Annotated in this window: 55 protein-coding genes (2 of these 55 only partly in view); 33 read left to right on the top strand and 22 right to left on the bottom strand. The window is 66.3% G+C overall.

Features of this window, described 5'->3' with window-relative positions; translation table 11 throughout:
- The 9 genes from rpsA to cysM form a co-directional block, all read left to right on the top strand.
- Positions 1–1,698: the 3' portion of a 30S ribosomal protein S1 gene (gene rpsA / locus U5775_RS03080; protein WP_322056649.1), read on the top strand. Its footprint begins 33 nt before the window's first position; 1,698 of the gene's 1,731 nt are visible here — the last part of the coding sequence; its start codon lies off the left edge, out of view; its stop codon occupies positions 1,696–1,698.
- 25 nt (positions 1,699–1,723) lie between these two features.
- Positions 1,724–2,047, top strand: coding sequence for an integration host factor subunit beta (locus U5775_RS03075; protein ID WP_027817382.1), 324 nt, complete (start codon positions 1,724–1,726; stop codon positions 2,045–2,047).
- Positions 2,048–2,344: 297 nt separating this feature from the next.
- Complete coding sequence (locus U5775_RS03070; RefSeq protein WP_322056648.1) at positions 2,345–2,638, top strand: LapA family protein; 294 nt, start codon at positions 2,345–2,347, stop codon at positions 2,636–2,638.
- Positions 2,639–2,743: 105 nt separating this feature from the next.
- Positions 2,744–3,919 carry a lipopolysaccharide assembly protein LapB gene (gene lapB / locus U5775_RS03065; protein WP_322056647.1) on the top strand — a complete coding sequence of 392 codons (1,176 nt, stop codon included), beginning with the start codon at positions 2,744–2,746 and terminating at the stop codon, positions 3,917–3,919.
- Positions 3,920–4,090: 171 nt separating this feature from the next.
- Positions 4,091–5,497 (top strand): UDP-glucose/GDP-mannose dehydrogenase family protein, encoded by a 1,407-nt coding sequence (locus U5775_RS03060; protein WP_322056646.1) that lies wholly within the window; start codon positions 4,091–4,093, stop codon positions 5,495–5,497.
- Positions 5,460–6,452, top strand: a complete 993-nt coding sequence (gene rfaE1, locus U5775_RS03055; protein WP_322056645.1) for a D-glycero-beta-D-manno-heptose-7-phosphate kinase — start codon at positions 5,460–5,462, stop codon at positions 6,450–6,452. Before U5775_RS03060 ends, rfaE1 begins: the two co-directional genes overlap by 38 nt.
- A 131-nt stretch (positions 6,453–6,583) precedes the next feature.
- Entirely contained in the window at positions 6,584–7,576 is a 993-nt protein-coding gene (gene rfaD / locus U5775_RS03050) for an ADP-glyceromanno-heptose 6-epimerase (protein WP_322056644.1), read from the top strand.
- Positions 7,577–7,654: 78 nt separating this feature from the next.
- A complete protein-coding gene (locus U5775_RS03045) occupies positions 7,655–8,047 on the top strand; it encodes a ComEA family DNA-binding protein (protein ID WP_322056643.1) in 393 nt (130 codons plus the stop codon).
- A 200-nt stretch (positions 8,048–8,247) separates the two neighbouring features.
- A complete protein-coding gene (cysM, locus tag U5775_RS03040; protein WP_322056642.1) occupies positions 8,248–9,150 on the top strand; it encodes a cysteine synthase CysM in 903 nt (300 codons plus the stop codon).
- A 142-nt stretch (positions 9,151–9,292) separates the two neighbouring features.
- On the opposite strand, the gene mltB is transcribed toward cysM, so the two are convergent.
- A complete protein-coding gene (gene mltB / locus U5775_RS03035; protein ID WP_322056641.1) occupies positions 9,293–10,549 on the bottom strand; it encodes a lytic murein transglycosylase B in 1,257 nt (418 codons plus the stop codon).
- Positions 10,550–10,810: 261 nt separating this feature from the next.
- Between mltB and U5775_RS03030 the strand changes: the two genes are divergently transcribed.
- Together U5775_RS03030 and U5775_RS03025 are read left to right on the top strand one after the other, a co-directional pair.
- Entirely contained in the window at positions 10,811–11,737 is a 927-nt protein-coding gene (locus tag U5775_RS03030; protein ID WP_322056640.1) for a histone deacetylase family protein, read from the top strand.
- Between the two features lie 117 nt (positions 11,738–11,854).
- Positions 11,855–12,589 carry an enoyl-CoA hydratase gene (locus U5775_RS03025; RefSeq protein WP_415913508.1) on the top strand — a complete coding sequence of 245 codons (735 nt, stop codon included), beginning with the start codon at positions 11,855–11,857 and terminating at the stop codon, positions 12,587–12,589.
- A gap of 18 nt (positions 12,590–12,607) precedes the next feature.
- Here the strand turns inward: U5775_RS03025 and U5775_RS03020 are convergent, their stop codons facing one another.
- Positions 12,608–13,522: an alpha/beta hydrolase gene (locus tag U5775_RS03020; protein WP_322056638.1), complete on the bottom strand. Its 915-nt coding sequence runs from the start codon at positions 13,520–13,522 to the stop codon at positions 12,608–12,610.
- Positions 13,523–13,802: 280 nt separating this feature from the next.
- Between U5775_RS03020 and U5775_RS03015 the strand changes: the two genes are divergently transcribed.
- The 6 genes from U5775_RS03015 to U5775_RS02990 all read left to right on the top strand — a co-directional run bounded on the left by U5775_RS03015 (position 13,803) and on the right by U5775_RS02990 (position 20,163).
- On the top strand, positions 13,803–14,837 hold the full coding sequence (locus U5775_RS03015; RefSeq protein ID WP_322056637.1) for a methionine ABC transporter ATP-binding protein: 1,035 nt from the start codon (positions 13,803–13,805) through the stop codon (positions 14,835–14,837).
- Positions 14,827–15,480 (top strand): methionine ABC transporter permease, encoded by a 654-nt coding sequence (locus U5775_RS03010; RefSeq protein WP_322056636.1) that lies wholly within the window; start codon positions 14,827–14,829, stop codon positions 15,478–15,480. The genes U5775_RS03015 and U5775_RS03010 overlap by 11 nt, the downstream gene beginning before the upstream one ends.
- Positions 15,481–15,520: 40 nt before the next feature.
- Positions 15,521–16,318: a MetQ/NlpA family ABC transporter substrate-binding protein gene (locus tag U5775_RS03005; protein WP_322056635.1), complete on the top strand. Its 798-nt coding sequence runs from the start codon at positions 15,521–15,523 to the stop codon at positions 16,316–16,318.
- 245 nt (positions 16,319–16,563) lie between these two features.
- Positions 16,564–17,313 (top strand): electron transfer flavoprotein subunit beta/FixA family protein, encoded by a 750-nt coding sequence (locus tag U5775_RS03000; RefSeq protein ID WP_322056634.1) that lies wholly within the window; start codon positions 16,564–16,566, stop codon positions 17,311–17,313.
- 14 nt (positions 17,314–17,327) lie between these two features.
- Positions 17,328–18,263 (top strand): electron transfer flavoprotein subunit alpha/FixB family protein, encoded by a 936-nt coding sequence (locus tag U5775_RS02995; protein ID WP_322056633.1) that lies wholly within the window; start codon positions 17,328–17,330, stop codon positions 18,261–18,263.
- A gap of 112 nt (positions 18,264–18,375) precedes the next feature.
- A complete protein-coding gene (locus tag U5775_RS02990) occupies positions 18,376–20,163 on the top strand; it encodes an acyl-CoA dehydrogenase (RefSeq protein ID WP_322056632.1) in 1,788 nt (595 codons plus the stop codon).
- Positions 20,164–20,263: 100 nt separating this feature from the next.
- Here U5775_RS02990 and U5775_RS02985 read toward each other — a convergent pair whose 3' ends face one another.
- Positions 20,264–21,550 (bottom strand): D-amino acid dehydrogenase, encoded by a 1,287-nt coding sequence (locus U5775_RS02985; RefSeq protein WP_322056631.1) that lies wholly within the window; start codon positions 21,548–21,550, stop codon positions 20,264–20,266.
- 178 nt (positions 21,551–21,728) lie between these two features.
- On the opposite strand from U5775_RS02985, the gene U5775_RS02980 reads away from it, so the two are divergent.
- Positions 21,729–22,217: an Lrp/AsnC ligand binding domain-containing protein gene (locus U5775_RS02980; protein WP_028215922.1), complete on the top strand. Its 489-nt coding sequence runs from the start codon at positions 21,729–21,731 to the stop codon at positions 22,215–22,217.
- A 127-nt stretch (positions 22,218–22,344) separates the two neighbouring features.
- Positions 22,345–23,520, top strand: coding sequence for a PA0069 family radical SAM protein (locus tag U5775_RS02975; protein ID WP_322056877.1), 1,176 nt, complete (start codon positions 22,345–22,347; stop codon positions 23,518–23,520).
- Between the two features lie 20 nt (positions 23,521–23,540).
- Here the strand turns inward: U5775_RS02975 and U5775_RS02970 are convergent, their stop codons facing one another.
- Together U5775_RS02970 and U5775_RS02965 are read right to left on the bottom strand one after the other, a co-directional pair.
- Positions 23,541–24,011: an NINE protein gene (locus U5775_RS02970; protein WP_322056630.1), complete on the bottom strand. Its 471-nt coding sequence runs from the start codon at positions 24,009–24,011 to the stop codon at positions 23,541–23,543.
- Between the two features lie 177 nt (positions 24,012–24,188).
- Positions 24,189–25,340, bottom strand: a complete 1,152-nt coding sequence (locus tag U5775_RS02965) for a PQQ-dependent sugar dehydrogenase (protein WP_415913503.1) — start codon at positions 25,338–25,340, stop codon at positions 24,189–24,191.
- A gap of 319 nt (positions 25,341–25,659) precedes the next feature.
- Between U5775_RS02965 and rpsP the strand changes: the two genes are divergently transcribed.
- The 6 genes from rpsP to U5775_RS02935 all read left to right on the top strand — a co-directional run bounded on the left by rpsP (position 25,660) and on the right by U5775_RS02935 (position 30,029).
- Entirely contained in the window at positions 25,660–25,923 is a 264-nt protein-coding gene (gene rpsP / locus U5775_RS02960) for a 30S ribosomal protein S16 (protein ID WP_028215925.1), read from the top strand.
- A 130-nt stretch (positions 25,924–26,053) separates the two neighbouring features.
- Positions 26,054–26,785 (top strand): ribosome maturation factor RimM, encoded by a 732-nt coding sequence (gene rimM / locus U5775_RS02955; protein WP_415913507.1) that lies wholly within the window; start codon positions 26,054–26,056, stop codon positions 26,783–26,785.
- A 34-nt stretch (positions 26,786–26,819) separates the two neighbouring features.
- Positions 26,820–27,587: a tRNA (guanosine(37)-N1)-methyltransferase TrmD gene (gene trmD / locus U5775_RS02950; protein ID WP_322056628.1), complete on the top strand. Its 768-nt coding sequence runs from the start codon at positions 26,820–26,822 to the stop codon at positions 27,585–27,587.
- A 150-nt stretch (positions 27,588–27,737) separates the two neighbouring features.
- The gene (gene rplS / locus U5775_RS02945; protein WP_322056627.1) at positions 27,738–28,133 is read left to right on the top strand and encodes a 50S ribosomal protein L19; all 396 of its coding nucleotides are present in this window, start codon (positions 27,738–27,740) and stop codon (positions 28,131–28,133) included.
- 86 nt (positions 28,134–28,219) lie between these two features.
- Positions 28,220–28,906 (top strand): CoA pyrophosphatase, encoded by a 687-nt coding sequence (locus tag U5775_RS02940; RefSeq protein WP_322056626.1) that lies wholly within the window; start codon positions 28,220–28,222, stop codon positions 28,904–28,906.
- Between the two features lie 184 nt (positions 28,907–29,090).
- Entirely contained in the window at positions 29,091–30,029 is a 939-nt protein-coding gene (locus U5775_RS02935; protein WP_322056625.1) for a CobD/CbiB family protein, read from the top strand.
- A 96-nt stretch (positions 30,030–30,125) separates the two neighbouring features.
- On the opposite strand, the gene U5775_RS02930 is transcribed toward U5775_RS02935, so the two are convergent.
- The 3 genes from U5775_RS02930 to U5775_RS02920 are packed head-to-tail and all read right to left on the bottom strand — an operon-like array spanning position 30,126 to position 32,711.
- The gene (locus tag U5775_RS02930; RefSeq protein ID WP_322056624.1) at positions 30,126–30,449 is read right to left on the bottom strand and encodes a DUF2007 domain-containing protein; all 324 of its coding nucleotides are present in this window, start codon (positions 30,447–30,449) and stop codon (positions 30,126–30,128) included.
- 22 nt (positions 30,450–30,471) lie between these two features.
- Positions 30,472–31,431, bottom strand: coding sequence for a ribosome small subunit-dependent GTPase A (gene rsgA / locus U5775_RS02925; protein ID WP_322056623.1), 960 nt, complete (start codon positions 31,429–31,431; stop codon positions 30,472–30,474).
- Positions 31,428–32,711: a M48 family metallopeptidase gene (locus U5775_RS02920; RefSeq protein WP_322056622.1), complete on the bottom strand. Its 1,284-nt coding sequence runs from the start codon at positions 32,709–32,711 to the stop codon at positions 31,428–31,430. The genes rsgA and U5775_RS02920 overlap by 4 nt, the downstream gene beginning before the upstream one ends.
- 182 nt (positions 32,712–32,893) lie before the next feature.
- Here U5775_RS02920 and orn point away from each other — a divergent pair, with 182 nt between their 5' ends.
- The gene (gene orn / locus U5775_RS02915) at positions 32,894–33,535 is read left to right on the top strand and encodes an oligoribonuclease (RefSeq protein WP_322056621.1); all 642 of its coding nucleotides are present in this window, start codon (positions 32,894–32,896) and stop codon (positions 33,533–33,535) included.
- A 36-nt stretch (positions 33,536–33,571) separates the two neighbouring features.
- On the opposite strand, the gene mog is transcribed toward orn, so the two are convergent.
- Positions 33,572–34,207, bottom strand: coding sequence for a molybdopterin adenylyltransferase (gene mog / locus U5775_RS02910; RefSeq protein WP_322056620.1), 636 nt, complete (start codon positions 34,205–34,207; stop codon positions 33,572–33,574).
- The gene (gene yjgA, locus U5775_RS02905; RefSeq protein WP_322056619.1) at positions 34,194–34,829 is read right to left on the bottom strand and encodes a ribosome biogenesis factor YjgA; all 636 of its coding nucleotides are present in this window, start codon (positions 34,827–34,829) and stop codon (positions 34,194–34,196) included. The genes mog and yjgA overlap by 14 nt, the downstream gene beginning before the upstream one ends.
- Positions 34,830–35,017: 188 nt before the next feature.
- On the opposite strand from yjgA, the gene pmbA reads away from it, so the two are divergent.
- The gene (gene pmbA / locus U5775_RS02900; protein ID WP_322056618.1) at positions 35,018–36,388 is read left to right on the top strand and encodes a metalloprotease PmbA; all 1,371 of its coding nucleotides are present in this window, start codon (positions 35,018–35,020) and stop codon (positions 36,386–36,388) included.
- Positions 36,389–36,484: 96 nt separating this feature from the next.
- Here pmbA and U5775_RS02895 read toward each other — a convergent pair whose 3' ends face one another.
- The 9 genes from U5775_RS02895 to U5775_RS02855 all read right to left on the bottom strand — a co-directional run bounded on the left by U5775_RS02895 (position 36,485) and on the right by U5775_RS02855 (position 45,427).
- Entirely contained in the window at positions 36,485–36,982 is a 498-nt protein-coding gene (locus U5775_RS02895) for a dihydrofolate reductase (RefSeq protein ID WP_322056617.1), read from the bottom strand.
- A 127-nt stretch (positions 36,983–37,109) separates the two neighbouring features.
- Positions 37,110–38,678, bottom strand: coding sequence for a sigma-54 dependent transcriptional regulator (locus tag U5775_RS02890; RefSeq protein WP_322056616.1), 1,569 nt, complete (start codon positions 38,676–38,678; stop codon positions 37,110–37,112).
- Positions 38,679–38,695: 17 nt separating this feature from the next.
- Entirely contained in the window at positions 38,696–40,183 is a 1,488-nt protein-coding gene (locus tag U5775_RS02885; RefSeq protein ID WP_322056615.1) for a hypothetical protein, read from the bottom strand.
- Positions 40,184–40,373: 190 nt separating this feature from the next.
- A complete protein-coding gene (locus U5775_RS02880; protein WP_322056614.1) occupies positions 40,374–41,219 on the bottom strand; it encodes a peptidase C39 in 846 nt (281 codons plus the stop codon).
- Between the two features lie 14 nt (positions 41,220–41,233).
- Positions 41,234–41,953 (bottom strand): C39 family peptidase, encoded by a 720-nt coding sequence (locus tag U5775_RS02875; protein ID WP_415913502.1) that lies wholly within the window; start codon positions 41,951–41,953, stop codon positions 41,234–41,236.
- A 126-nt stretch (positions 41,954–42,079) separates the two neighbouring features.
- Positions 42,080–43,660, bottom strand: a complete 1,581-nt coding sequence (locus U5775_RS02870; RefSeq protein ID WP_322056613.1) for a cell wall anchor protein — start codon at positions 43,658–43,660, stop codon at positions 42,080–42,082.
- A gap of 27 nt (positions 43,661–43,687) precedes the next feature.
- Positions 43,688–44,311: a hypothetical protein gene (locus U5775_RS02865; RefSeq protein ID WP_322056612.1), complete on the bottom strand. Its 624-nt coding sequence runs from the start codon at positions 44,309–44,311 to the stop codon at positions 43,688–43,690.
- The gene (locus U5775_RS02860; RefSeq protein WP_322056611.1) at positions 44,308–44,811 is read right to left on the bottom strand and encodes a hypothetical protein; all 504 of its coding nucleotides are present in this window, start codon (positions 44,809–44,811) and stop codon (positions 44,308–44,310) included. The genes U5775_RS02865 and U5775_RS02860 overlap by 4 nt, the downstream gene beginning before the upstream one ends.
- A gap of 106 nt (positions 44,812–44,917) precedes the next feature.
- Entirely contained in the window at positions 44,918–45,427 is a 510-nt protein-coding gene (locus U5775_RS02855; protein WP_322056610.1) for a hypothetical protein, read from the bottom strand.
- 580 nt (positions 45,428–46,007) lie between these two features.
- On the opposite strand from U5775_RS02855, the gene U5775_RS02850 reads away from it, so the two are divergent.
- The 3 genes from U5775_RS02850 to U5775_RS02840 all read left to right on the top strand — a co-directional run bounded on the left by U5775_RS02850 (position 46,008) and on the right by U5775_RS02840 (position 49,055).
- Positions 46,008–47,399 carry a sigma-54 dependent transcriptional regulator gene (locus U5775_RS02850; protein ID WP_322056609.1) on the top strand — a complete coding sequence of 464 codons (1,392 nt, stop codon included), beginning with the start codon at positions 46,008–46,010 and terminating at the stop codon, positions 47,397–47,399.
- A 339-nt stretch (positions 47,400–47,738) separates the two neighbouring features.
- Positions 47,739–47,942 (top strand): hypothetical protein, encoded by a 204-nt coding sequence (locus tag U5775_RS02845; protein WP_322056608.1) that lies wholly within the window; start codon positions 47,739–47,741, stop codon positions 47,940–47,942.
- Between the two features lie 141 nt (positions 47,943–48,083).
- Positions 48,084–49,055 (top strand): thymidylate synthase, encoded by a 972-nt coding sequence (locus tag U5775_RS02840; protein WP_322056607.1) that lies wholly within the window; start codon positions 48,084–48,086, stop codon positions 49,053–49,055.
- A 105-nt stretch (positions 49,056–49,160) separates the two neighbouring features.
- On the opposite strand, the gene U5775_RS02835 is transcribed toward U5775_RS02840, so the two are convergent.
- Positions 49,161–51,773, bottom strand: coding sequence for a DUF6600 domain-containing protein (locus U5775_RS02835; protein ID WP_322056606.1), 2,613 nt, complete (start codon positions 51,771–51,773; stop codon positions 49,161–49,163).
- 194 nt (positions 51,774–51,967) lie between these two features.
- The gene (locus tag U5775_RS02830; RefSeq protein ID WP_322056605.1) at positions 51,968–52,681 is read right to left on the bottom strand and encodes a helix-turn-helix transcriptional regulator; all 714 of its coding nucleotides are present in this window, start codon (positions 52,679–52,681) and stop codon (positions 51,968–51,970) included.
- Between the two features lie 231 nt (positions 52,682–52,912).
- On the opposite strand from U5775_RS02830, the gene U5775_RS02825 reads away from it, so the two are divergent.
- From U5775_RS02825 to U5775_RS02815, 3 genes are all read left to right on the top strand, one after another.
- Complete coding sequence (locus U5775_RS02825) at positions 52,913–53,050, top strand: hypothetical protein (protein WP_322056604.1); 138 nt, start codon at positions 52,913–52,915, stop codon at positions 53,048–53,050.
- A gap of 149 nt (positions 53,051–53,199) precedes the next feature.
- Positions 53,200–54,231 (top strand): GlxA family transcriptional regulator, encoded by a 1,032-nt coding sequence (locus U5775_RS02820; protein WP_322056603.1) that lies wholly within the window; start codon positions 53,200–53,202, stop codon positions 54,229–54,231.
- A gap of 151 nt (positions 54,232–54,382) precedes the next feature.
- On the top strand, positions 54,383–54,886 hold the full coding sequence (locus U5775_RS02815; protein ID WP_322056602.1) for an acyl-CoA thioesterase: 504 nt from the start codon (positions 54,383–54,385) through the stop codon (positions 54,884–54,886).
- A gap of 135 nt (positions 54,887–55,021) precedes the next feature.
- Here U5775_RS02815 and fumC read toward each other — a convergent pair whose 3' ends face one another.
- A protein-coding gene (gene fumC, locus U5775_RS02810; protein ID WP_322056601.1) for a class II fumarate hydratase crosses the window boundary here: on the bottom strand, positions 55,022–55,588 show its 3' portion. Its footprint extends 843 nt past the window's final position; only the last 567 of its 1,410 coding nucleotides appear in the window; its start codon lies off the right edge, out of view — the gene reads right to left on this strand; the stop codon is at positions 55,022–55,024.

The following is a 55,588-nucleotide window of genomic DNA, read 5'->3' as shown; positions in this document are numbered from 1 at the left end:
ACCTCCACCCCGAATACCGAATCTTTCGCGGCTCTGTTCGAAGAGTCGCTGACCCGCCAGGACATGCGCGCCGGCGAAGTCATCTCCGCTGAAGTCGTGCGCGTCGACCACAACTTCGTGGTCGTCAACGCAGGTCTCAAGTCCGAGGCCTACATTCCCATCGAGGAATTCCTGAACGACCAGGGCGAAGTGGAGGTTCAGGCGGGCGATTTCGTTTCCGTCGCGATCGACGCGCTGGAAAACGGCTACGGCGACACCATCCTGTCGCGCGACAAGGCGAAGCGTCTCGCTTCGTGGCTGTCGCTGGAAAAGGCCCTCGACAACAACGAACTCGTGACCGGCACGATCACGGGCAAGGTCAAGGGCGGTATGACCGTCATGGTCAACGGCATCCGCGCGTTCCTGCCGGGTTCGCTCGTCGACACGCGTCCGGTCAAGGACACGACGCCGTACGAAGGCAAGACGCTCGAATTCCGCGTGATCAAGCTCGACCGCAAGCGTAACAACGTCGTGCTGTCGCGCCGCGCAGTGATCGAAGCCACGCAAGGCGAAGAGCGCGCGAAGCTGCTCGAAACGCTGAAGGAAGGCGCGATCGTCAACGGCGTGGTCAAGAACATCACCGACTACGGCGCGTTCGTGGACCTCGGCGGCATCGACGGCCTGCTGCACATCACCGACATCGCATGGCGTCGCGTGCGTCACCCGAGCGAAGTCCTCTCGGTTGGCCAGGAAGTCACCGCGAAGATCCTCAAGTTCGACCAGGAAAAGAACCGCGTTTCGCTCGGTATCAAGCAACTGGGCGACGATCCGTGGGAAGGCATCTCGCGCCGCTACCCGTCGGGCACGCGCCTGTTCGGCAAGGTCACGAACATCACCGACTACGGCGCGTTCGTCGAAGTCGAATCGGGCATCGAAGGCCTGGTTCACGTGTCGGAAATGGACTGGACCAACAAGAACGTTGCTCCGTCGAAGGTTGTCCAGCTGGGCGACGAAGTCGAAGTCATGGTCCTCGAGATCGACGAAGACCGCCGCCGCATCTCGCTCGGCATGAAGCAGTGCAAGCCGAATCCGTGGGATGACTTCAGCCGCAACTTCAAGAAGGGCGACAAGCTCCAGGGCGCGATCAAGTCGATCACCGACTTCGGCGTGTTCATCGGTCTGCCTGGCGGCATCGACGGTCTGGTTCACCTTTCGGACCTGTCGTGGTCGGAAACCGGCGAAGAAGCCGTGCGCAAGTACAAGAAGGGCGACGAAGTCGAAGCCGTGGTTCTGGGCATCGACGTCGAGAAGGAACGCATTTCGCTCGGCATCAAGCAGCTCGAAGGCGATCCGTTCAGCAACTTCGTTGCTGTCAACGACAAGGGTTCGATCGTCGACGGCGTGGTCAAGTCGGTCGACGCAAAGGGTGCAGTTATCACCCTGAACGCCGATGTCGAAGGCTACCTGCGTGCTTCGGAAATCGCGCAAGACCGCGTGGAAGATGCTCGCAACGTGCTGAAGGAAGGCGACAAGGTCAACGCGATGATCATCAACATCGATCGCAAGTCGCGTGGCATCAACCTGTCGATCAAGGCCAAGGATTCGGCCGAGACGCAGGAAGCGCTGCGCAGCATGTCGTCGGATTCGGGTCAGGCTGCCACCGGCACGACCAACCTGGGCGCGCTGCTGAAGGCCAAGCTCGACGGCCAGAACCAGTAAGCCTCAAACGGGGGCAAGCTGAAGTATGACCAAATCTGAATTGGTCGCGCAGCTGGCTACGCGATTTCCGCAACTTGTGCTCAAGGATGCGGATTTCGCGGTCAAGACGATGCTCGATGCGATGTCCGAGGCGCTTGCCAAGGGCCATCGCATCGAAATTCGTGGCTTCGGCAGTTTCGGCCTGAATCGCCGGCCGTCGCGCGTCGGACGCAACCCGAAGTCGGGGGAGAAGGTGCTGGTGCCCGAGAAGTTCGTGCCGCACTTCAAGCCGGGCAAGGAGTTGCGCGAGCGCGTGGACCGCAATTCGGGCGAGCCGCTGAAGGCAGACGAGCCGGACGACGATCTGTAAGCGCCGCAGGGTATTTGCAGCGGTTGCAGCCGTTGGCGGTCAATGCCAGATGGCCAGTGCATGGACCGGAAAAAGCGTTGGGTTTTTCGAAACCCGGCGCTTTTTTTTCGTCCACGGTTTGGAAGGGGACTGCCTCTTCGCCCACGGTCTTGCGCCCGAGCGCCGGCTTGCGGCTTCGTGCACGTGCCGGCTCGCAAGCCGTTCCATTACAATACGGGACACTTCGGCGCGGCCGATGCTGCGGCGCAGCAGGCGACCCGCGCCGGCGCTTTCCCGTAACTGCCAAGAGAATCCTTCATGAGATTGATCGCCTGGGTGATCCGTGTGCTGGTGTTCGTGCTGCTGCTCGTCCTCGCACTGGCCAACACGCAAACCGCGACGCTGAATTTTCTGGCCGGCTACGCGTGGCAGGCTCCGCTCATTCTGATCGGGCTGGCGTTCTTCGTCGTGGGGCTGCTGGCCGGCCTGCTTTCGGCGCTGCCCGCGATGTTCCGGCTGCGCATGGAGAATGGGCGCCTCAAGCGCGATCTGCGCACCGCGAGGGAAACGCCGGCGACGCCCGCGGAACCGCCGCTGCCGCCGCTCATCTGATTCGAATTGCCGTGCCGCGTGTCATGGATGTCGCGTAGGCGCCCGAAAGGCGCTTCATAGGTATCCGCAGCGCGCGGCCTGATTACCGCTCATACCATCGCTCGCATGGATCTCGATTTTTGGTGGCTGCTCGTCATTCCCGTCGCGTTCGCGCTCGGCTGGATGGCGTCGCGCTACGACCTGAAAGCGCTGCTGTCCGAAAGCGCTAATCTGCCGCGCTCGTATTTCCGTGGCCTGAACTTCCTGCTCAACGAGCAGCCCGACAAGGCCATCGACGCGTTCATCGAGGTGGCCAAGCTCGATCCGGAAACCGTCGAGCTGCACTTCGCGCTCGGCAATCTGTTTCGCCGCCGCGGCGAGACCGATCGCGCGATCCGCGTGCACCAGAACCTGCTTTCGCGGCCGGACCTGCCCGTGAACGAGCGCGATCACGCGCTCTATGAGCTCGGCCAGGACTTCCTGAAGGCCGGCATGCTCGACCGCGCCGAAGAGACGTTCAGCATGCTCAAGTCGGGCGACTACGCGCAGGGCGCGCAGCGCGCGCTGCTCACGATCTACGAGATCGAAAAGGACTGGAACCGCTCGATCGAGACCGCGCGTCTGCTCGAAACCATGGGCGCGCCGTCGCTCGACCTCGAAATCGCCCAGTTCCATTGCGAACTCGCCCAGGAGGCGCTGCAGCGCAAGAGCCCGGACGAGGCGCGGCGTCAGCTTGCGCTCGCGCTCAAGGCCAACGAACAGAACGTGCGCGCGACGATTCTCGCGGGCGACGTGGACGCCGCGAGCGACGACTGGCAAGCCGCGCTCGCGCAGTGGAAGCGCGTCGAGGCGCAGAATCCCGCCTATCTGCCGCTGGTGGCCGAGAAGGTCATGAAGGGCTACGAGGCGCTGGGCCGCGCGCAGGAAGGGGCGCAACTGCTCACCGAGTGGGTCGACCGTCATTCCTCCAACGATCTGCTCGACGTTGCCTATAAATATGTTGCCGAGCTCAATGGTGCCGATGCGGCCCATACGCTCGCCCGCACGCAGATGCAGAAGTCGCCGAATCTCGCCGGCATGACGCGTCTGCTCGAAGCGCAGCAGGCCGCCGCCGACGAGCCGCGGCGCAGCGAGCTCGAGCTCATGCGCAAGCTGATCCAGCAGCGCACCAAGAATCTGCCACGTTACACGTGCCAGAACTGTGGCTTCCGGGCGCGTCTGTTCTACTGGCAGTGCCCGGGCTGCAGCGGCTGGGAAACCTATGCGCCGCGCCGCGTCGAGCCCATTCCCGCATCGAGCTGATGCACGTGGCGTCCTGTCTGAAGGCGGCGCTCGTTCCCCGGCGTGCTCGCGTCTGCGCGCCCAGATGCCGACGCCGATGCGGCCGGCGCGCGTGAGCGAACGGCCGGCCTCTCGCGAGTGCGAGCCGGCGCATCTGCAACACCCACTTCCGAATCTGTCACCGGAGCGCGTATGAAAATCACCATTATCGGTACCGGCTACGTCGGCCTCGTCACCGGGGCGTGCCTTGCCGAAATCGGTCACGACGTGTTCTGCCTCGACGTCGATCCGCGCAAGATCGACATCCTGAACGGCGGCGGCGTGCCGATCCACGAACCGGGTCTGCTCGAGCTCATCCAGCGCAACCGCAAGGCGCGCCGCATCACGTTTTCCACCGACGTCGCCGCGAGCGTCGAGCACGGCGAGGTCCAGTTCATCGCCGTGGGCACGCCGCCCGACGAGGACGGCTCCGCGGACCTGCAGTACGTGCTCGAAGCCGCGCGTAGCATCGGCCGCTACATGAACGGCTTCAAGGTGGTCGTCGACAAGTCGACCGTGCCCGTGGGCACCGCCCAGCGCGTGCAGGCCGTGCTCGCCGAGGAACTCGCCAAACGCGGTCCTGGTGGTAATGAGCAGCACCGCTTCTCGGTGGTCTCGAATCCCGAGTTCCTCAAGGAAGGCGCGGCCGTCGACGACTTCATGCGCCCGGACCGCATCATCATCGGCATCGACGAGGACGCCAACGGCGAGCTCGCGCGTGAAAAGATGAAGCGCCTCTACGCGCCGTTCAACCGCAACCACGAACGCACGATCTACATGGACGTGCGCTCGGCCGAGTTCACGAAGTACGCGGCCAACGCCATGCTCGCCACACGCATCTCGTTCATGAACGAGATGGCGAATCTGGCCGACCGCGTGGGCGCCGACATCGAGTCGGTGCGGCGCGGCATCGGTTCCGATCCGCGCATCGGCTATCACTTTCTCTACGCGGGCTGCGGCTATGGCGGCTCGTGCTTCCCGAAGGACGTGCAGGCGCTGATCCGCACGGCCGCCGAGTCGGGCCAGAACCTGCGTATCCTCGAAGCGGTCGAGGACGTGAACGACGGCCAGAAGGACGTGCTCGTGAACAAGATCGTCGGGGCGCTCGGCGCCGATCTCACGGGCAAGCACTTCGCGGTCTGGGGCCTCGCGTTCAAGCCGAACACCGACGACATGCGCGAGGCGCCGAGCCGCCGCCTGATCGCCGAGCTGCTCGGGCGCGGCGCGACGGTCTCGGCCTACGACCCGGTCGCGACCGACGAAGCGCGGCGCGTGTTCGCGCTCGATCTGGCCGACGCGCCGGATCAGCACGCGCGCTTGACGTTCGCGGCGAGCCAGGACGATACGCTCGCGGGCGCCGATGCGCTCGTGATCGTCACCGAATGGACGGCATTCAAGGCCCCCGATTTCGAGTATCTGAAAGAGGAGCTGAAGGCGCCGCGCATTTTCGACGGACGCAATCTCTACGAGCCCGAAGCGATGGCGGAGCTCGGCTTTGACTATCACTCGATTGGACGGCCTCATGTCAAACACGCAAGCGATGCAACCCCCGCAGCCTGAGAACGCGACGCTCGCGCCCGACGTGACGGTCGTGCCGCGCGAGAAGTTCGCCGCATCGCGCGTGCTGGTGGTGGGCGACGTGATGCTCGACCGCTACTGGTTCGGCGACGTCAACCGCATCTCGCCCGAGGCGCCGGTGCCCGTGGTGCACGTGCAGCGCCAGGAAGACCGGCTGGGCGGCGCGGCCAACGTGGCGCGCAATGCGGCTGCGCTCGGCGCGAGCGCGGGCCTCCTCTGCGTGGTGGGGCATGACGAGCCGGGCGAGCGCATCGTCGAGCTGCTCGGCGAGAGCCATGTGAACGCGTATCTCGAGCGCGATCCCGCGCTGCCCACCACCATCAAGTTGCGCGTGCTTTCGCGTCAGCAGCAACTGTTGCGCGTGGACTTCGAAAAGTCGCCCACGCATGAGGCGCTGCTCGCGGGCCTCGCGCGCTTCGACGCCCTGCTGCCCACGCACGACGTGATCCTCATGTCCGACTACGCGAAGGGCGGGCTCACGCACGTCACGCAGATGATCGCGAAGGCGCGCGCCGCGGGCAAGGCCGTGCTGGTCGACCCGAAGGGCGACGACTGGGAGCGCTATCGCGGCGCGAGCGTCATCACGCCGAACCGCGCGGAACTGCGCGAGGTGGTGGGCACCTGGAAGTCCGAAGCGGATCTGCTCGCGCGCGTGACGAAGCTGCGCCGCGAATTGCAGTTCGACGCGCTGCTGCTCACGCGCTCGGAAGAGGGTATGACGCTCTTTTCCGATGCCGGCGTGCTGCACGCGCCGGCCGTCGCGCGCGAAGTGTATGATGTCTCGGGTGCCGGCGACACCGTGATCGCGACCGTCGCGGCCACGCTGGGTGCGGGCCTTTCGCTCGTCGAGGCCGTCGCGCTCGCGAATCGCGCCGCCGGTATCGTGGTCGGCAAGCTCGGCACCGCCACCGTCGACTACGACGAACTCTTTCAATGACGTTGCCCCGGTGGCCGCGCTCGGTGGACACATTGAGCATAAAGCGCGTGGCCACCCGACGGGCGCGGTGAGGCCGGGATTTCCGGAGAGTTTTCCCGGCCTCGCGTGAACCCCTTCACCGCAGAATGACCATGACCATCATCGTGACCGGCGCGGCCGGCTTCATCGGCAGCAACATCGTCAAGGCGCTGAACGAACGCGGCGAAGACCGCATCATCGCCGTCGACAATCTCACCCGCGCGGACAAGTTCAAGAATCTCGTCGACTGCGAAATCGACGATTACCTCGACAAGACCGAGTTCGTCGAGCGCTTTGCGCGCGGCGATTTCGGCACCGTGCGCGCGGTGTTCCACGAAGGCGCCTGTTCGGACACCATGGAAACCGACGGCCGCTACATGATGGACAACAACTTCCGCTACAGCCGCGCGGTGCTCGACACCTGCCTCGCGCAGCGCGCGCAGTTTCTCTATGCGTCGTCGGCGGCCATCTATGGCGGGTCGAGCCGCTTCGTCGAAGATCGCGAAGTGGAAGCGCCGCTGAACGTCTACGGCTATTCGAAGTTCCTGTTCGACCAGGTGATCCGCCGCGTGCTGCCCAGCGCGCAAAGCCAGATCGCGGGCTTTCGCTACTTCAACGTGTACGGGCCGCGCGAGACGCATAAAGGCCGCATGGCTTCGGTGGCGTTCCACAACTTCAACCAGTTCCGCGCCGAAGGCCGCGTGAAGCTGTTCGGCGAGTACAACGGCTACGCGGCGGGAGAGCAGACGCGCGACTTCGTTTCCGTGGAAGACGTCGTGAAGGTCAACCTGTTCTTCTTCGATCATCCCGAGAAGACCGGCATCTTCAATCTCGGCAGCGGCCGCGCGCAGCCGTTCAATGACATTGCAAGCACGGTGGTCAACACGCTGCGCGCGATCGATGGCAAGAGCGCGCTCACGCTCAAGCAGCAGGTGGAGCAGGGGCTCATCGAATACGTTCCGTTCCCCGACGCGCTGCGCGGCAAGTACCAGTGCTTCACGCAGGCCGATCTCGCGAAGCTGCGCGCCGCGGGCTACGACGCGCCGTTCCTGACGGTGCAGGAAGGCGTCGATCGCTACGTGCGTTGGCTGTCCGGCCAGGTGTAAGCGAAGGCCGCGTCTCCCTAAACTGGACTCTCCTCGCCGGCGATGGTCGCCGGCGTTGGGCATCAACGGAGATCCAGCATGATCAAGAAATTGCTCGCCGCGGCAGCGCTCGTTGCCGCATCCCTTGCCGCAGTCGGTCAGGTCTTCGCGGCCGTGGACGTCAACACGGCCAATGAGGACGCCCTGCGCGGCATCAAGGGCATCGGGCCCGCGCGCGCCAAGGCCATTCTCGACGAGCGTAGCGCGCATGGGCCGTACAAGGACGCGTCCGATCTCGGCAAGCGCGTGAAGGGCCTCGGCGGCCACACCGTCGATCGTTTGCAGGCCGAAGGATTGTCGGTCGGGCCCGCGAATGCACAAGCGGCGCAAGCGGCACAATCGGCTCAGGCAACGCAGTCCGGCGCGAAGGGTGCGCCCGCGAAGGCCGGTGCCGCGCAATCACCAGCCGCTACGGTGGCCGTCAAGAAGTAGCGCCTCGCGCTCCCTCGTGTTGCGTCACGCCCGTGCGGCCGCCTGGAGCGATTGCTGCGGCGGTTGCACGGCTTCCTCGCAACGCGGGCGCCAGGACATCCATTCCGCCTTCAGGGGGTCCCCCTGCGCGGGGTGGCCGCGTGGTTTAGAATCGAAAAATCACCCAATCACGCCAGACCGGCGCCTGACCGCCATTACTTATGCCATACAAGACCATTGAAGACACGATCGGCAACACGCCGCTCGTGCAGCTCGTGCGCCTGCCCGACGACGAGATTCGCGCCCGCAACAACATCGTGCTGGCCAAGCTCGAAGGCAATAATCCGGCGGGCTCGGTCAAGGACCGGCCAGCGCTCTCGATGATCCGCAAGGCCGAGGAACGCGGGCGCATCAAGCCGGGCGATACGCTGATCGAAGCCACGAGCGGCAACACTGGCATTGCGCTCGCCATGGCCGCAGCCATTCGCGGCTACAAGATGGTGCTGGTCATGCCCGAGGACCTCTCGGTCGAGCGCCGCCAGAGCATGGCTGCCTATGGCGCCGAAATCCTGCTCACACCCGTGAAGGGCGGCATGGAATATGCCCGCGACCTCGCCGAGCAGATGCAGCGCGACGGCAAGGGCATCATCCTCGACCAGTTCGGCAACCCCGACAATCCGCTCGCGCATTACGAAGGCACCGGACCGGAAATCTGGCGCGAGACCGAAGGGCGCATCACGCACTTCGTCTCGTCGATGGGCACGACGGGCACGATCATGGGCACGTCGCAGTATCTGAAAGAGCAGAATCCGGCGATCGAGATCGTCGGTGCCCAGCCCGAAGACGGCTCGCGCATTCCCGGCATCCGCAAATGGCCGGAAGCCTATCTGCCGAAGATCTTCGATCGCAGCCGCGTGGATCGCACCGAAAACGTGAGCCAGGCCGCCGCCGAAGCCATGGCGCGCCGTCTCGCGTCGGTGGAGGGTATTTTCGCGGGGATTTCGTCGGGCGGCGCGTGCGAGGTGGCCATGCGCATCGCGCGTCAGGTCGAGAATGCGACGATCGTGTTCATCGTCTGCGACCGCGGCGACCGTTATCTGTCGACGGGTGTGTTTCCGGCCTGATTTTCGGCATGATCGCCAGCGGGCGGTAATAGCCGGATCCGGCGCCTGAACTGAAAACGGGCGATGTGTCTCTCGAGAGACACACCGCCCGTTGTGCTATCCGGCGATGCCTGTTGCGTTCGTCGCGCCTGGTTCGCGGCGCTTATTGCCGCTGTGCCGATTGTGCGCCGAGGCCGCCCGTCGCGAGCATCTGCGCCTTCACGCGCTGGCCCAGCTGGTAGACCGCGAGCGCGTAGAAGAAGCTGCGGTTGTAGCGCGTGAGCACGTAGAAGTTCTTCAGCCCGAGCATGTACTCGGTCGCGCGCCCCGGCGTCGGCAGGTCGACGACGGTGACCGGCGTGCCGCCCTCGGCGGCAAGGTCCACGCCCGGCTCGTTCAGGGCGAGCCCCGAGCGCAGCAATTGCGCGAGCGGCAAGCGCGGTTCGGGCTTGCCGTCGGCGGCGGCCTGCGCGATGCCCTGGCTGCCCGCATCGCTCGCGATCTTCCACACCACGGGGCGGCCCGGCTCCCAGCCGTTTTGCTTCAGGTAGTTCGCCACGCTGCCGATCGCGTCGGCCGTGCTGTTGCGCAGGTCGATATGATGATCGCCCTCGTAATCGACGGCGTATTGCACGATGCTGCTCGGCAGGAACTGCGGAATGCCGATCGCGCCCGTGTACGAGCCCAGCACCGCGCTCGGATCGATCTGCGAGCCGCGCGTCCACACGAGATAGTCTTCGAGGTTCTTGCGGAACGTCGCCATGCGGTCGGCGCGATTGGGCGTGTTCGGATAATCGAAGGCGAGCGTGGTGAGCGCGTCGAGCACGCGGAAGTTGCCCATATAGCGCCCGTAGATCGTCTCCACGCCGATGATGCCGACGATCACCTCGGGCGGCACGCCGAACTCGTCGGCCGCGCGCTGCAGCGTGGCCTGGTTCGCGCGCCAGAAGCGCACGCCCGCATTGATGCGCACCGGGTCGAGAAAACGCGCCTGATACGCGCGCCAGTTTTTCACGCCCGGCGTGGGCGACGGCGTAACGAGCTTCACGGCCGTGGCCGAATAGCTCACGGTCGAGAAGAGCGCGTGCAGCGCGTCGGGATTGAAGTCGTAGCGCGCGACCATCTCGTTGATGAACGTGTCGACATTGGCGTTGTTCGCGTAGCGCTGCGGGACGATTTCCTCTTCGAACGTCTGGCCTTGTGTGGCGGTTCCCGGCTGCGGCGGGGGGAGCGGCGCGGGCTGCTGATTCGCGGCCGGCGCTGTTTTGGCCGGCTGAGCCGGTTGTGCCGATTTCGTCGACGGTGTCTGTTCTGCGCAGGCCGAGAGCGCCGCCGCGGCGCACAGCGCAAGGGCGAAAGACTTGATGCGCGGCTGGGTGAAGGCGGGTGAAACGGACGGTTGCGCGGGCTTTTGCGTCATGGCGGGCGGGCGGGTTTGAGCGAGAGGACGTGATCCGGCGAAGTATACCCGAGCACCCCGCGGCCAAAGCGCCCGGCGTGCGGCGTGCGCCGGCTCGCGCATGTCGCGCGGGTGGGCTGTGGTAACGTGACGATTGTCCGCGCTCGAACGCGGCCCGCGCGACTGTTGCAAATTCCTGCGCAGCAAACCCGACGAAAGACCTGATGGAGACCCGCAGCGCGCGCTTTGCAGCCCGAGCGCCCGGTGCGGCCAGTACGAGACATGACGACCGGCTTTTTCTCGCATCCCGACTGCCTGCTGCATGAAATGGGCGAGTGGCATCCTGAATGCCCCGCGCGCCTGCAGGCGATCGAAGACCAGCTCATTGCGAGCCGCATCGACGCGCTGATCGAGCGCGACGACTCCGCGCCGCTCGCCGAGGAAGCCGCGCTCCTGCGCGTGCACACCCAGGCGCACATCGACTACCTGCGCCAGCTCTCGCCGCAGGAAGGCTACGTAGCGATCGACCCCGACACGTCGATGAATCCGCATACCTGGCAGGCTGCCTTGCGCGCGGCGGGCGCCGCCGTCGCCGCGACCGACGCCGTGATCGCGGGCCGCTACGAAAACGCGTTCTGCAGCGTGCGCCCGCCCGGCCACCATGCCGAGCCTGCGCGCGCGATGGGTTTTTGCTTCTTCAACAACGTCGCGGTCGCGGCGCGCCATGCGCTCGACGTGCATGGCCTCTCGCGCGTGGCGGTCGTCGACTTTGATGTCCACCATGGCAACGGCACCGAAGCCGCGTTCGCGGGCGATTCGCGCGTGCTCATGTGCAGCATTTTCCAGCACCCGTTCTATCCGTTCTCGGGCGCGGACAACCAGGCGCCCAACATGGTCAACGTGCCGATGCCGGCGCGTAGCAAGGGCATGGAAGTGCGCGAGGCGATCGACATCATGTGGCTGCCGCGCCTGCACGAGTTCAAGCCGGAAATGGTGTTCGTCTCGGCGGGCTTCGACGCGCACCGCGAAGACGATCTCGGCAACATGGGCCTCGTCGAGGACGACTACGCGTGGATCACCGAGCAGATCCGCGAGGTCGCGAAGCGCCACGCGAAGGGGCGCATCGTGAGCTGTCTCGAAGGCGGCTATAACCTCTCGGCGCTCGGGCGCAGCGTGGTCGCGCATCTGCGCGCGCTGGCCGATATCTGATCAGAACAGAAGGAGCCGTGCATCGTGAGTGCCGCAGCCGTTCCGTCTTCACCATCTTCCTCGTCTTCTTCCGCGGATGCCGCGCCGCTCGTCGACGTCGCGCATGACGCCTACGGCGTGCCCGGCGTCGTGCGTCTCACGCTGAACCGGCCCGACGCGTTCAACGCGCTTTCCGAAGCGCTCATCGACGCATTGCAGGCGCAACTGGCCGCGATCGCCAAATCGGACGCGCGCGTCGTCGTGATCGCGGCGGCGGGCCGCGCGTTCTGCGCCGGGCACGATCTCAGGGAAATGCGCGCGGCGCCTTCGCTCGATTACTACAAGCGGCTCTTCGCGCGCTGCTCGAAGATGATGCTCGCGATCCAGACGATGCCGCAGCCCGTGATCGCGCGCGTGCACGGTGTGGCGACGGCGGCGGGCTGCCAGCTCGTCGCGATGTGCGATCTCGCGGTGGCCGCCGAGTCGGCGCGCTTTGCGGTCTCGGGCATCAATCTCGGGCTGTTCTGCTCGACGCCGGCCGTGCCGCTCACGCGCAACGTCTCGCGCAAGGCCGCGTTCGAGATGCTGATGACGGGCGAGTTCATCGACGCCCGGAAGGCCCTGAGCGAGGGGCTCGTGAACCGCGTCGTCGCCGCGGAGGAACTCGATGCCGCCGTGACGGCGCTGGCCGCGAGCATCTGTGCGAAGCCGCGCGAGGCCGTGGCGGCGGGCAAGGGGTTGTTCTACCGGCAGCTCGAGATGGGCGTCGAAGCCGCCTATCAACTGGCCGGGCAGACCATGGCCTGCAACATGATGACCGACCCGGCGCTCGACGGCGTGCAGGCGTTCATCGAGAAGCGTTCGGGCAAGTAGTCGCCCCGCGCGCTGGCTTCAAGGCCGATGGCGGTCGATCCATTCCACCATCGCGCCGATCACGCGTTCGCGATCGAGATCGTTGAGCGTCTCGTGATAGCTGCCCTCGTAGAGCGTGAGGGTGCGGTCGGGCGACCCCACGTGCGCGCCGAACGCGCGGCTGCCTTCGGGCTCGGTGAGCTTGTCCGCGGTGCCGTGCCAGATCAGCACCGGCATGCGCAACTGCGCGCGGCCCGCCTCGATGCGCTTCATCGCTTCGAGCAGCTCCGCGCCCGTGCGCGCCGGAATCGCGCCGTGATGAACCAGCGGATCGGCGCGATTGGCCTCCGCCACCGTGGCGTCGCGCGCGAGCAGGGCGGCGTCGATCTTCATCGCCGGAAAGCGCGGCCAGATGGCGCTCATCACGCGGCTCGCGGCGATCATCCAGTTCGGTACGTCGCGGCCAGGCGCCAGCGCGGCGCTGGAAAGCAGCAAGCCCGCGAACGCCACGCCCGAGCCCGGCGCGCGCTCGATCGCGTAGAGCGCGGCAATCGCGCCGCCCATGCTGTGGCCCATCAGAAAGAGCGGCGTCTTGCGCGCGCGGCATTGCGCGGCGGCGTAGTCGACGAGCGCCTGCGTGTCGTCGAGATAGTCGTCGAAGCGCGTGACCCATGCGCGGCGTCCGTCCGCGCGGCCATGCCCGCGCAGATCGATCGCATAGACGTCGAAGCCCGCTGCGTTCAGGCGCGCCGCGAGCGCCGCGTAGCGGCCCGCGTGCTCGGCGAGGCCGTGCACGAGCGCGATGGCCGCGCGTGGCGCAGCGGTTGGCGCGTGCCACGCGTACAGCGGCAATTGGGTGCCGTCGCGGGCGCGCAGCGTCGCGCGTTGCAGCGCTGCGCCGCCAGTCGGTGCCGATGCCGCGCTTGCCGCAGCCTGTGGCTGAGTCGTCTCCATCCTCGCTGCTCCCCCGCTGTTCGTTGTAGGGCCGATCTGAACGGTCGGCAAAGCGTAGCACCCGCCACGCCGCCCGGATGCCGCGATACCCCTCTAATGATTCTGGGTTATGAAAGTATCGAAAATGATTATTAATAGGAATTTTGCGCGCCAGGGTAAAATGCCGAGCTAATTCCAGTCCAGCAAACGGCGGTTGTCTGCCGGCGCGACGCATCTTGCGCGATTGAAAGATCGCGGCATGAGCCAGCGGCGCGCGGCACACCCGCCGTTTCGTTTTTTCATGATCGAAATTCGAAACGTGTCCCAGCGCTTCGCCGGCCCGCAAGGGTGGATCGAGGCGCTGCACAACGTCAATCTGACGATTCCGCCCGGGGAAGTGTTCGGCATCATCGGGCGCAGCGGGGCGGGCAAGAGCACGCTCGTGCGCACCATCAATCTGCTCACGCGGCCCACCGAAGGCGACATCGTCGTCAACGGGCGTACGCTCACGTCGCTCTCGAGCGCGGAGTTGCGCGAGGCGCGCCGCGAGATCGGCATGATCTTCCAGCACTTCAACCTGCTCTCGTCGCGCACGGTGTTCGACAACGTCGCGCTGCCGCTCGAGCTCGCGGGCATGAAGCGTCCGCAGATCGAGGAAGCGGTATTGCCGCTGCTCGAGCTCGTGGGCCTCACCGCGCAGAAGGATCGCTATCCGTCGCAGATCAGCGGCGGCCAGAAGCAGCGCGTGGGCATCGCGCGCGCGCTCGCGAGCAAGCCGAAGGTGCTGCTTTCCGACGAGGCAACCTCGGCGCTCGACCCGGAAACCACGCGCGCCATTCTCGACCTGCTGCGCAAGATCAATCGCGAGCTGAACCTGACCGTCGTGATGATCACGCACCAGATGGAAGTGATCAAACAGGTCTGCGACCGCGTGGCCGTGCTCGACGCGGGCCGCGTCGTGGAGACGGGCCCTGTCATCGACGTGTTCCTGCAGCCGCGCCACGAAGTCACACGCGCGCTGCTCGGCGACGTGATCGCGCAGGAACTGCCGCCCGCGCTCAAGGCGCGCGTGGCCGAACGGCTCGCAAAGGGCAGCGGGCATCTGCTGCGTCTCGCCTTCACGGGCACGGGCGTCGATCAGCCGGTCTTGTCGGAGACGATCCGCCGCTTCGAGCTCGATTTCAACATCCTGCATGGCCAGATCGACGAGATCCAGGGCCACGCGTTCGGCTCGCTCGCGGTGCTCGCGGGCGGCGATCCGATGAAAGTGGCGCAGGCGATCGCGTGGCTGCGCGAGCAGGGCGTGGTGGTGGAGGAGCTGTCCCATGTGGAGTGAAATGTTCGATATGTTCGTCCAGTCGTTCTGGGAGACGCTCATCATGGTGGGCATTTCCGGACTGGTCGGCGCGGCCATCGGCTTGCCGCTCGGCGTGCTGCTCTATCTGACCGACCGCGACGGCGTGCTGCAGAACATCGGCGTCAATCGCGCGATGGGCGTGGTCGTCAACGCCGTGCGCTCGACGCCGTTCATCATCCTGCTCGTCGCCGTGATTCCGTTCACGCGCGTCGTGGTGGGCTCGTCGATCGGCACCGCGGCCGCCATCGTGCCGCTCACCATTTCCGCCGCGCCGTTCATCGCGCGTCTCGTGGAAACCGCGCTGCGCGAAGTCGACCGCGGCCTCATCGAAGCCGCGCAGGCCATGGGCGCGAGCACGCGCCAGATCGTCTTCAAGGTGCTGCTGCCCGAGTCGCTGCCGGGCGTGGTGGCCGGCCTGACCATCACGTTCATCTCGCTCGTCGGCTATTCGGCGATGGCGGGCGCGATCGGCGGCGGCGGTCTCGGCGACCTCGGCATTCGCTACGGCTATCAGCGCTTCGAGCCCGAAGTCATGCTGATCGTCGTCGTGATCCTGATCGTGTTCGTGCAGCTCGTGCAGTCGTTCGGCGACTGGCTCGTGCGGCGCCTGAGCCACAAGTAAGCAGTCCTTCCATAACCATTACACGGAACAAGGGTTGGCTATGCAGCGTCGTTTCATGATCCGGCTGGCGGCAGCGCTCGGCGCGGCTGCGCTTGTGGCTCCGCTGCTCGCGCACGCCGACGAGACCATCAAGGTGGGCGTGACGGGCGGCCCGCACGAGCAGGTGATGGAAGTGGTGAAGCAGGTCGCGGCGAAGAACGGCCTCACGATCAAGATCGTCGAGTTCTCCGACTACGTGCAGCCGAACGCGGCGCTCGCGGGCGGCGACCTCGATGCGAACAGCTATCAGCACGCGCCGTATCTCGATGCGCAGGTCAAGGACCGCGGCTACAAGCTCGTCAAGCTCGCCGACACGGTCACGTTCCCGATGGGCATCTACTCGAAGAAGATCAAGACGCTTGCGGAGCTTAAACCGGGCGCGCGCATCGCGGTGCCCAATGATCCGACCAATGGCGGCCGCGCGTTGCTGCTGCTCCAGAAGCAGGGCCTCATCAAGCTGCGCGCCGGAGCCGGCCTGAAGGCGACGCCGCTCGACGTCGTGGACAACCCGAGGAAGCTGAAGATCGTCGAGCTCGACGCGGCGCAGATTCCGCGCTCGCTCGACGACGTGGACGCCGCGGCGATCAACACGAACTTCGCGATGGAGGCGGGGCTCAAGCCGAAGCAGGACGCGATCGCGATCGAGGACCCGAACGGGCCCTACGTGAACATCATTGCGATCCGCGCGGCCGACCGCAACAAGCCGTGGGCGGCCAAGCTGGTGGCGGCGTACCACTCGCCGGAGGTGAAGCAGTACATCGAGCAGAAGTTCGGCGGAGCCGTGATTGCGTCGTGGTAAACCCCGGGTCAAACTTCGCGAGATTAGATTGAGAATTCAGTCGAAACGAACCCGGGCTTGATGCCCGGGTTTTTTCCGGCATAAAATCGCACGATCGTTCACTTCTGTCGTGCCAAACAGCGAGCGCCAAGGTATTTGGGGCAGAAGCGGGTTGTGCGGGAAATGTGCTGGCGGTGGATGCGGGCGGGAACGCTATCGCTATAATGTCCGCCAGGTTGACGTATTCGTAACTTCGGAGCATGTGAATGAAAGTCCTTGTGCCAGTCAAGCGCGTAGTCGATTACAACGTCAAAGTTCGTGTGAAGTCGGATGGCACGGGCGTCGACATTGCCAACGTGAAGATGTCGATGAACCCGTTCGATGAAATCGCCGTGGAAGAGGCGGTTCGTCTGAAGGAAGCGGGCGTGGCGACGGAAGTCATCGCCGTGTCCGCCGGTGTCGCGCAAGCGCAGGAAACGCTGCGCACGGCGCTCGCGATCGGCGCGGATCGCGCGATCCTCATCGAATCGAATGAAGACCTGCAGCCGCTCGCCGTGGCGAAGCTGCTCAAGGCGCTCGTCGACAAAGAGCAGCCGCAGCTCGTGATCCTCGGCAAGCAGGCCATCGACGACGATTCGAACCAGACCGGCCAGATGCTCGCCGCGCTGGCGAACCTGCCGCAAGCGACCTTCGCTTCGAAGATCACCGTCGCCGACGGCCGTGCCACGGTTGCGCGTGAAGTCGACGGTGGTGCGGAAACGCTCGCTTTGAAATTGCCCGCTGTGGTGACCACCGACCTTCGTTTGAACGAGCCGCGCTACGTCACGCTGCCGAACATCATGAAGGCGAAGAAGAAGCCGCTGGAAACGGTCAAGCCCGAAGACCTCGGTGTGGACGTCACGCCGCGTCTGAAGACGCTGAAGGTTGCCGAGCCGCCCAAGCGTAGCGCGGGCGTGAAGGTTGCCGACGTGAAGACGCTGGTCGAGAAGCTGAAGACCGAAGCCAAGGTGCTGTGAGGAGCGAGACGAAAATGACGAATCTGGTAATAGCCGAACACGACAACGCAACCATCAAGGCTGCGACGCTGAACACCGTGGCTGCCGCGCAGAAAATTGGCGGCGACGTGCACGTGCTGATCGCAGGTCATAACGCACAAGCCGCTGCCGATGCGGCAGCGAAGATCGCAGGCGTTTCGAAGGTGCTGCTGGCCGATGCGCCGCAGCTCGAAGTGGGTCTCGCGGAAAACGTCGAAGCGACGGTCCTCTCCATCGCGAAGAACTACTCGCACATCCTGGCTCCTGCGACGGCAGCGGGCAAGAACGTCACGCCGCGTATCGCCGCGAAGCTCGACGTTGCGCAGATCAGCGATATCACCGCGGTCGATTCGCCCGACACGTTCGAGCGTCCGATCTACGCTGGCAACGCAATTGCTACGGTTCAATCGGTTGATCCCATCAAGGTGATCACGGTCCGTACCACGGCATTCGACGCGGTCGCGGCCGTTGGCGGCAGCGCAGCGGTCGAAAAGCTCGACGCGGCAGCAGACAGCGGCCTTTCGCAGTTCGTCGGCCGTGAGGTCACGAAGCTCGACCGTCCGGAACTCACGAGCGCGAAGATCATCGTCTCGGGCGGCCGGGGTCTCGGCAGCGGCGAGAACTACACGAAGGTTCTCGAACCGCTCGCCGACAAGCTCAACGCCGCACTCGGCGCCTCGCGCGCGGCGGTCGATGCGGGCTACGTCCCCAACGACTACCAGGTCGGTCAAACGGGCAAGATCGTCGCGCCGCAGTTGTACATCGCGGTCGGTATCTCGGGTGCGATCCAGCATCTGGCCGGCATGAAGGACTCGAAGGTGATCGTGGCGATCAACAAGGACGAAGAAGCGCCGATCTTCAGCGTGGCCGATTACGGCCTCGTCGGCGATCTGTTCACGGTCGTGCCGGAGCTCGTCAAAGAGCTCGGCTAAGCGCCGCAGTACAGGCGAAGCCGGACGCAGTGCGAGGTCCGGCGGCACACAAAGGGGCGCTTCGAGCGCCCTTTTTTTTCATCATCGCAAGCCTCGACGGGAGACAACTGCCATGTACAACGCACCGGTAAGCGACATGCTGTTCGTGATGAAGGAGTTGGCGGGGCTCGACGAGATCGCCGCGCTGCCCGGCGGCGAGGACGTCACGCCCGAGACCGTGCAGGCCGTGCTCCAGGAATGCGCGAAGTTGTGCGAAGCGGTGCTCGCGCCGCTGAACGTCGAAGGCGATCGCCATCCGAGCCGCTGGGAGAACGGCGAGGTGCACACGACGCCCGGTTTCGCCGATGCCTTTCGTCAATACGTCGCGGGCGGCTGGCAGGGCGTGCAGCATCCTCAGGAATACGAAGGACAGGGCTTGCCCAAGCTCGTCGGCACGCCGTGCGTGGAGATGCTCAACGCGGCGAATCTCTCGTTCGCGCTGTGCCCGCTTCTGAGCGACGGCGCGATCGAGGCGCTGCTCACGGCAGGCAGCGAAGAACAGAAAAAGCGTTTCGTGCCGAAGCTCATTTCGGGCGAGTGGACCGGCACGATGAACCTCACCGAGCCGCAGGCGGGCTCCGATCTCGCGGCCGTGCGCACGCGTGCCGAGCCGCAGGCCGACGGCAGCTACAAGCTGTTCGGCACCAAGATCTTCATCACCTGGGGCGAGCACGACATGGCCGAAAACATCGTCCATCTCGTGCTCGCGCGCACGCCGGATGCGCCCGAAGGCGTGAAAGGCATTTCGCTGTTCATCGTGCCGAAATTTCTCGTCAACGACGACGGCTCGCTGGGCGCGCGCAACGACGTGCATTGCGTCTCCATCGAGCACAAGCTCGGCATCAAGGCGAGCCCGACGGCCGTGCTGCAATACGGCGATCACGGCGGCGCGCTCGGCCAGTTGATCGGCGAGGAGAATCGCGGCCTCGAATACATGTTCATCATGATGAACGCGGCGCGCTTCGCCGTGGGCATGCAGGGCGTGGCGATTTCGGATCGCGCGTACCAGAAGGCGGCGGCGTATGCGAAGGAGCGCGTGCAGAGCCGCCCCGTGGACGGTTCGGCGAAAGAAGCCGTGACGATCATCCATCACCCCGACGTGCGCCGCATGCTTTCGACCATGCGCGCGCTCACCGAGGCCGCGCGTGCGCTCGCGTACGTCGCGGCGGGGGAGAGCGACCGCGCGCATCGGCATCCGGACGAGGCCGCGCGCGCCCGGCATCAGGCGCGCTACGAATACCTCGTGCCGATCGTGAAGGGCTGGAGCACGGAGCTCGCCATCGAGGTGGCGAGCCTTGGCGTGCAGGTCCATGGCGGCATGGGCTTCATCGAGGAAACGGGCGCGGCGCAGTTCTATCGCGACGCGCGCATCCTGGCGATCTACGAGGGCACCACGGCCATCCAGGCCAACGACTTCGTGGGCCGCAAGACGCTGCGCGACGGCGGGGCGGCGGCGCAGGCGCTCATCGGCGAGATCGGGCAGACCGTTGCGCAACTCGGCGCGCACGAAGGCGCCGCGTTCAAGTCGATGGCGAAGCACCTGGCGCTGGGCCAGCAGGCGCTGGCCTCGGCGGTGGGCTTCGTGCTCGCCAACGCGAAGCGCGACCCGAACGCGGTGTTCGCGGGCAGCGTGCCGTATCTGCGGCTCGCGGGCATCGTGCTGGGAGGCTGGCAGATGGCGCGCGCGATGCTCGCCTCGCAGCGCTTGATGCAGGACGATCCGAAGTTTCACGGCGCGAAGATCGCGACGGCGCAGTGCTATGCGGAGCACGTGCTGCCGCAGGCCGTGGCGCTAGAAGCGGCGATCGTCAGCGCGAATGGCGCCGAGGGCATGCTGGCGCTATCGGAGGATCAGTTCTGACGATGCGGGCCGTGTCGCGAACGATCAACGCGGCCGAAACGAAAGACGGCGCCCTGGATGATCCAGGGCGCCGTCTTTACATGTGCAGCAAGCGGACGCGTTACGCGTAGGCCGGGCGATGCTCGCCGCGCGTTTCGCCGAGATAGCGATAGACCGAGAGATCGTCGGCCTTGATCGCGGGCTGCTTGCCCGAGATGAGGTCGGCGAGCAACTGGCCCGAGCCGCACGACATGGTCCAGCCGAGCGTGCCGTGCCCCGTGTTCAGGAACAGGTTCGAGAACGGCGTGCGGCCCACCACGGGCGTGCCGTCCGGCGTCATCGGGCGCAGGCCGGTCCAGAAGGTGGCCTGCGAGGTGTCGCCGCCGCCCGGGAACAGGTCGTTCACGCACATTTCGAGCGTCTCGCGGCGCGCTTGCTTGAGCGTCTTGTCGTAGCCGACGATCTCGGCCATGCCGCCCACGCGGATGCGATCGTCGAAACGCGTGATCGCGATCTTGTAGGTCTCGTCGAGCACGGTCGAGACCGGCGCGGCGCCTGCGTTGACGATCGGCGCCGTGATCGAGTAGCCCTTGAGCGGGTAGACCGGGATCTTCACGAGGCCTGCCAGCATCTGCGTGGAGAACGAGCCGAGCGCGACCACGTACGAGTCCGCGCGCACGAGTTCGCTGCCGCACTGCACGCCCGCGATACGCTCGCTTTGCACGGCGAGGCCATCGATCGGCGTGTTGTAGCGGAACTTGACACCCAGATCCGCGGCCATCCTGGCGAGGCGCGTGGTGAAGAGCTGGCAGTCGCCGGTTTCGTCGCCGGGCAGGCGCAAGCCGCCGGTGAGCTTGTGCGAGACCGCGGCAAGCGCCGGCTCGGCGCGGCCGAGTTCGGCGGCGGTGAGCAGCTCGTACGGGACGTTCGCGTCCTTCAGCACGGCGATGTCCTTCGCCGCGCCGTCGAATTGCTGCTGCGTGCGGAACACCTGGAGCGTGCCGCCCGTGCGGCCTTCGTACTGGATGCCGGTGTCGGCGCGTAGCGCCTGCAGGCAGTCGCGGCTGTATTCGGCGAGGCGCACCATGCGGCCCTTGTTGAGCGCATAGCGCTCGGCCGTGCAGTTCTGCAGCATCTGCCACATCCATTGCAGCTGGAACTTCGTGCCGTCCAGGCGGATGGCGAGCGGCGCGTGCTTCTCGAACATCCACTTGATCGCCTTGAGCGGCACGCCCGGCGCGGCCCACGGCGCGGCATAGCCAGGCGAGATCTGGCCGGCGTTGGCAAAACTGGTTTCGAGCGCGGGACCGGCCTCGCGGTCGATCACCGTCACCTCGTGGCCCGCACGGGCAAGATACCAGGCGCTGGCAATCCCGACCACACCACTGCCCAACACGACGACTCGCATAGCCTGCTCCACATAGATTTGTTGGGGCTACGCCGTTTTGCCTCGGGCTGATTCGCCCTTTCCAGGGGCATTCAGTGCAGAAGGCATGAAAAATCGGAGGTAGCCAGTAATATCGACTATGCTATTGTTCTACGTCCAGATTTTGTTATCGTATTTTTCAGATTTTCAGGAAAAAAACATGAGAACGCAGCGTCAGCCGGTCCGTGCGCTGGACCGGCTCGATCACCGGATCCTGAAGCTGCTCCAGGAGGATGGCCGCATGGCCATGAAGGACCTCGCGGAGCAGGTCGGGCTTTCGGTCACGCCCTGCATCGAGCGGGTCAAGCGCATGGAGCGCGATGGCGTCATCACCGGCTACTACGCGCGCGTGAATCCGAACGTCTTGGGTGCGGCGCTGCTGGTGTTCGTGGAGATCACGCTCGACCACAAGAGCGGCAACATGTTCGACCAGTTCCGCCGCGAGGTGAAGAAGATTCCCGAAGTGCTCGAATGCCATCTGGTCTCGGGCGACTTCGATTACCTGATCAAGGCGCGCATTGGCGAAATGGCCGACTACCGCAAGCTGCTCGGCGACATCCTGCTGCAACTGCCAGGCGCGGTGCAGTCGAAGAGCTATGTGGTCATGGAGGAGATCAAGGAGACCTTGACGATCGCGGTGGGCGAGTAGCGCCGAGGGCATCCGGCACGCGCGTGCGGGGCCGAAAGCGCCCCGTTTTTCTCGCTCGACAAAGCGTCTCGATACTGTATATTTATACAGTATCGAGACGCTTTGCTTGCTTTGTGCCGTGAAAGAACTGGACCCCGATCATTCCCCTGACACCTGGTATCCCGTCGCCCCGCCTGCGCCGCGCAAGGGGCGGGGCGCCGTCACGAACATGCAGGGGCGCTACGAGGTCGACCAGCGCGAAGTCTTCGACGATGGCTGGCAGCACGCGCAGCCGGGCGAGGAGGCAGGCGGCCACGAAGGTGACGACCCGGGCGTCGACGAGCTTGCCGCCGCAGACGCGCCCGCATTGCGCACCCAGGTCTTCGAGGAGCGCGCGAAGAGCATCCTCACGCGCAACCAGTCGCCCGATATTCCGTTCAGCGTCTCGCTCAATCCGTACCGCGGTTGCGAGCACGGCTGCATCTACTGTTTCGCGCGGCCCACGCACAGCTATTTGGGCCTCTCGCCGGGGCTCGATTTCGAGAGCCGCATCTACGCGAAGATCAATGCGCCCGAACTGCTCGTGCGCGAAATCGCGAAGCCCGCTTACGAGCCCGAGCCCATCGCGCTAGGCGTGAATACCGATGCCTGGCAGCCCGTCGAGCGCGATCTGCGCATCACGCGCCGCGTGATCGAAGTGCTGAGCGAGCGTCAGCACCCGTTCGCGGCCATCACGAAATCCTCGCTGATCGAGCGCGATCTCGACCTGCTCGTGCCGATGGCGCAACGCCAGCAGTTCATGGCCGCGATCACCATCACGACGCTCGACGCCGATCTCGCGCGCACGCTCGAACCGCGCGCGGCCACGCCCGCGCGCCGGCTGCGCACGATCCGCACGCTCGCGCAGGCGGGCATTCCCGTGGGCGTGAGCATCGCGCCCGTGATTCCGTTCGTGACCGAGCCGGACATGGAGCGCGTGCTCGAAGCCTGCGCCGAGGCCGGCGCGACGAGCGCGAGCTATATCGTGTTGCGTCTGCCGTGGGAGGTGGCGCCGCTCTTTCAGGGCTGGCTGGAGGCGCATTTCCCGCAACGCGCGGCGCGCGTGATGAGCCGCGTGCGCGACATGCGCGGCGGCAAGGATTACGACTCGGCGTTCTCGCAGCGCATGAAGGGCACCGGGCTTTGGGCCGACCTGCTCAAGCAGCGCTTTCACAAGGCCGTGAAGCGGCTCGGGTTGAACGAGCGGCGTCACGGCATCCTGGACATGTCGGCGTTCGTGCGTGCAAAGACGGTGCGCGAGAAGCCGCAACTCGATCTGTTCTAGCGCGCTGCGTGCCGTTGCCGCTATTGAGAAATCGCCTTGGCCGCCTCGACCTGCGATTCGAAGTAAGTCTGGAACGAGAACGCGAGGCCCGTCATCAGCCCAAACGCGCCGAAGAACAGCGAGAAGATCACCACGAAGATCACGGTCCAGCCCGAGCGGCTCGCGCGGCTTCCCGCGAAGGCCGCATTGAACTGCGCATCCCACTTGTCGTCGGGGCGCAGCCCATAGACGATGGCGGCAAGAAACGCCGCGAGCACGGACACGGCGCCGATCACGGCGAGCGCCCAGCCCGGTATCGACGCGCGCTGGGTGGCGATGAGCAGCAGCACGCCGGGAATGCCGAGCAGCGTGCCGGCGATATGGGCCCAGCCCCATACGTCGCGCGATCCGTACAGATAGAAGCGGTGAGCGCCGAAGCAGCCGAGCAGGAAGGCGAGGGCGGCGGTGAGTGTCTTGGAGCGAAAGCGTGCGGGATTCTTTTGATTGGACATGGGCAGACGGATGGGATGACGGCGCGAAAGCCGCACGGCAACTGAGCTCACGCGCGGACGTGGGCCGCCGGCCATTGTACGTGGCGCGTGCCCGCGCAGGCAGATGTTGCCGCTTATGCCGGGAAATGCCCGAAGCGGGGGCGCGAGCGTAGCGGTCGCACGCGCCGCAATCCGCGCTCAGGGCTTGGCGTAGGTCACGCGATAGATCGCGCCCGCATAGTCGTCGCTGATGAGGAGCGACCCGTCGGGCAGCGGCAGCACATCGGCGGGGCGGCCCCATTCGGTCTCGTCGGGATTGAGCCAGCCCTCGGCGAACACGTCCTGGTGCGCGTGCGCGCCATCGGCGTCGACGGTGATGCGCACCACGCGATAGCCCACCTTCTTGCTGCGGTTCCACGAGCCGTGCTCGGCGATGAAGATGCTGTCGCGATAGCCTGACGGGAACATCGCGCCTGTATAGAAGCGCATGCCGAGGGCCGCCACGTGCGCGCCCAGCTTCGCGACGGGCGGCGTGAAGCCGCTGCACGGATGGCCCGCGCCGAATTCCGGATCGGCGACGTTGCCGCCGTGGCAATACGGAAAGCCGAAATCGAGACCCACGCGTGCGAGGCGGTTGAGCTTGTCGTCGGGGATGTCGTCGCCTAGCTCGTCGCGGCCGTTGTCGGTGAACCAGAGCTCGTGCGTCTGCGGATGCCACGCGAAGCCCACCGTATTGCGCACGCCGCGCGCGATCGTCTCGTAATGCGTGCCGTCCGGGTCCATCCTGCCGATCATCGCGTAATGTTCGCGCTGCGGATCGTTCGCGGGGAGGCAGACATTGCAGGGCGCGCCTTGCGGGACATAGAGCTTGCCGTCCGGGCCGAAGGCGATGAACTTCCAGCCGTGATGGCGCTCGGCGGGCAGCGCATCGGTGACGATCGCCGGCCTGGGCGGATCGTCGAGATGGGTGTCGATGGCGTCGAGCCTCACGATCTTCGAGACCGCCGAAACATAGAGCGCGCCGTCGCGCCAGGCCACGCCCACCGGCATCGTGAGCCCGGAGGCGACCACGTGGCGCTTGAGCAGCTTGCCGTCGCGCAACTCGAGCGCGTAGACGCGGCCTTCCATGCTGCCCACGTAAAGCGTGCCGGTCGGCGAGAGCGTCATTTCGCGTGCGCCGGGGACGTCGTCGGCGAGCACTTCGATGTGGAAGCCGGCCGGCAGCCGGATGCGCTCGATGGGCAGCGCGGCGTGCGCGAGCGGCGCGGTCAGAAGGACGGCAAGCGGGGCGGCGAGCGCGAGCAAGGCGCGGCAGAACTGTAAAATGCGCGGCGCCGGGCGGGGTGCCAATGGGCGCGAACCGTCACGACGGCGGCCACGCCGATCTGGGGCCGGATTCTCGGCATTTGCGGCATGCGCAGGCGCGTTGTCATGCCGCCACATGTCCGTGACTTTGACGCAAGCCCTGGCCAGCCGCCGCCTCGACGCCTGCGCAAAGCCCTGTCCGTCATGCCTGTCAGCCGCCGATCGATCGCCGTTCATCGCCGCTTCTCCACGGTTGCTACGCAGTTTCCGCCCGGTTTCCGGTTAAGTGTTTGTTATGCCATTGGTTTCGGGCTATAATCGCATGTTTCAGTAGTCCCGAACCCCGGTTTTCAAGGATTCTAGTATGGTCATCATCCGTCTGGCACGCGGCGGCTCGAAGAAGCGCCCGTTCTACAACATCGTCGCAACCGATTCGCGCAACCGTCGCGACGGCCGTTTCATCGAGCGCGTCGGCTTCTACAACCCGGTCGCCACCAAGGGTGAAACCCTCCGTATCGCGCAAGATCGCGTGACGTACTGGCAAGAAAACGGCGCGCAAATGTCGCCGGCCGTCGAGCGTCTCGTGAAGGAAGCGCAAAAGGCTGCTGCCGCTCAACCGGCTGCTTAAGTCTTTATGTTTTACCCACGTGCGCGCAGCGTGAGCGGCGTGTGCGAGTTCAAGCTGGCTGCGAGGTTTGCCCATGCCCGTGCATGACGAAACAAAAGCGGACAAGGGCGTGACTGCCGCAGCGGGCGATGTGCCGCGCAAGGGCCATGATGCGGGCGGCAAGTCAGGCGCCGCATCATCGGACGCCGGGTCGCGCAAGGCGCCGTCGTTCGGCGCGTTCGCGCGCAAGCCTGCGGTGCGCGCGCAGGGCCGCGACCGGGTTGATCATGCGCCCGAAGCGGTTGACGCGGCCGAGGGCCTGCGTGCCGAAACGTCCGGGAGCTGGCCTGCCGACGCAGTCGAAGTCGGTGCCGTGCTCGACGCCTATGGCCTCAAGGGCGGGCTGAAGATCGCCCCGCACGCGCAGGGCGGCAAGGCGCTCATCGCGGCAAAGCGCTGGTGGCTCCTCAAGGGCCGCGAGCGTCCGGAGCGGCATTCCGCGGTGCGCGTGAGCGCCAAGGTGCACGGCGACAGCGTCGTTGGGCAACTGGCCGGTCTCGCGGATCGCGACGCCGCGCTGCTGTTGCGTGGCGCGCGCATCTACGTGAGCCGCGCGGATTTCCCCGCGACCGAAGCCGACGAGTATTACTGGGTCGACCTGATGGGTCTTCACGTCGCCAACGAGGCGGGCGTGGAGCTCGGCACGGTTGCCGACCTGATCGACAACGGCGCGCAGTCGGTATTGCGCGTCGAGTATCCGTCGACGGACAAGGACGGCAAGCCCACCACCGGCGAGCGGCTGATCCCGTTCGTTGGCGTATTTATCAAGACGGTGGACCTGGCGGCGAAGCGCATCGTCGTCGACTGGGAAGCCGATTACTGAACCTGCTGTGCTGATTCGCTGAACGGAGAGGGCGATGCAGTTCGATGTCGTTACGCTCTTTCCCGAGATGTTCCGCGCGCTCACCGACTGGGGCATTACCAGCCGGGCCGCGAAGCAGCAGCGCTATGCGTTGCGCACGTGGAATCCGCGCGATTTCACGACCGACAACTACCGCACCATCGACGATCGGCCTTATGGCGGTGGCCCCGGCATGGTCATGCTGGCCAAGCCGCTCGAAGCGGCGATCGGCGCGGCGAAGGCCGCGCAGGCGGAGCAGGGCGTTGCCAGCCCGCGCGTGCTGCTGATGTCGCCGCAAGGCAAGCCGCTCACGCACGAGCGTGTCGTGCAGTTCGCGCAGGAGCCCGGTTTCGTGCTGCTGTGCGGGCGCTACGAAGCGATCGACCAGCGTCTCGTCGACCGTTGCGTGGACGAGGAAGTGAGCGTCGGCGACTTCGTGCTCTCGGGCGGCGAACTGCCCGCGATGGCGCTGATGGATGCCGTGGTGCGGCTTTTGCCCGGCGTGCTCAACGACGCGCAGTCGGCGGTGCAGGACAGTTTCGTGGACGGTCTGCTCGACTGCCCGCATTACACGCGGCCCGAGGAATACGACGGCGTGCGCGTGCCCGATGTGCTGCTCGGCGGCCATCATGCGGAAATCGAGCAATGGCGCCGCCGCGAGGCGCTGCGCAATACGTGGCACAAACGGCCCGATCTGATCGCGCGGGCCAGGAAGAACAAGATGTTGAGCCGTGCCGACGAGGCATGGCTCGCTAGTCTCGCGAAGGGTGCGAACGAAGCGTAAAGCTTCGGGCGTGCGCGATACGGGGCGTCAAAGGCGGCGCTGTTTCATGCGTGAACGGCGCCAGTTGTGAATCCATCCTCTATCGGGGCCGTAGTTGCAGGCAATCCTGCACAGGTACGAACGCCGACAAGATGGCTTACGGAGTCAGTCATGAATCTGATCGAAAAACTCGAGCAGGAAGAAATCCAGCGCGTGCTGGGCGAGAAGACCATCCCCGAATTCGCCCCCGGCGATACGGTGATCGTCAACGTGAACGTCGTTGAAGGTACCCGCAAGCGCGTTCAGGCATACGAAGGCGTCGTGATCGCAAAGCGTAACCGCGGTCTGAACTCGTCGTTCATCGTGCGCAAGATCTCGTCGGGCGAAGGCGTCGAGCGTACGTTCCAGACGTACTCGCCGCTCTTGGCCAGCATCGTGGTGAAGCGTCGCGGCGACGTGCGTCGCGCGAAGCTGTACTACCTGCGCAACCTGTCGGGCAAGAAGGCTCGTATCAAGGAAAAGCTGGTGTCGAAAGACCGCGCAGCCGCTCCGACCGAGCAGGCGTAAAAGCTGTAAGAAAGAAGCACCCCTCGGGGTGCTTTTTTCTTTTTGGCCGCAAAATACGCATGTGTGCCTGAATTCCGAGTCAGCCGTTGATCCGTCCAGTATTTGAACCCGAAAGTCTGCCGATCATCTCGACAGGCGCCGATCTGCCCCATGTCGCCGCCGGCCGGCTTACGCCCAATGGCCTGCGCGCGCGTTTCGAGCAGCGCCTGCCCTGGGACCCCGAGCCGCAGGAAGCGCGCGTGGCTGAAATTCGCGACCCGCGCGAGGCTGCCGTGCTCGTGCCGATCGCGATGCGGCCCGCCGGCCTCACCGTGCTGCTCACGCAGCGCGCCGACAATCTCAGCAATCACGCGGGCCAGGTGAGCTTCCCGGGCGGCAGCCGCGAGCCCGCCGACGCCACGCCCATCGCCGCCGCGCTGCGCGAGGCGCACGAGGAAGTGAATCTCGACCCTGAGCGCGTCGAGGTGCTGGGCGCGCTGCCCGACTACCTCACGGGCACGGGCTTTCGCGTGACGCCCGTCGTGGGTCTCGTGCACGAGCCGTTTACGGTGGCCGCCGACTCGCTCGAAGTGGCGAGCATTTTCGAAGTGCCGCTCAGCTTCCTGATGAACCCCGCGCATCACCAGGTGCGGCTGCTGCGTTGGGAAGGCGGCGAGCGCCGCTTTTTCGCCATGCCGTATCCGCAGGAAGGGGCGGGCGTGGGCGGCGCGCACTTCATCTGGGGAGCGACCGCGGGCATGCTGCGCAATTTTTATCGGTTTCTGCTCGCCTGACGCTGCACGTTTGGCGGTGGCCCGCGCCGCGCTGCAGCAAGCTGGAGTCATCGAGAATGTCGTGCCGCTGCAGCGTCGTTGTTGTGTCTTGCCGTCACATGCTCAGGCACATCTGGCCCTGTGATATCGTTGCAACAATTTCTGAAAACCCCTTTTTTGCAACCCGACTTGCACGGCGCGTGGCATGACTTTCTTCTCCGTATTGCTGGCTCTCGTCATCGAACAGGTGCGGGCGCTTTCGCCGAATAATCCGGTGATGGCGCTCCTGCGCCTCAATGCGGACTGGGCCGCGCATGGCTTCGACGCGGGCAAGCAAAAGCATGGCCTCATCGCCTGGCTCGTGGTTGTGGTGCCGTGGACGGCAGCCACCGCGCTCGTCTACTACGTGCTCTATCACATCAGCTTCGTGCTGGCGTTTCTCTGGAACGTCGTGGTGGTGTACTTCACGCTCGGTTTCCGGCAGTTCAGCCACTATTTCACCGATATCCACCTCGCGCTGAACAACGACGACGTGCCGCGCGCCCGCGAGATCCTCACCGAGTGGACCGGCATCGACGCCGTGGACATGCCCGTGAGCGAGATCGTGCGCCATACGCTCATTCATGCCGTGGTGGCTTCGCACCGCCACGTGTTCGGCGTGTTCTTCTGGTTTCTCGTGCCGATCGGGCCCGCTGGCGCGGTGCTGTATCGCATTTCGGAATACCTCGCGCGCGCCTGGTCGCGTCCCGCCGACGACCGCACCGAGGCCTTCTCGAATTTCGCGCAGCACGTGTTCTTCGTGCTCGACTGGGTGCCGGCGCGGTTGACCTCGCTGGGCTTTGCGATCGTCGGCAATTTCGAGGATGCGATCTACGCGTGGCGCAACCACACGAACCAGTGGCCCGATACCAACGAGGGCGTGCTGCTCGCGACCGGTAGCGGCGCGCTGGGCGCGCGTCTCTCGGGGCCGCTCGCGGAGCCGTTGAGCGTCGATGCGCTTGCCCAGCCCGGCGACGGCGACGCCTACACGGTCGGCGACGACTGCACGCCGCGCACGCTGCAATCGGCCGTGGGCCTCGTGTGGCGCGCGGTGATCCTCTGGATGATCCTGCTGCTGATGCTGACGATCGCCGTCTGGGTCTGAGCGGCCCCCGGCAACTCACGCAGACGCATAAGACAACGGCCCGCACTGAGCGGGCCGCTTGCATTTCTGAAGACAGCGGGGCGCGGAAGAAAGCCTTCAGTCGTCGCGCGGATCGCGCTCGCGGCCGCATTGCCAGCAGACCGTGAACTGCGCTTCGAGCGTCTCGCCGCACTGCGGGCAGTGCCACGACGGTGCGCCGGGCGGCGGTCCGTTCGTGGCGTCGGCAATCAGCTTGCGCGCGAGTTTTTCGTCGCGCTCGTCGGTAAGCCAGATTTCCGGCGCGCATTGATCGGCGGGGATCTCGCCCATCGCCCCGCTCAGATAGCGGTTGTGCAGCTCGCACGGCACGCCCGCCGCCGCGAGGATGTTCATCCAGTGTTGGGCGATGACGACATTCGGCGCGCGCGCGAGCTTGAGCATGGTGAGGGGGCCGCCGGATGCGTCAGCGCACGACCTGGCTGATCTCGTGCACGAGCTGCGCGTAGAGCGCGTGGCGCTCGGGCGCGACGCGGCCGTCCTCGACGGCTTCGAGCACTGCGCAGCCCGGCTCGTGCAGATGGTGGCAGTTGTAGAAGCGGCAGTGCGCGAGCAGCGGCCGGAACTCGGGGAACGCGCGTTCGAGCGTGCCTTCGGTGAGGTGATAGAGCCCGAACTCCTGGAAGCCCGGCGAGTCGATCAGCGCGCCGCCCGCATGGTCGCCATTCGGGAGTTTGTAGAGGCGTGTGAACGTCGTGGTATGCCGGCCGCTGTTGAGCGCCGTGGAGATCTCGCGCGTGGCCGCCTCGGCGTCGGGGATCAGCAGGTTCACGAGCGTCGACTTGCCCATGCCGGACTGCCCGAGCAGGATCGTGTCATGGCCGTGCAGGTGCCTGGAAAGAATCTCGTGCGCTTCCTCGGGATGCTTTTTCTCCGACACTTCCAGCACCGTATAGCCTAGCGCCCGATAGCGCTCGAGCCGCTGGCGCGCGAGCGGCAGCGCGGCTTCCAGGTCGATCTTGTTGAGCAGGATGATCGGCTTCAGATCGTTGGCCTCGGCGGCCACGAGCGCGCGGCCGAGCAGGTCTTCGCTGAAGTGCGGCTCGGTGGCGAGCACGATCAGGAGCTGGTCCAGATTGGCCGCGAAGAGCTTCGACTTGAACTGATCCGAGCGATAGAGCAGGTTGCGCCGCTCGCCGATGGCGACGATCACGCCCTGGTCCGCCGAGGTCGATTGATATTCGACGTGGTCGCCCACCGCGACCTCGCTCTTCTTGCCGCGCGGGAAGCATTGGAGCGCCGCGCCGCCGTCATCGGGCGCGACCAGATAGTGGCGCCCGTGCGCCGCGATCACGACGCCGTGCAGCGTCGTCCCCGTGCCTGCCTGTGCTGCGCCGCCGGCGGCTTTCGTTGCGCGCCGGTTCATGCGTGCGAGAGCAGTCGGTCGATCCGCTGCGATGCCGGCGGATGCGAGTAGTAGAACGCGGTGTAGAGCGGGTCGGGCGTGAGCGTCGACGCGTTGTCCTCATAGAGCTTCACGAGCGCGTTCACGAGGTTCTGCGCGTCGGTCTGCGTGGCGGCGAAGGCGTCGGCCTCGAACTCGTGCTTGCGCGAGCTCAGGCTGGACAGCGGCGTGACGAAGAACAGGAACACCGGCACGGCGAGGAAGAACAGCACGAGCGCGAGCCCTTCGTTGCCGCCGAGCAGCGAGGGCCGCACGCCCAGGCCCTCGTAGAACCACACGCGCTGCGTGAGCCAGCCGAGCACGAACAGCAGCACGAGGCTGATCGCGAACGTGACGACCATGCGCTTGATGACGTGGCGGCGCTTGAAGTGGCCGAGCTCGTGCGCGAGCACGGCCTCGATTTCGCTGCCCGAGAGGCGCGCAAGCAGGGTGTCGAAGAAGACGATGCGCTTGGCCGCGCCAAAGCCCGTGAAATAGGCGTTGCCGTGCGCGGAGCGGCGGCTGCCGTCCATCACGAACAGGCCCTTGGCCGCGAAGCCGCAGCGCTGCATGAGCGCCTCGATGCGCGAGCGCAGGGCCTCGTCACGCAGCGGCTCGAACTTGTTGAAGAGCGGTGCGATGAAGGTGGGGTAGAGCACCAGCACGAGCATCTGGAACGCGACCCAGACCACCCAGGTCCAGAGCCACCAGAGGCTGCCCGCCTGCTTCATGAGCCAGAGCACGACGAAGAGCAGCGGAATGCCGAACAGCGCACCGATCATGAGGCCCTTGATGCGGTCCGCGAAGAAGATGCGCCGCGTCATGCGGTTAAAGCCGAAGCGCTCCTCGATCACGAACTGGCGGTAATAGTCGAGCGGCAACTCGACGATGCCGCTCACCGCGAGCACGGCCGCGACGAGCGCGATCTGGCCCACGTAGTCGCGCCCTATCAGGTCCGAAATGCCGAGGTCGAGCGCCTGCACGCCGCCCAGCAGCGTGAGCGCAATCAGGACGACGGCGGAGAGCACGATTTCGATCATACCGAGGCGCGTGCGCGCGACGGTGTAGTCGGCGGCGCGCTGGTGCGCCGTCAGCGGGATGGTGGCCGCGAACTGGAGCGGCACCGCGCTGCGGTGGGCGGCCACGAAGCGGACCTGGCGCGAGGCGAGCCAGAGTTTGATCGCGACCATGGCCAGCACGGCGATCACGAAAACGACGCTGAAAATCAGCGCGGGGGACAACGTAGTGGGTGAGGTCGGCATCCGGGGAGTCCGTGGTATCTATGCGACAATTATATGTTCTCGGCGGCCCGGCCATGGCATCCCCGCTTGGGGCGTGCGGGCCGCGCCTGCATCATGCGTGCGCGCCGCATCCTCGGCAACCGTCGGCGGGGTCCGGGCGCCGCATCTCCCATCCGCATCTCACTAGTTTCAGGCTGCCTCTCATGACTGATATCACTTCTGCCGACCCCGCGGGCCAGGCGACTCCGGCGATGGAGCGCACCGACATGAACTTGATCTGGCTCGACATGGAAATGACGGGGCTCGATCCCGACAACGACCGGATCATCGAGATCGCCGTGGTGGTGACGAATTCGACGCTCGACAAGCTTGTGGAGGGTCCCGTGCTGGCGATCCATCAGCCCGAAACCGTGCTCGACCGCATGGACGAGTGGAACCGCAACACGCATGGCCGCTCGGGTCTGACCGGGCGCGTGCGCGCCTCCACCGTGACCGAGGAAAGCGCCACGGAGCAGATCATGGCGTTTCTTTCGCAGTACGTGCCGCCGGGCAAGTCGCCGATGTGCGGCAACTCGATCTGCCAGGACCGCCGCTTCATGGCGCGCTGGATGCCCACGCTCGAGCGCTTCTTCCACTATCGCAACCTGGACGTGAGCACGCTCAAGGAACTGTGCCGCCGCTGGCAGCCGACGATCTACAAGGGCTTTCAGAAGCGCGCGATGCATACGGCGCTCGCCGATATCCACGAGTCCATCGACGAGCTCAAATACTACCGCGAGCATTTCCTGATTCCGTCGGCGGCCACGGCCGATGCCGCCGCGCCGGCGGGCGGCGCGGCGAAGTAAACAAACGAAGCAAGCGGGGTCGCGGCGGGACGGGTGTTACGCGCGCGGCGCTCGCTGCGCGTTCCTGGGCCGGAACGCCGCGACGATGTTCGGATCGGTTTCGATATACGGGCCGCCGATCAGGTCGATGCAGTACGGCACCGCGGCGAAGATGCCGGGCACTTTGACCGTGCCTTGCTCGTCGCGCAGACCTTCGAGCGTTTCCTTGATCGACTTCGGCTGACCCGGCAGGTTGACGATGAGCGCTGCGTGGTCACCGGTTTCGCGGATCACGGCCACCTGGCGCGACAGAATCGCCGTCGGCACGAAATTGAGGCTGATCTGGCGCATCTGCTCGCCGAAGCCCGGCATTTCCTTCGTGGCCACGGCGAGCGTCGCCTCGGGCGTCACGTCGCGGCGCGCGGGGCCGGTGCCGCCCGTCGTCAGCACGAGGTCGCAGCCGAGGCCGTCCACCAGCGCCGTGAGCGTGGCCGAGATGGTGGCCGCGTCGTCGTGGATCAGGCGCGTTTCGGCGCGCCACGGCGACTTCAGCGCGCTGCCGAGCCATTCCATCAGCGACGGAATGCCCTTGTCCTCGTAGACGCCGCTCGTGGCGCGGTCGCTGACCGACACGAGGCCGATCACCAGCTCATCGCGCATTGGGTCCGATTGGCTGCGCTCAGGCTTCGTCATCTTCGCGGTCCTCGTCGATGTCCCCGCGCGGACGCTGGTTCGCCGCTTCCAGCGGGTCGTCGGCGCCCTGGCTGCTCAAGTCCTTGATCCACTGGAACAGCTCGCGGAAGTACTTGGGCGGGCGGGCCTGCTGCTGCTCGCGGCGCGCGTTGCGGATCAGCATGCGGCCTTCCTGCGGATCGGCCCCCGGATGCTGGCGGATGAAGTCGGTGAGGGCTTCGTCGCTGGCGAGCAGCTTTTCGCGCGTGCGCTCGATCCAGTGCAGGCGCGCCGTGGCGGCCTTGTTCACGCCGCGGTGCTCCTCGATCGCGGTACGCAGCGCGGCGACCTCGTCCTCGCGCAGGCCGCGCATCATGCGCCCGACGTACTGGAGTTGGCGGCGCTTGCCTTCGTGGTCGGTGATGCGGCGGGCCTCGTGGACGGCGTCGGCGAGGTCTTCCGTCATGGGCATGCGCTTGAGCGCGTCCTTGGGCAGCTCGACGAGCGCCGTGCCCAGCTCCTGGAGCGCGGTCATTTCGCGCTTGAGCTGCGACTTGCTCGGGCGATCGTAGCCGTTGTCGTCGCTGCTGCCCGGTTGGGCGGCAGCGTCGTTCATGGGTTGAATGCGGGTTTTGCGTTTCATGACGCGTATTGTAGCCTGCACGCGCCGTCAGATCGGCGCGCCTCGGGCGCGCGCGGAGAAAGCGCCTGCGGTACGGGTTCGCATACCTTGCTATGATCGCGGAACGCGCCTTTTAGCGAGGCGCATGATCCGCACACCCGACACACGACAAGCGGGCCGCTCCGGCCCGAAACCGGACCGTAACGACAATGGCTGCAGACATCGAAGCCCGGCAACGATTTTTCCCGCACACCCAGGACGAGCTCAAGGAGATCGCGTCGGACATCCTCCGCCACGCGAAGGCGCTCGGCGCCAGCGACGCCGCCACCGAGATCTCCGAAGGCGATGGCCTCTCGGTTTCCGTGCGGCGCGGCGAAGTCGAGACCATCGAGCACAACCGCGACAAGTCGGTCGGCGTGACCGTCTATATCGGCAACAAGCGCGGTAATGCGAGCACCTCGGACTTTTCCGCGCAGGCGCTCAAGGACACCGTGGCGGCCGCGTACAACATCGCGCGCTTCACCGCCGACGACGACTGTGCGGGCCTCGCCGAGCCCGATCTGCTCGAAACCGCGCCGCGCGACCTCGACCTCTATCACCCGTGGAGCCTCACGGCCGACGAGGCCGTCGAGATCGCGCGCCGCGCCGAGGACGCCGCTTTTGCCACCGACCGCCGCGTGACCAACTCGGAAGGCGCGAGCGTTTCGGCGCAGCATTCGCAGTTCGTGCTCGCCACCTCGGGCGGTTTCATGCACGGCTACCCCTATTCGCGCCACTACATCGCGTGCGCGCCCATCGCGGGCACGGGCCGCAGCATGCAGCGCGACGACTGGTACACCTCGCGGCGCAGCGCAAGCGAGCTCGCAACGCCTGAGTCGGTCGGCCGCTATGCCGCCGAGCGCGCGCTGTCGCGCCTGAACGCGCGCGGGCTCGACACGCGCAAGGTGCCGGTGCTGTTCGAGGCGCCCATCGCGGCGGGCCTGCTCGGCGCGTTCGTGCAGGCCACGAGCGGCGGCGCGCTCTATCGCAAGACCTCGTTCCTCGTCGACAGTCTCGGCAAGCCGGTGTTCGCGCCGCATATCCAGGTCGTCGAGGACCCGCACGTGGCGCGCGCCGCGGGCAGCGCCCCCTTCGACGAGGAAGGCGTGCGCACGCAACGGCGCGAAGTCGTGAAGGACGGCGTGGTGCAGGGCTATTTCCTCTCGTCGTATTCGGCGCGCAAGCTCGGCATGCAGACGACCGGCAACGCGGGCGGCTCGCACAATCTGCGGCTGCAAAGCTCGCTCACGAACCCCGAGGACGACTTCGAGGAAATGCTTCGCAAGCTCGGCACGGGCTTGCTGCTCACGGAACTGATGGGGCAGGGCGTGAACTTCGTGACCGGCGACTATTCTCGCGGCGCCTCGGGCTTCTGGGTCGAGAACGGCAAGATCCAGTATCCGGTGGAGGAGATCACGGTGGCGTCCACGCTCCAGGAGATGTTCCGCCACATCGTCGCGGTGGGCGCCGACACGCTCGCGCGCGGCACGCGTCAGACCGGCTCGGTGCTGATCGAGCGCATGACGGTGGCGGGGCAGTAAGCGCCTGCTGTTGCGGGCTTCAACGTAAAACGGCACGCCTTGGCGTGCCGTTTGTGCTTTTACGCGCCACCAGGGCGCGTGTTTTTCGATGCTTGCTCAGTCGCGCCGCTCGTAGGTGACGAACGCGAAATCGAAGTCGTTGGGCGCGTTCGCATGCAGCGTTTCGCGCGCCGTTTCGCGCCAGTGCGCGGGGTCGGGCGCGGGGAAGGTGGCATCGCCCTCGAAATCTCTCGCGATCTCCGTGACGATGAGCTTGTGCGCGAGCGCGATGCCGTCGGTGTAAAGCTGCGCACCGCCGATCAGGAACGCCTCGGGTGCCTGGTCCTCGGCCGCGAGCGCGAGCGCGGCTTCGAGGCTCGTGACCGTGTCGCAGCCGGGAAAGCGCTTCGTGGCGTCGCGCGTGACGACGATGTTGCGGCGGCCGGGCAGCACGCGGCCAATCGATTCATGCGTCTTGCGGCCCATCACGATGGGCGCACCCATGGTAGTGCGCTTGAAGAAGGCGAGGTCCTCGGGCAGCCGCCAGGGCAGCTCGTTGTCGCGGCCGATCACGCCGTTGCGGGCGCGAGCGACGATCAGGGTGAGCGTCGTCATCGAGAAGGTCGAAGTGCGTTGGAAGGGAACAGCGGATCGCCCCGATTTTACCCGACGTCGTTGTTGCCGCCGCCCAGGCGCGCGGCGGGCGCGCCTGGGCGGCTGTGTCCGGCACTTGAACGCCGGGTCAGCCCTGAGGCGCGGGCGGCGCGTCCGGCTGGTTCTCCGCTTCGCCGCCGAAGATCGTCTTCTCGTCGCGCAGCCCGTGGGCGCCCATGAGCCGGTACAGCGTCACGCGCGAGATGCCGAGATCGGCGGCCGCTTCGGTCAGGCGGTGACGATGGCGCAGGAGCGCGGCCTCGATCGCGCGCTTTTCCGCGGCCTCGCGCGCCTGGGCGAGCGTCACGGTCTGTTGCTCGGTGAACTGGTCGAGATCGAGATCCCCGGCCGAGATCAGCTTGCTTTCGGCCATCACGATCGCGCGCCGCACGCGATTGATGAGCTCGCGCACGTTGCCGGGCCAGTTGTAGTTGTACATGGCCTCGATCGCATCGGGCGTGAAGCCGCGGATCCGGCGCGCGCTGTCCTGCTTGAACTTGTGCAGCACATGGTGCGCGAGAATTTCGATGTCCTTGCCGCGCGCGCGCAGCGGCGGTTCGTCCACGCGCAGCACGCACAGGCGGTGAAACAGGTCGGCCCGGAAACGCCCGTCGCGCATCGCCGCTTCGAGATCGACGTGAGTGGCCGAAATGATGCGCACGTCCACGGGAATCTGCTCGTGGCCGCCAAGGCGCTCGATCTTGCCTTCCTGGAGAAAGCGCAGCAGGCTCGCCTGGCTTTCCATCGGCAGGTCGCCGATTTCGTCGAGAAAGAGCGTGCCGCCGTTGGCCGATTCCACGCGCCCGATCTTGCGCTGGTTCGCGCCCGTGAACGCGCCGCGCTCGTAGCCGAATAGTTCGGATTGCAGAAGATGATGCGGAATCGCGCCGCAGTTGATCGGCACGAACGGCGCCTTGCGGCGCGGCGAGCGCTCGTGGATCGCGAGCGCGGTGAGCTCCTTGCCGGTGCCCGATTCGCCCGAGATGAACACCGTCGCGTCCGTATTCGCGACCTTGCGGATCGTGCGAAAGAGCTGCTGCATCGCCTCGCAGGTGCCCACCATTTCGTCTTCGTCCTGACTCGCGGCCGCCGCGGGCGATTCGTCGAGATCGCACAGCGTGACCATGCCGAACGCGTGGCCCACGAGATAGTCGAGCGTCGCCGGCGCGACCGGCAGATGCACGTAGTCGAAGCAGTAGTGGCGGATCAGGCGCCGCACGTCGGGGTCGGTCAGACGCTTGGCGTCGATGAGCGCGATCCAGCCCACCTGCTGCAGCCGCAGCACCGCTTCGAGGCCGGCGAGATCGCGCGCGGCGAAGCCGGTCAGGTCGACGATGCCCGCGCAGGTCGGCTCGGCTTTTGCGAGGCGCGTCGCTTCGTGCGCGCTCTTGGCCGTCGCGACTTCCCAGCCGCGGCTCTTCAGATACGCGCCGAGCTGCGTGTCGGGCACGCGGGCGACGTACAGCAGCATGCGGTCGATATCGGCAACCGGCCGGCCGTCGGGCGTGCGTGCCGCGGCGTCGAGCGCGCGCGCTCCGCTGGTCGTCACGCCATCCGCGGCTGCGGCGGGGTGCGGTTGCGCTCCAGCCACGGCGAACCGGTGGCCCGCCCCGGCCAACGGTGTCACGGTGGCGCCCAGATGTGAGGAATCGCGCACGATCGGCCTCGTATTCATCAGAAGGTATAGGGGAACCGCACGCCGACGACGAAGTTCGGCGCGTCGGGCGTCAGGCCGATCGACACCGCACCGTTGATCGTCAGATGCTTGTTGACCACGTGATTCAGCCCGAAGTTGAGCACCGAGGCCGTGGTCTCGCTGCCCGGCACGCCGGTCCAGCTGCCGCCGGGCACTTTGGTCTTCGACTGCGGCTCGATGGCCATCGTGTAGGAGATGCTGGCCGAGTCCTTGTCCGAGAACGCGAGCGCGACGCCGCCGCCGAACTGGATGATGTCGCCGAGCTTGACGTCGGCGGGCTCGGTCTGCCCGATGACCGACGAGATGTCGGCGAACGAGCGCGAAATGTTGTACGTGTACGAAAGGCTGCCGAACAGCACGACCGGGTCATAGGTCTTCAGCACCGAGAGCCCCGCCGTGACGTTCCAGAAGCCCGTGCCCGTGGGCAGCTTGCTCGGCGCGACAAGGTTGGTGTTGTCGGGCGTGATCTGCTGCACCTTGATGCCGAACGGCGAGCTGCCCGTGGGCGTCTTCACGCGCAGGCTGCCGACCACGTCGGGCAGGCTGTTGGTCTCCTTCAGGAACTGGTAGTAGATCCCGAAGTTCACGTCGCCGATGTCGCTCGAATTGACGGACGCATCGGAGAGCGAACTCGCCGAGCCGCCCGCGCCGCCCACGATGAAGCTGCTGTGGCGGTAGATGTACGGCACGTCGACGTCGATGCTCATGCGGTCGGTGATGCCGTACCGCGTGTCGAGGTCGGCCATGATCTGGTGAGACTTCGTCTCGCCCAGATTGATGTTGCCGAGGAAGATCGCATCGAGCGCGAGGAAGCCTGAGAGCTGGAGCTGGCGACGGTCGTAATAGGTGTCGCTGATGCCCCAGTCCAGCGTGAGCTTGTGGTCGAAGAGCGGCGCATGCTCGCGCTGCACGACCGCTTCCTCGGCCTGGGTGCGGGTGGGCTCGGCGTTCTTTTGCGTCTCGCCCACGGTCGGGCTCGCGCCGGGGTTGACGCCGACGGGTGCACCCTGCTGCGGCCCGCTCGCGGCCGCGGAGCCCGTGGCGCCGGCGGTCTGGCCGCTGTCGGGCGAGGGCGGGTTCACCGGTACGCCCGTGGCGGTGCCGGTGAGCGAGCCTGGCGCGGTGGCGCCGGGCAGCGCCTGCGCGAGCGGCGGTAGCGGCACGGGCAGGCCGTCCGCGCCGGGCTGCTCGGCGACGCTCGTGCCGGAAGCGGCATCGGGCGCGTCGGCGCCCGGCATGCCGCGTCCGCGTTGCGCCATTTCGAGGTTCGTGACCTGGCGCTCGAGAGACTGAATCTGCCGCTGCTGCTCGTCGACCACGCGCATGAGCGTGGTGAGCCGGTCTTCGACAGACTGGCCCTGCAGTGCCTGCGCCTGCGCGTTTTGTGCGAGTGCAAAAATCAGGACTGCTGCTGGAATGGCGGCCAGCGTCAAACGCGGCACCGCCGTGTTGTACGTCGTGTTCATTCTTTTCCCCCCGGATCGAACGCGGGTGTACGACAGAGCTCCTGGCTCCGCGCCCGCACCGTCGATACGCTTCTCTGATGCTTCACGCGGTCTGACTGGCCGCGTGTCGGTCTCCTTCAGATGTCTCCTTTGTTGTGGCCGCCACTGGCGGTAGGCGGCAGGTTGTTGATCAAATAGGCGGCGTCCTTTGTTAGCGGGTGTTGCGTAGCGCCTGTAATACGCCGGCCTGCCGGATCATCTGCGCGCTGAGCTGCTGCGTCTGCAGACTGAGCTGCAATTGATTGGCGACTTGCTGGTTGTTGCCTGCGACCTGGAGCAACTGGGCAATCGCGCCCGCCTGCTGTGCATTGCTCGGCAAGATGTTCTGCGTCGCCATGCCCGCGGGCGTCTGCAGCGTGACGTTGATGCCGTTGCCGCCGAACGCGATGCCGGCCTGGATCGTGCCGTTCGCGTTCGAAGCCGATGCGCTCGGCTGGTTCGCACCCGCGATGACCGGCAGTTGCGGTGCGCTGTTGTTGTAGTTGATGGTCGCCGCGTTGGAGCCGACGTTGCCGTTGCCTGCGACCTGGGTGATCTGCGAGACGCCGTTGACCGACACGTTCTGGCCGCCCGTGGCCGACGTGTTCGGCGTGGCGCCGCTATTGGCTGCGGTCGTGCCGCCCGGCACCGGGTCGGTGACGTGCGCCGTGGTCTGCACGGTGGCGCTCAACTGGTTGGCGGCGTTCTGCGCGACGGTGAGCGCGCCTTGTGCCACGGCGCTCGCGCCGTTGGGCAACTGCCATTGCGACAGCACGTTGAGCACGAAGCCGGAAATCATGTCGCTGCCGGCATACTTGCCGGTCTGATGCGCGAGCACGTCGTCGCCGACGGGCTCGCAGCGCACGGGCTGCATATCGGGGGCGCCCGCCGCGAGAAACGCGGGCACGGCGGCCTGGGTGGAGGCAAGGCTCTCGGCGGCGCACGCACTGCTCGACCACGCGCAGGCGAGCGCGCAGATGCCTGCCGCGATGCCACACTGTGAGAGGTTGCGGTTCATGACTCGTCAGGACTTCAAAACATTACGGCCTTGTCGAGACCGTATTCGAAGAAGGGAGTCGGCGCCGAGCCGTTGAGCAGGGCGTTCTCGCGCAGCTTCAGGGCGAGCGACTCGTTGTTCTGCAACAGCGGAGAGTCCTCCAGAAACGGTTTGCCGAGCACGGCGAAGACGAGTCCGTTCCACGTCTTCGCGAAGTCGTCCTCGGCGACGATGCGGTTGCCGAGCGCGGGGTCCGCGATAAAGATGCGGCCGTTCTCGGCATGCTTGACGATCACGAAGTGCTCGTAGCCATCGATGTTCATGAGGACGAGCACGGGAATCTGCAGGTGATAGAGCGCGTCGGTGTTGACGCGAAAGCCCCGGCCGCGCAGGCCGATCGTTTCGACGAACTTCTTCATGTCGAGCATGGAGAAGCCGTTTTTCACGACCACTTCGGGCGTGGAGAACACCATCATGCGCCGGATCAGTTCCGCTTCGGGGATGTCGATGCCGTAGCCATATTTGAGCAGCGTCGCGAGCGCGGCGGCGCCACAGCTATAGTCATATTGCTGGGTGACCACGCTGTTGTAACGAATATCGCGCATCGAGTGGACCGGCAGCTTGATCGGCACGCCGATCAGGTGAGTCGCGTCGATGCTCGACTGCGCATGGCAAGGCACCCATGCTGCGGCGGCGCAAAGCGCCATCGCGGCGGCAAACATCCCTGACGCCGGGGACGATACGGACCCGGACATGGTGGTCTCCTGCATCTGGTTTGCACGCCGGCCGCTGTGTGGCGGCGGCCGGCGCGTTGGGGTACAGCCTGGAATGACACTGACTTCAAGACTGCTCAGCGATGCTCGCTGGTACCGCGTGATGCCTTAATGGCCGTTGTTCATCGCGGCGATGGCCATGCCGTTGTGCTGCAGGTTGCCAATGCCGCCGGCAATGTTCACGCCGATGTTGCCTTGCGCGCCGGTGAGGGTGTTGGAACCGAGGCTAGCCGTGCCCTGGAACTGGCCATTGGCGACCATCCCCGCGTTCTGCACGTTGTTGTCGGTCGCGACCATCGCCGTCGTCGAGGCATTGCCGGCGTTGGCCGTCGTGACGGAGCCGGCAAGGCTGTTGTTCTGCGCGTTGCCGATACCCGATGCGACGTTCACACCGACGTTGCCCGAGACGCTGGCGAGCGAGCCGTCACCCACCGATGCGTTCAGATTGAAGTTTTTCACATTCGCCGTGCCGGCGGACGCCTGATTGTTGAAGATCTGAGCGTTACCGAACACATTGCCCATATCGACGGAAGCGAGCGAAACGTCGTTGCTTTGTGCGTTGTTGATGCCTTCCGCGATGTTCACGCCGAGGTTGCCCGTGACGCCGGTGGCCGCGCTGTTACCCGTGGTGGCGTTGAGCGTGCCTGCCTGCTGCGTGTTGGTGTACTGCGTGAGCGAGCCGGTGGTCGATTCGTTGACCGTGGTGAGCGAGTCGTTCACGCTATAGCCTGACGTCTTGCTTTGGTCCGTGGCCGTCGCGTACGAGTGCGAGTTCGAGTTCGAACTGCTGCTCGATGCGCCGTACGAGTGGTTATACGTCTTGCTCGAATCGCTCGACTTGGTGCTCGTGCCGTTCGCATAGGCCGAAACCGCTGCGCTGCCCGTGCCGTCGGCGTAGGCCGTGTTCGCGTTGGTCGAGCTGTTGCTCGTGTTGCGGTTGTTGTTGTTCGTCCAGCTGCTCGCCGTTGCCGTCGTGTCGCTGTTGTTATGCGAGTTGGTCTTCGTGTGCGACGTGCCTTCGGACCCGCTTACGCTGGCGCCGGCCGAGCCGTTCAGGAAGTTGCCGCTGTGCGACCACGAGGCGCTCACCTGTGCGCTGCCGTTGCCGCTTTGCGAATGTGTCGACGTGTTGTTGCCGACGCTGGTGTACGCGTGGCCATTGGTCTTGCTGCCCGTGTCGCTGGAGGTGCTGGCGGTGGTCGAGTTGCTCGTGTTGCCGCTGTCGGTGGCGACATGGTAGTCGCCCGAGATGCCGGCGTTGAAGGTCTTGCCGAAGCTCGAGTTGCTCGACGCGGTCTTCGAGGTCGAGGCGCTCACGTTATTCGTCTTCGTCGACGAGCTCGACGATGCCGACTGGTTGGCCGTCGCGAACGACGAAGTCTTGTAGCTCGAATTCGTGCCCGTGCCGCTCACGCTCCACGTGTTGTTGTTGTAGGTGGTCGTCACGTTGCCGAACTGATAGCTCTGTGCCTGCGGCGTGAGCGTGCCGCCGCCCGTCGTCTGCGTGTTGTTGATGACGGCGCCTGCGGTGCTCGAGACGCTGACGCATCCGAACAGGCCGACAAAGCCTTCGATGCCGACCGTGTCGTACACGCCCGTGGTGTTAAAGAGATAAGCCGTCGTGGGGCTTGCGAAAGCGGAACCTGCCGCCGTCGCGAGAACTGCCGCTGCGATGAGGGTGCGCTTCATGTTTCGCTCCGATACTTGAGTGGTCAGTTAAAAAAGAGTGCCCGCCGGGGGACGGAGCACAAAACTGTTTGCCGTAGCGTTACCGGCGCCGGCTGTCTGGTTCACCTGCACGAGGCCCGTTGCATTCCTGAAGGCCACACCGTCGATGCGTACCTCACGAATGCCGCCTGCCTGGCCTGCCTGGTTGCCCACACCGCCGTTCGTTGCGCTGGCCGCGGACAGTTCTCCGTCCGAAACCAGTGCAACTCCAAACGCCCCAGTGCCGATCTGCGCACTGTTGCGCTGGATGTTGCCCACGCCTGCCGTCTGATTCACCATCATGGCGCCGGACGTGTTCGTGAAGGCGCCTGTGCCGATGACCGCGCTGGCATTGCCTAGCCGAGCGCGCGCCGTGGCGCCTTGTTCGTCGAGATTGACATTGGCCACCGAACCGCCGTTGGTGATGGTCAACTGGTTGCCCTGGGCGTTGTCGAGCCCGGCGGCTTCGTTCACGGCGAGCGCGCCGGTCGTGGCGGTCGCGGCGTTCGGCGCGATCACGGCGGTTGCGCCTACCGTGGCCTGGGCGTGCGCCGCCGTGGAGAGCGCAGCCAGGGGAGTGGCGAGCGCCAGCGCGGCAAGGACCGGTGCGCTAACAGGGAGACGACGGCTCATTTCATGCCTCCGATGGCGCCTAGCGCGCTCGTGAGCGGCGCCAGCGCGCCGTTGACAGTCGACGAGATGGTCCCGCCGAGCCCGCCTATGGCCTGGGCGCTGCCGCCCGCGCCGAGCGCCGCGTTCGAGGCCGACGGGTTGCCCACGAGAATGCGGTTGATGGCCTGCACGCCTGCGGCCTCGCCGGCGAGCGCGCCGCTCGTGTTCACGCCGGAATTGCCGCGCGCATTGGTGAGGTCCGTGTCGGTGACGAGCGTCGCCATGGCCGGATCGAACGAGTTCTTCGGGAACGTGGTGGCGCGCACGAGTACCGGGTCCTGGTTCTTCGGCACGCTGGCGAAGGCGCTGCGCGGGGTGATGTCGCGCTCGATGACAATATCGCCGGGATTGGTCACCTGCTGCGCGCTGACGCCCGCGCTGAGCGTCGCTGCGAGGGCTGCGCCGAGGACGGCGGCGACCCGGGCGCAGTGCCCGCGTGGCGTCGTGAAGCAAACTGTCATGTCGGTCTCCGTCTCTGGTGCCGGGCGGCGCGCATCGGGTGCTGCCCGGAACCGCGCCGTGGACGGCGCGTGTCTGTCTGGCAATTACGGTGCTGCGTTGCGTTCGTTACTTCCGGACGTAGCTGGCGACGTTGCCCTGGGCTGCCTGGCCGGCGTCCACCGGGATCGGCAGCGGCGCGGGCGGGGCGATTTCGTCCCAGAGCGTCACACTGTTGCCGCGCATGAGCTGCGGCGTGGCGGCGACCATCACCATGCCCACGGCGCCGCCGCGCTGGCGTGCGAGCGTCTGGTCGTCGATGGCGCCGACGCCCGCGAGCACCGGATCGTCCCCTGCGAGACCCGGATCGGCGGCAAGCGTGCCGGTGTTCAAGTTCTTGTCGCTTGTGTCGTTATCGGAGTGGGGTGCCGTGCTCACGTCGAGCGTGGCGGGCACCATGGCCGCACTTGTTGCAGGAATGACACCGTCGTTGGCCACGACGACATCCGCACTCGCCGTCGCGGTCTGCGCGCGCACCGAGGGTGCGAGGGCGAGAAGCGCGGCGGGAACCAGCATGGCGGCGAGCACGCTGCGTGCGCTGGAAGCACTGCGCCTGACGTTCGAAGGAATGAGTCGCATGGCGTATCTCCTGGTGCGGGACATTTAGCGAAACGTGTGCCATGTCACGCAATCCGTTGATACGTCTTGGGTCCGGCTATTTTCTACGGATTTTGAATAGCGTATTTTCAAAAAAATGTTTCAGCGCTGAAACGCGGGCCGCTTTTAAACGCCGGAATTTCGCTCGCGAGTATCGGCGGAGAACGTTTGCGACCGATATTGTTGGACGTAATCGCGCGGCCTGCGAATAAGGGTGCGGGTGCAACGGAATGGAAACATCCGCAATGGATTTTGTCCTTACAATTCAGTGCGCGCATAATGGAAACCTTTCCATCGTGCCCTTAACGATTCACGCCGCATATTTTCTATCCAACACCCCGGTGCATATAGTAAGCTTCAGAAAAACACGTAATACCCATAACAAAAGCCCAGCCATGGGCACGGTGACACACACGCCGCAGTTCGGGGATTCACTGACAGCAAAAGCCCCCATGTTCGCCGCGCCCGTTCGCGCCCGGCGAGTGGCTGCTTTTGCTGCATATCTGTACATCAGGTGCGTGCCGTCATTTCGTAACGATGTGTTGGCAAGAGGATCTGAATAATGGAATCCGCAACGCGGCAATTGGTTTACGTGACGCGCAATCCGAATGAAGCGCTGAACGAGCGGTTCCACGAGCGGGGCTGGCAGGTGGAGATCGTCGGCAACGCGCGGGAAGCGCGGCGCGCGCTGCGCGCGGGCCTGCCCGCGGGCGGCCTGCTCGATTTGTCCAGTGAATTCCATCTGCATGAGATCGGCGCGTTCGAGCCGTGCCTCACGTTGCCTAACGTGGGCTGGGTCGCGGCCACCACGACCGGTCAGTTGCAGGACGCCAACTTGCGCCGTCTCGTGCGCGATTACTGTTTCGATTACGTAACGGTGCCCTGGAGCGGCGAGCGCATCGTCGATTCCGTGGGTCACGCCTATGGCATGGTCTCGCTCACGGAATCCGCCTCGAACGACACCTCGGGCGGCACGGAAGGCGAAATGGTGGGCTCGTGCGAGGCGATGCTGGCGCTGTTCCGCTCGATCCGCAAGGTCGCGATGACCGACGCGCCCGTGTTCATCTCGGGCGAATCGGGCACCGGCAAGGAACTCACCGCGGTCGCCATTCACGAGCGCTCGTCGCGGCGCAATGCGCCGTTCGTGCCCATCAATTGCGGGGCCATTCCGCCGCATCTGCTGCAGTCGGAACTGTTCGGCTACGAGCGCGGCGCGTTCACGGGCGCGAGCCAGCGCAAGATCGGGCGCGTGGAATCGGCCAACGGCGGCACGCTCTTTCTCGACGAAATCGGCGATCTGCCGATGGAAAGCCAGGCGAGCCTGCTGCGCTTTCTCCAGGAAGGCAAGATCGAGCGCCTGGGCGGCCATCAGTCGATGCCGGTGGACGTGCGCATCATCTCCGCCACGCACGTGGACATGCGCGCGGCCATGGTCGAAGGGCGCTTCCGTCAGGATTTGTATCACCGCCTGTGCGTGCTGCAGATCGACGAGCCGCCGCTGCGCGCGCGCGGCAAGGACATCGAACTGCTCGCGCGGCACATGCTCGAGCGCTTCAAGAAGGACGGCGGGCGGCGCCTGCGCGGCTTTTCCCCCGACGCCATCGCCGCGCTGCATAACTACAGCTGGCCCGGCAACGTGCGCGAGCTCATCAACCGCGTGCGGCGCGCGATCGTCATGACCGAAGGGCGCGCGATCACGGCGCGCGATCTGGAGCTGGGCGATTACGTCGAGGTGGTGCCGGTCTCGCTCGCGCAGGCGCGCGAGGCCGCCGAGCGCCAGGCCATCGAGCTGGCCTTGCTGCGCCATCGCGGGCGTCTTGGCGACGCCGCGCAGGAACTGGGCATTTCGCGCGTGACGCTCTACCGGCTGCTGTGTGCGCATGGCATGCGGCATATGGAGAGCGATCCGCTCGCGCCGCACCCGGGCGGACTGGTTTCGGGGGGCGGGGCCTGAAGGCGGCCTCGTCGAGGGGACCACATAGCGGCCGCCCGAAACGGCCGCACAAGCACTGATGAAGCAGGCTGACGAAGAGCCCGAAGCGGCCGAGAGGGTGCAGGTGTCAGGGGTGTGTGTCAGGGGTGCAAGCGGACTTGCGCGGGGGCGCAGGTTCGTGCGGCGGGCGGCTCGCGGTGCGGGCCGCCTTGTCCGCGTCGCCGCGGCGATGCGCTGCTTCGTTCCGTTGTTTCTTCGTTTCTTCGCGGCCAGAGCTGGCGCGTGGTGTGCGTTTGTCGGTGCGTGTGTCGTTATTCCAGGCGCATTGCGGATAATTCGCCACACGATTGTCACGCTGTAGTGGTCACACTATTCGTCGTATTGATTTTTACGCTGCCGGTTTTTACCGGGCGTTTGCCGGCCGTCGCCATACGGCGCATTATCGGCGGCATTATTTTCCTTTTTTACTCCCTCGCCATCGTGCGAATCTGCGCGAATTTGTTACGTCGACGCATCGTTATGCCGACGCGCGTATCTGTCATGGTGGCCAGCCACCTCGAATGACGCCGTGCGGCGTTATCGTGCCTCGCTCCGATTGCCCCCTCATTGTCCTCCGGTGGACCGGGTCTGCCGTTTGCCGGCTTGCTATAGAATCTCGTTTTTGAATCCGCACCGGGCGCGCTCGCGCCCGCTCAGGGACCGCGCATGAAACAGTATCTCGAGCTCGTCCGCTCGATTCTCGACACCGGCACTTGGCAGGAAAATCGCACCGGCATCCGCACGATCAGCATGCCGGGCGCCATGTTGCGCTTCGACCTGCAACACGGCTTTCCCGCCGTCACGACGAAAAAGCTGGCGTTCAAGTCGGCCGTGGGCGAGCTGATCGGCTTCCTGCGCGCCTCGCGCAGCGCCGCGGACTTCCGCGCGCTCGGCTGCAAGGTCTGGGATGCCAACGCGAACGAGAACGCGCAGTGGCTCGCCAATCCGTACCGCCGCGGCACCGACGATCTGGGCGATGTCTACGGCGTGCAGTGGCGCCAGTGGCCCGCCTACAAGGTGCTCGACGCCGACGCGAGCGCGCAGCTCGCCGACGCGCAGTCGCGCGGCTATGCGCGGGTGAGCGAATTCAGCGAGGATGGCCGGCCGAAGGTGCTGCTCTACAAGGCGGTCGATCAGCTGCGTCAGTGCCTCGACACGATCATGAGCAATCCCGCCGACCGACGGATTTTGTTTCATGGCTGGAACCCGGCGGTGCTCGACGAGATCGCGCTGCCCGCTTGCCACCTGCTTTATCAGTTCCTGCCGAACGTTACGAAGCGCGAAATCTCGCTGTGCCTGTATATCCGCAGCAACGACGTGGGCCTGGGCACGCCCTTCAACCTGACCGAGGGCGCGGTGCTGCTGCATCTGGTCGGCCGTCTGACGGGCTATACGCCGCGCTGGTTCACGTATTTCATCGGCGATGCGCACATCTACGAGAACCAGCTCGGCATGCTCAACGAGCAACTGCGCCGCGAGCCCTACGAGAGCCCGCGCCTCGAGATCGCCTCGCGCGTGCCCGAGTATGCGAAGACCGGCGTTTATGAGCCCGAGTGGCTCGAAAAAGTCGAGCCTGCTGATTTCTCGCTGGCCGGCTACCGGCATCACGATCCGCTCACGGCGCCGATGGCGGTCTGACGCGGCGAGCGGTACGCGATAAACATTAAGCCCCCGCGCTCCTGGCGAGCGCGGGGGCTTTTTCGTGGGCGGCGTGCGCGTTGTGGCGCGCGCCGGGTGTTGCGATCAACCGTGGTGATGCTCGTCGTGGCCGCCGCTCGCTTGCGGATGCGGCTGGGGCTGCGGGTGCGGCTGCGGACGCGGCTGGGGTTGCGGTTGCGGATGGAATTCCGCGCGCGGTTGCGGCTGCGGTTGCGGATGGAATTCCGGACGCGGCTGCTGCTGGGGTTGCGGGTGGAATTCGGCACGCGCCTGAGGTTGCGGTTGCGGGTGGGCCTCCGCACGCGGTTGCGGCTGCGGGCGCGGTTCCTCGCGCGGCTGAGACTGCGGCTGCGGATGAAATTCAGCGCGCTGCTGTGGTTGCGGTTGCGGATGAGCGTCCGCGCGGGGTTGCGACTGCATCGGTTGCGGGCTGTGCGGTGCTTCGCCCGCGGCGGGTTGCGGCGCATGCGCGGGCGTGTCTGCGCGTGGCGGCTCGCCTTCATGCGGCTGCTGCATCGCGAACGCCTGCTGCCGGTTTTCCTGACCCGGCGCCGCGCCGCCTGGCTGCCCATGCTGGGCCATCGGCGCATGCGGCTGCATCCAGGACGGCTGATGCGCGTCGCCCGGCGCGCCGGCCACGGCGCGGCCATTCATGTTGCCAGCCGCGCCCGGTGCGTGCGGCTCGCCGCCGGGCATGGCGCCCTGCGGCTGACCGCCCGCGGGCCGGCCCGCGAACTGCGGCGGACGCGGCACGCCATGCGCTTCGTTTGCCTGCGCAACGGCGGCGCCATGGCCGTTCGCCATCGCTGCCGGCATGCCAGGTTGTCCCGGTTGCTGACCATGCGGGGCCATCGGCTCGCCGGGGCCATGCGGGCCGCCCTGGGCGAACGCGCCCGGACGCGGCGCCTGGCCTGGCATTGATGCCTGACCCGGCGCGCCATTGGGCCGGCCCGCCGCGCCGATCACGGGCGAATGGGGTGGCACGACGCGCACGTTCTGCTGCGGCCATCCACCGTGCGAGGCGGGCGAGAACGGTGAGAACGAGGCATGCGCCGGCGCGGAGACGCGCACGACCGGCGCGCCTGCGCCGGGCACGGTGCCGCCGCCGTGGGCGAAGCGCTGCGCGAGGTTGTCCCGGAAGGCAGGCGGCGCGACGGGCGCGCGCGTCGCCACGACCTGACGCTGATTGAGCGAGGCCGGCGGCCGATAGTCGGCGCGGCGCAGATTCGAACCAAAGCTGCCCTTGACCGGCGCGATGCCCGGCGTGCCCGACTGAATGCGCGCGTTCTGCCATTGGCGCGGGTCGACACGCTGCGCGAAGCGCGAAGTCGGCTGGCCATGGACGAAGGCGGTGGCAGGCACGGCGGTCACGGCGCCGGGCACGCGGTAATTCACGAACGTGTTGTGCACGTTGATGTTCGTGATGTTCACGTCGTGGCGGTAATTGTTGACGATCACGGTCTGATTCACGCGGTCGTAGTAATGCGGGCTCCAGCCGCCCCAGTGCGGATGCCACGGCTCGCCCGGCCCGAGCGCGAACCACGCGACGCCCGCCGCGGCCGCGCCGCCGATGGCGAGATTCACGCCCCAGTCGGGGCCGCCGCCGCCGCCGCCCACGAAAGCGACGAGCGCAGGCGCGTAGACGGGCGGCGCAGTCTCGACGAGCGGCCCCGGCACCCATGCCCAGGAATTGTCGACATAGGCCCAGCGGCCATAGTGGTAGGGCGCGAAGCCCCACGGCGCGTCGTCGACCCATGTCCAGCCCCACGGCGCCTGCCAGACCCAGTGGCCGTCGTGATACGGGGCCCAGCCCGAGGGCACGTTGCTGGGCGTCCAGACCTCGCCGTATTGCGGGCTTTCGCGCCACGTGCCGTTGGCGTCCAGGTCCTGATAGCCGGGCACGTCGCGCGAGACGTAGCGCGCCGAGACCGAGCGGTCCTCGGCGGCATCGCGCGCGAGCGCCCACTGGTCGAACGCATCGGGGGGCGGCGCGGCCTCGCTTGCCACCTGTTGCAGGTCGGTGCCGGCAAAGCGGATCTGCTGGCCCGCCGACATCGGCGTTTGACCGTTCTCGCCGTACACGGTCACGCTGCCGCTGCGCACCGTCACGGTCGTGGCGCTGCCATCGGGCGCGACGTCGACGCGATAGTCGCCGGGGCTCGTCACGCCCAGCGCGAGGTTGGGCGTGTCGATTTCATACGAGCTGCCGGGCGGCAGCTCGCGCACGCGCGCCGAGAGCGTGCCTTGCGCGACTTTCAACTGGGCGGTCGAATCGTCGAGATTGAGGACGTCGACGTTCGTTTGCGGGCCCATGCGCACGGCCGTCGAGCCGATGTGCAGCTCCGAGCGCGCGTTGGCGTCGTTCCAGAGCTGGTCGCCGGTCGTGAGCGGGCGGTTCAGTTGCGCGTAGGACCAGTCGGTAGCGCCGGCCGGCTCGGTGGTGACGTCGCCGGCCATGTAGTCGAGACGCGCGACGCGTCCGGGCGGGTCGCCGGCCGGGCTGGTCGCGGCGACAGGCGCGCCCTGCGGCGCGGCCTGCGCCCAGGCGTTGGCGCCGCCGAGGCTGAGCGCGAAAGCGGCGAGTACGGCGCCGGCGATGAGCGTGCGGCCGCGCGGGCGGCGTGCAGCGACGTGGTGCGTGTCCTGCGGGTTGTCGTAGCGGCGGAACGTGCCAGGCGATGAGGTGCGCGTTGTCATAGTGGTTCTCCGGCTCCTCGCATGATTTCGGGGAGCTACGTGAGGAACTCTATCCGCCGCGCCTGTTTCAATGCGCCCTCAATTGTTAGAGCTTATGTACCAGATGTAACAGAACGTATGACTTTCGGACGAAAGCGCAATTTTGAATGCGTATTGAGCGGTGTTGTCGGGTATTTGTCAGCTTGATGGGGCGGTTATGCCGCGACGAACGCGTCGAATTCGCGCTGCCCGAGCGGCGTGATGCGCAGCACGCGCGGGCGGCTCGCGTGCTCGACCCAGCCGTTCGACGTGAAGCGTTCGAGCAGCGCCGCACCGAGCGCGCCGCCCAGATGCGGGCGCCGTTCGCTCCAGTCGAGGCAGGTGCAGGCGAAGCGCCGCCGGCGCGCGCGCAGCGCCCCGAGATCGACGCCCCAATGGGTGAGGCGCGCCACGCCTTGTTCCGTCACCTCGAGGTCGTCGTCGTGGCGCACGAGCCAGCCGCCTTCGACGAGCCGGTCGAACACGCGCACCGCGACCTCGCCCGCCATGTGGTCGTAGCAGGTGCGCGCGTGGCGCATCTCGACGGGAACAGTGCGCGCGGGGCGCGTGACGGGCTGCGCGGGCGCGGCGGCATGCGCGACGTTCATCAGCGCTTCGATGGCCGCCGCGATTTCGGGCGTGGCGATGCGGTAATAGCGATGCCGCCCGCGCACTTCGGGCGCGAGCAGGCCGCCATCGGCGAGCCGGGCGAGATGCGCGCTCGCGGCCGAGGGCGAGAGGCCCGCGATCATCGTGAGCTCGCCGGCCGGGCGCGCACTGCCGTCCATGAGCGCCCACAGCATGGCGGCGCGCCCGGGATCGGCGAGCAGCGCGGCAACGCGCGCGAGACCGGGGAAGTGGCTGGTTTCATCGGTGACGGGAAGAGGCATGATGGCTCCCATGCGAAGCGGGTGTTTCGGACGATCTGGTCACGCCGCGGGCGCGAGCATGGTGCGATGGCCCATGTGCCTACTCTAGCGAAACCAGGCATTCGACGTTTCAGGTTGTCATGAAATATGGCGTGCGGGGCGCGGCGCCGCTTCTGGCCCGCTGGCGGCCAATTCGTTGAGCCCGGCAGCGCCGCGCTAGAATGAATTTCTTTCTGGAAGCAACAGGTAGTCATGAAACGCATTCTGGCCCTTGCAGCGCTTGCGCTGCTCTGCGCGGCCTGCGCCCAGGGCGGCAGCGCGCCGTCGAGCGGCGCAAGCGGCATCACGATGTACGGCACGATCGACGAAGGCATCACGATTCGCAAGTAAGCGGGCGAGCCGGGCGGTCGGTGTGCCGCTATGTCGTCCCGCACTTTCGTGCTTCGCACCCTGGCAGGAATTGACGCAAGATCGACGTGCCTGCCAACGGCGCGCATGCGATGATGGTTGTATCGCGCCTCCATCGCCTCTTATCTCCTATGTCTGCTTCTCCTTGCGTGCGCCACGTGGTGTTCGCGGTCGCGCCCGATCTCGTGCTGCTGGACGCCTGCGGGCCCGTCGAGGCCTTCTGGCGCGCCGAACTGGCGATGCGCGCGGAGCGCACCCGTGCCGCGCCCGCGTCCGCCGGGCTCGCCGAGCCCTGCGCTTATCGCGTCACGCTCGCCTCGATGGCGGGCGGCGTGCTGCCCACCTTCGCGGGGATGCCGGTCGTCACCGAGCGGCTCGATGCGCTCGACGCCGCCGCCATCGACACGCTGATCGTCCCGGGCGTGCCCATCGACGATTCCACGACGTTGCAGCTCGAGCTGGTCGCCTGGATCGCCACCGCTGCGCCGCGCGCGCGTCGCGTGGCGTCGGTCTGCACCGGCGCGTTCTATCTCGCCGCGGCGGGCCTGCTCGACGGACGCCGCGCCACCACGCACTGGCGCAACGCGGCGCAGCTTGCACGACGGTTTCCGCGCGTCGACGTCGATCCCGAGCCGATCTTCGTGCGCGACGAGCGTGACGGCCGCGTGGTCTGGACCTCGGCGGGCGTGACGGCCGGCATCGATCTCGCGCTCGCGCTGATCGAGGAGGACTGCGGCCACGCGGTCGCCATGCATGCCGCGCGCCGGCTCGTGGTGTTCATGAAGCGGCCGGGCGGCCAGGCCCAGTTCAGCGAGACGCTCGAGGCGCAAAGCGCGGCGGGCGGCGCCTTCGACGCGCTGCATGGCTGGATGGCCGCCAACCTGCACGCGGAGCTGAACGTCGAGCGTCTCGCCGAAGCGGCGCGCATGAGCCCGCGCACCTTCGCGCGGCGCTACGTCGAGGCCGTGGGGCGCACGCCCGCGCGCACCGTCGCGGCCATGCGCGTGGAAGCCGCGGCGCACGCGCTCGCGCAGTCGCGGCTGCCGGTCAAGCGCATTGCCGCGGACTGCGGCTTCGGCACCGAGCAGAATCTGCGGCGCGCGTTCGAGCGGCGCTACGGCGTGCTTCCGCTCGATTACCGGGCGCGGTTCTCGGCGGCTTGAGCGCGGCCGAGGCGCGGGGCACGCGGCCCGGCCGCACTGCACGACTGCGCTTGCGAAGGTGTCTGCGAATGACTTATGGCGCTCGTATAATCGGCGGCACCCCATAACGATGCCTGGCCAGTCAGGCACAAACCCCACGAGCGGAGCCACTATGAGTACGCCTTCCCAGCCTCTGGACCGTTCGGAAACGACGTTCCGCTTTCTCGCCGAGCCGACTTCGGTGAACTTCGGCGGCAAAGTCCACGGCGGCGCCCTGATGAAATGGATCGACGAAACCGCCTATGCGTGCGCGGCCGTCTGGTCGGGCCGCTACTGCGTGACGGTGAGCGTGGGCAATATCCGCTTTCGCCGGCCGATCCTCGTCGGCAACATGGTCGAGCTGCGCGCGCGCGTGGTGGCCACGGGCCGCACGTCGATGCACATCCACATCACCGTGCACGCGGGCGACCCGAAGAGCGGCCAATTGCGTCTCACGACCGATTGCCTGATCGTGTTCGTGGCCGTCGATGAAAACGGCAACCCGATTCCCGTGCCGACGTTCGTGCCGGAAACGGACGAGCAAAAGCGTCTCGCGAAATATGCGCTCGACGTGAAGGAAGCGCTCGACGCGATCGTCGAGCTGAAGCCCGAGGAAGTGGCGAAAGGCAAGGTTTGATGGATTAAACGCGGATTGAACGCGGACTGCATGCGCGGCATCTGCTGCATGCAGAACAAAGCGGGCGGCGAGGCATGAAGCCTTGCCGCCCGCTTCGCATTCCGGACGCCGACGTTTTAGCCCCTGAAACAGGGCTTATTTCTTCAACGTGCCGACCATCTCGGCGGGCTTGACCCATTCGTCGAACTGCTGCTCGCTCACGTGGCCGAGCGCGAGCGCGGCGGCCTTGAGCGTCGTGCCTTCCTTGTGCGCCTTCTTGGCGATCTGCGCGGCCTTGTCGTAGCCGATGTGCGGATTGAGCGCCGTCACGAGCATCAGCGACTCGTTGAGCAGCGTGTCGATGCGCGTGCGATTGGGCTCGATGCCCACGGCGCAGTGATCGTTGAACGAGAGCGCGCCGTCCGCGAGCAGACGGATCGACTGGAGCACATTGTGCGCGATCATCGGGCGGAACACGTTGAGCTCGAAGTTGCCGCTCGCGCCGCCCACGTTCACGGCCACGTCGTTGCCGAACACCTGGCAGCAGAGCATCGTGACCGCTTCGGACTGCGTAGGATTGACCTTGCCCGGCATGATCGAGCTGCCCGGCTCGTTCTCGGGGATCGAGAGCTCGCCCAGGCCGCAGCGCGGGCCGCTCGCGAGCCAGCGGATGTCGTTGGCGATCTTCATGAGGCTGGCCGCGACGGTCTTGAGCGCGCCGTG

This window comes from Paraburkholderia sp. J63, assembly GCF_905220245.1.
GTDB lineage: Bacteria > Pseudomonadota > Gammaproteobacteria > Burkholderiales > Burkholderiaceae > Paraburkholderia.
This window is presented reverse-complemented; position numbering and strand designations above follow the sequence as displayed.

What these genes read in the sequence shown, in the direction of transcription:
- U5775_RS02870 (WP_322056613.1), bottom strand. Translation starts at nt 43,660, where the DNA reads ATGAAGCGCACCCTCATCGCAGCGGCAGTTCTCGCGACGGCGGCAGGT.
- U5775_RS02850 (WP_322056609.1), top strand. Translation starts at nt 46,008, where the DNA reads ATGGAATCCGCAACGCGGCAATTGGTTTACGTGACGCGCAATCCGAAT.
- rpsP (WP_028215925.1), top strand. Translation starts at nt 25,660, where the DNA reads ATGGTCATCATCCGTCTGGCACGCGGCGGCTCGAAGAAGCGCCCGTTC.
- U5775_RS03000 (WP_322056634.1), top strand. Translation starts at nt 16,564, where the DNA reads ATGAAAGTCCTTGTGCCAGTCAAGCGCGTAGTCGATTACAACGTCAAA.
- orn (WP_322056621.1), top strand. Translation starts at nt 32,894, where the DNA reads ATGACTGATATCACTTCTGCCGACCCCGCGGGCCAGGCGACTCCGGCG.
- U5775_RS02920 (WP_322056622.1), bottom strand. Translation starts at nt 32,711, where the DNA reads ATGCCGACCTCACCCACTACGTTGTCCCCCGCGCTGATTTTCAGCGTC.
- U5775_RS02830 (WP_322056605.1), bottom strand. Translation starts at nt 52,681, where the DNA reads ATGCCTCTTCCCGTCACCGATGAAACCAGCCACTTCCCCGGTCTCGCG.
- U5775_RS02895 (WP_322056617.1), bottom strand. Translation starts at nt 36,982, where the DNA reads ATGACGACGCTCACCCTGATCGTCGCTCGCGCCCGCAACGGCGTGATC.
- U5775_RS02880 (WP_322056614.1), bottom strand. Translation starts at nt 41,219, where the DNA reads ATGAACCGCAACCTCTCACAGTGTGGCATCGCGGCAGGCATCTGCGCG.
- U5775_RS02840 (WP_322056607.1), top strand. Translation starts at nt 48,084, where the DNA reads ATGAAACAGTATCTCGAGCTCGTCCGCTCGATTCTCGACACCGGCACT.
- U5775_RS03005 (WP_322056635.1), top strand. Translation starts at nt 15,521, where the DNA reads ATGCAGCGTCGTTTCATGATCCGGCTGGCGGCAGCGCTCGGCGCGGCT.
- U5775_RS02820 (WP_322056603.1), top strand. Translation starts at nt 53,200, where the DNA reads ATGTCTGCTTCTCCTTGCGTGCGCCACGTGGTGTTCGCGGTCGCGCCC.
- U5775_RS02835 (WP_322056606.1), bottom strand. Translation starts at nt 51,773, where the DNA reads ATGACAACGCGCACCTCATCGCCTGGCACGTTCCGCCGCTACGACAAC.
- U5775_RS02885 (WP_322056615.1), bottom strand. Translation starts at nt 40,183, where the DNA reads ATGAACACGACGTACAACACGGCGGTGCCGCGTTTGACGCTGGCCGCC.
- mog (WP_322056620.1), bottom strand. Translation starts at nt 34,207, where the DNA reads ATGACGAAGCCTGAGCGCAGCCAATCGGACCCAATGCGCGATGAGCTG.
- U5775_RS02860 (WP_322056611.1), bottom strand. Translation starts at nt 44,811, where the DNA reads ATGACAGTTTGCTTCACGACGCCACGCGGGCACTGCGCCCGGGTCGCC.
- yjgA (WP_322056619.1), bottom strand. Translation starts at nt 34,829, where the DNA reads ATGAAACGCAAAACCCGCATTCAACCCATGAACGACGCTGCCGCCCAA.
- U5775_RS02970 (WP_322056630.1), bottom strand. Translation starts at nt 24,011, where the DNA reads ATGTCCAATCAAAAGAATCCCGCACGCTTTCGCTCCAAGACACTCACC.
- pmbA (WP_322056618.1), top strand. Translation starts at nt 35,018, where the DNA reads ATGGCTGCAGACATCGAAGCCCGGCAACGATTTTTCCCGCACACCCAG.
- U5775_RS02865 (WP_322056612.1), bottom strand. Translation starts at nt 44,311, where the DNA reads ATGAGCCGTCGTCTCCCTGTTAGCGCACCGGTCCTTGCCGCGCTGGCG.
- U5775_RS03070 (WP_322056648.1), top strand. Translation starts at nt 2,345, where the DNA reads ATGAGATTGATCGCCTGGGTGATCCGTGTGCTGGTGTTCGTGCTGCTG.
- U5775_RS03010 (WP_322056636.1), top strand. Translation starts at nt 14,827, where the DNA reads ATGTGGAGTGAAATGTTCGATATGTTCGTCCAGTCGTTCTGGGAGACG.
- U5775_RS02855 (WP_322056610.1), bottom strand. Translation starts at nt 45,427, where the DNA reads ATGCGACTCATTCCTTCGAACGTCAGGCGCAGTGCTTCCAGCGCACGC.
- U5775_RS03030 (WP_322056640.1), top strand. Translation starts at nt 10,811, where the DNA reads ATGACGACCGGCTTTTTCTCGCATCCCGACTGCCTGCTGCATGAAATG.
- U5775_RS02815 (WP_322056602.1), top strand. Translation starts at nt 54,383, where the DNA reads ATGAGTACGCCTTCCCAGCCTCTGGACCGTTCGGAAACGACGTTCCGC.
- U5775_RS02985 (WP_322056631.1), bottom strand. Translation starts at nt 21,550, where the DNA reads ATGCGAGTCGTCGTGTTGGGCAGTGGTGTGGTCGGGATTGCCAGCGCC.
- U5775_RS02875 (WP_415913502.1), bottom strand. Translation starts at nt 41,953, where the DNA reads ATGTCCGGGTCCGTATCGTCCCCGGCGTCAGGGATGTTTGCCGCCGCG.
- U5775_RS02930 (WP_322056624.1), bottom strand. Translation starts at nt 30,449, where the DNA reads ATGCTCAAGCTCGCGCGCGCGCCGAATGTCGTCATCGCCCAACACTGG.
- rfaE1 (WP_322056645.1), top strand. Translation starts at nt 5,460, where the DNA reads ATGTCAAACACGCAAGCGATGCAACCCCCGCAGCCTGAGAACGCGACG.
- rplS (WP_322056627.1), top strand. Translation starts at nt 27,738, where the DNA reads ATGAATCTGATCGAAAAACTCGAGCAGGAAGAAATCCAGCGCGTGCTG.
- U5775_RS03060 (WP_322056646.1), top strand. Translation starts at nt 4,091, where the DNA reads ATGAAAATCACCATTATCGGTACCGGCTACGTCGGCCTCGTCACCGGG.
- U5775_RS03015 (WP_322056637.1), top strand. Translation starts at nt 13,803, where the DNA reads ATGATCGAAATTCGAAACGTGTCCCAGCGCTTCGCCGGCCCGCAAGGG.
- U5775_RS02935 (WP_322056625.1), top strand. Translation starts at nt 29,091, where the DNA reads ATGACTTTCTTCTCCGTATTGCTGGCTCTCGTCATCGAACAGGTGCGG.
- U5775_RS03045 (WP_322056643.1), top strand. Translation starts at nt 7,655, where the DNA reads ATGATCAAGAAATTGCTCGCCGCGGCAGCGCTCGTTGCCGCATCCCTT.
- trmD (WP_322056628.1), top strand. Translation starts at nt 26,820, where the DNA reads ATGCAGTTCGATGTCGTTACGCTCTTTCCCGAGATGTTCCGCGCGCTC.
- U5775_RS03075 (WP_027817382.1), top strand. Translation starts at nt 1,724, where the DNA reads ATGACCAAATCTGAATTGGTCGCGCAGCTGGCTACGCGATTTCCGCAA.
- U5775_RS03020 (WP_322056638.1), bottom strand. Translation starts at nt 13,522, where the DNA reads ATGGAGACGACTCAGCCACAGGCTGCGGCAAGCGCGGCATCGGCACCG.
- U5775_RS02995 (WP_322056633.1), top strand. Translation starts at nt 17,328, where the DNA reads ATGACGAATCTGGTAATAGCCGAACACGACAACGCAACCATCAAGGCT.
- U5775_RS02825 (WP_322056604.1), top strand. Translation starts at nt 52,913, where the DNA reads ATGAAACGCATTCTGGCCCTTGCAGCGCTTGCGCTGCTCTGCGCGGCC.
- mltB (WP_322056641.1), bottom strand. Translation starts at nt 10,549, where the DNA reads ATGACGCAAAAGCCCGCGCAACCGTCCGTTTCACCCGCCTTCACCCAG.
- cysM (WP_322056642.1), top strand. Translation starts at nt 8,248, where the DNA reads ATGCCATACAAGACCATTGAAGACACGATCGGCAACACGCCGCTCGTG.
- U5775_RS02980 (WP_028215922.1), top strand. Translation starts at nt 21,729, where the DNA reads ATGAGAACGCAGCGTCAGCCGGTCCGTGCGCTGGACCGGCTCGATCAC.
- rsgA (WP_322056623.1), bottom strand. Translation starts at nt 31,431, where the DNA reads ATGAACCGGCGCGCAACGAAAGCCGCCGGCGGCGCAGCACAGGCAGGC.
- lapB (WP_322056647.1), top strand. Translation starts at nt 2,744, where the DNA reads ATGGATCTCGATTTTTGGTGGCTGCTCGTCATTCCCGTCGCGTTCGCG.
- U5775_RS02990 (WP_322056632.1), top strand. Translation starts at nt 18,376, where the DNA reads ATGTACAACGCACCGGTAAGCGACATGCTGTTCGTGATGAAGGAGTTG.
- rfaD (WP_322056644.1), top strand. Translation starts at nt 6,584, where the DNA reads ATGACCATCATCGTGACCGGCGCGGCCGGCTTCATCGGCAGCAACATC.